This is a genomic window from Ralstonia sp. 22111 (genome assembly GCF_052045895.1).
In the GTDB taxonomy this organism is placed as follows: Bacteria; Pseudomonadota; Gammaproteobacteria; order Burkholderiales; family Burkholderiaceae; genus Ralstonia; species Ralstonia wenshanensis.
Genome location: NZ_JBQEPR010000002.1, coordinates 450,997 through 508,667, shown reverse-complemented (window position 1 = coordinate 508,667; position 57,671 = coordinate 450,997). Strand labels below are relative to the sequence as shown.

Sequence of the window (57,671 nt, the reverse complement as noted above, 5' to 3'; positions counted from 1 at the left end):
GCGTGCACGCAGGATGTCTTCGATCGCGCCCTGACCGCTGCCCTTCACGCCGCCCAGGCCGTAGCGGATGGTCTTGGCGTCGGTTGGGGCGAAGCGGTACTGGCTCGCGTTGATATCCGGCGGCAGCACGGTCAGGCCGTTCTTGCCCCGGGCATCGTCGTAGAGGATCTTCACCTTGTCGGTGTCGTCCATGGCGAGCGACATGTTGGCTGCCATGAATTCGGCCGGGTGATGCGCCTTGAGCCACGCGGTGTAGTACGCCAGCAGCGCATAAGCGGCCGCGTGCGACTTGTTGAAGCCGTAGCCCGCGAACTTCTCCATCAGGTCGAAGATTTCGTCGGCCTTTTCGGTGGAGAGCCCATCCTTGGCTGCGCCCGCGCGGAACAGCGCGCGGTGCTCGGCCATTTCTTCGGCTTTCTTCTTACCCATCGCACGGCGCAGCAAGTCGGCGCCGCCGAGCGAGTATCCGCCCACGATCTGCGCCATCTGCATCACCTGCTCCTGGTAGACCATGATGCCGTAGGTCTCCTTGAGCACCGGCTCGACGCGCGGGTCGGGGTACTCGACCTTCTCGCGACCGTGCTTACGCGCGCAGAAGCTCGGAATCAGGTCCATCGGGCCTGGGCGATACAACGCTACCAGGGCGATGATGTCCTCAAAGCGGTCAGGTTTGGCGTCCTTCAGCATGCCCTGCATGCCGCGGCTTTCCAGCTGGAACACAGCGACCGTGTTGGCCGACTTCAGGATGTCGAACGCCTTCTTGTCCGTCAGCGGAATGTGACTGCAGTTCCAATCTGCCTTGGACGGATCGAGCATGCGGATATAGCGCTCGGCCCAGTCGAGGATCGTGAGCGTGGTCAAGCCCAAGAAGTCGAACTTGACCAGGCCGACGGCTTCCACGTCGTCCTTGTCGTACTGGCTGACGACGCCGGCGTCTTCACCGCCTTGTGTGTAGAGCGGGCAGAAGTCGGTCAACTTGCCCGGGGCGATCAGCACACCGCCCGCGTGCATGCCGACGTTACGCGTCATGCCTTCCACGCGCTGTGCGAGTTCGAGGAGCTGCTTGACCTCTTCTTCGTTGGCTTCGCGCTCGGCCAGCAGCGGCTCTTCCTTCTTGGCCTCTTCCAGCGTGACGAGCTTGCCCGGCTTGAACGGGATCAGCTTGGCCACGCCGTCAACGAAGTTGTAGCCGAGGTCCAGCACGCGACCCACGTCACGCACCGCGGCCTTGGCGGCCATCGTGCCGAAGGTGGCGATCTGCGAGACGGCATCCTTGCCGTACTTTTCCTTCACGTACTGGATGACGCGGTCGCGGCCGTGCTGGCAGAAGTCGATGTCGAAGTCGGGCATCGACACACGTTCCGGGTTCAGGAAACGCTCGAACAGCAGGTTGTATTTGAGCGGGTCCAGATCGGTAATGCCCAGCGCATATGCCACCAGCGAACCGGCGCCCGAACCCCGGCCCGGCCCCACCGGCACGCCGTTGTTCTTCGCCCAGTTGATGAAGTCCGCAACGATCAGGAAGTAGCCCGGGAAGCCCATCTTGATGATGGTGCCGGTCTCGAATTCCAGACGGGCGTAGTACTCGGCGCGCTTGGATTCACGTACCGCCTCGTCGGGGAATAGCACTTCCATGCGCTTTTCCAACCCTTCCTTGGCAAGCTGGACGAGGTAGTCATCCAGCGACATGCCATCGGGCGTCGGGAACAGCGGCAGCTTGGGCTTGCCCAGTTCCAGCTTGAGGTTGCAGCGCTGCGCGATCTGCACAGCGTTGGTCAGCGCGGACGGAATGTCGGCAAACAGCGCGCACATCTCGTCCTGCGTCTTGAAATACTGTTCGGTCGTGAAACGGCGGGCACGACGCGGATTGGCAAGCAGCTCGCCCTCCGCAATGCAGGTGCGCGCTTCGTGGGCCGTGAAATCGTCCGGCGTCATGAACTGCACCGGATGCGTGGCCACCACCGGCAACTGCATGGCCGAGGCCAGCTTCACGGCTTGCTGGATGTAGGCCTCGGTACCGGCGTGCCCCGCGCGCTGCAGTTCGATGTAGAAAGCGCCCGGAAACACGCGCGACCAGTTCATCGCGAGCTTGCGCGCCAGCGCATCGTTTCCATTGGCCAGCGCCATGCCGATATCGCCCGCCATACCGCCGGAGAGCGCCAGCAGGCCGGTGGCCAGGGGGGCGTTTTCCACGCCAGGCTCATCAAACCATTCGGGGGCGATTTCCGCGCGGCCGCGATGTTGGTTGGAGAGCCACGCCCGTGCCAGCAACTGGCACAGGTTCAGGTAACCCTGCTTGTCACGCACCAGCAACAGCAGGCGTGTCGGTTTGTCGCGCTCGTCGTGATTGGTGATCCACACGTCGGCGCCGACGATAGGCTTCACGCCCTTGCCACGCGCTTCCTTGTAGAAGCGCACCAGCCCGAAGGCGTTGGCAAGATCGGTCAGCGCCAGGGCGCCCATGCCGTCTTTGGCGGCGGCCTTGACGGCATCGTCCAGACGGACGTTGCCATCGACGACGGAATATTCGGAGTGGAGACGGAGGTGGACGAAGCGCGGCGAATTCATCCGCGTATTGTACCGGGTGACACCTTCCGTAAAGCATTCCGGGCGTGCCCGGTTGACCATCGACAACCCCGCACGGCTGCGCGGGCGGCTATAATTTCGGCTTACGAATCAACGGGTTACCCAAGGCGCCAGAAAATGGCGCGGCAGCACATGCAGATCGTCAATATTTCCGCTTACAAATTCGTCACCCTCGATGACCGCGAGACCCTGCGCCCCGCCCTGCTGGCCGAGTGCCAGGCGCGCGAGTTGAAGGGCACCGTGCTGCTGGCGCCCGAGGGCATCAACATCTTCCTGGCCGGCTCGCGTGAAGCCATTGACGGCATCGTCAGTTGGCTGCGCGCCGACGCCCGTTTTGCTGACCTGGCGCCGAAGGAAAGCCTGTCCGACCACCAGCCGTTCCGCCGCTTGCTGGTGCGCATGAAGAAAGAAATCATCACCATGCGCCACCCGTTGATCCGCCCGGAAGAGGGCCGCGCGCCGTCGGTTGCGCCGCCCGATCTCAAGCGCTGGCTCGACCAAGGCCACGACGACGAGGGTCGCCCCGTGGTGATGCTCGACACGCGCAATGACTATGAAGTTGCCGTCGGCACGTTCAAGAACGTCGTCGAATACAACCTCAAGAAATTCACTGAATTCCCGCCCGCCATTGCCGCGCACAAGGACGACTTTGCCGGCAAGACGGTCGTGTCGTTCTGCACCGGCGGCATCCGCTGCGAAAAGGCGGCGATCCACATGCAGGAGATCGGGGTCGAGCGCGTCTATCAGCTTGAAGGCGGCATCCTCAAATATTTCGAGGAAGTGGGCGGCGCCCATTACGACGGCGATTGCTTCGTGTTCGACCACCGCACCGCTCTGAATGCCGAACTGCTGCCGGCGGGCCCCAAGCAATGCTTCGCCTGCCGCGCCGTGGTCACGCCGGAAGAACAGCAATCTCCCGACTACATCCCAGGCCAGCGCTGCCCGCATTGCGCCGGCAGCCAAGCGCGCGCCGCTGCATGAAGCACCTCGCCGCCCTCCTCCTCGTCACCACGATGTGCCTGACAGCATTGGCAGGCTGCGCGGCGAGCTGCGAGGGTGGCTCCAACCGCGGCGTGTTCTGCGGAGCAGGCACGCGGTTCTGACAGCGCTTTGCCCAACAAAAAACGCCGGTCATGCCGGCGTTTTTCTTTGAGCGATCCGCTTTACTGACGGCCGCGCACAAACTGGTTGGTGATGGCAACAATGCGCTCGCCGAACAGCTTGGCGGTTTCCAGATCGCCCGGCAGCGGACCTTCTTCAGGGCTCGCATCCGACGGCGATTGCGCCAGCGCGCCACCAAAGCCCGCCAGATAGTTCACGTCATTGCGCGTGGCGGCCTTGCTGTTGGCCGGCATCATGCCCGTGCCAACCCAGATCATTCCGTGCTGCTGCGAGAGCGTCCACAGGTACTGGATCGACGCGTATTTGTCGCCGTTCATCGATGCAGAGTTCGTGAAACCCGCAGCGATCTTGTCCTTCCACGCGCCCGTGAACCAAGCCTTGGACGATGCATCGGCAAATTTCTTGAAGTCGCCCGAAACGCCACCCATGTAGGTCGGCGCACCAAAGACGATCGTATCGACGCCGGCCAGCAGCGCCCAGGTGTCGTCGTTGACGTCGGTGACCGAAATCAGATGCGCGTCAGCGCCGGCGCCTTGAATGCCTGCAAACACGGCCTCGGCCTGCTTCTTCGTGTGGCCATAACCGCTGTGATAAACAACTGCAACTCGTGCCATGGGAATCCTCTTGGGGTTGGGGTACCGCGGGGGAACAACGGAAAAGCAAAATGGCGCACACAGGGTGCGCCATGAACATTACGGCAGATCGAACACCAGCACTTCGCCACCTTCGCCGCCAGAGAGCGTCACCGCCTCTTCTTGCGTCAGCTTGGCTGCGTCGCCGCCAACCAGCGTGCGACCGTTAACGCTCACCTTGCCACGCACCACGTGCACATAAGCACGGCGGCCTGCGGCGATTGACAAGGACGCAGTTTCTGCGCCATCAAACTTGCCGGCGTAGAGCGCCATGTCCTGGTGGACTTTCACCGAACCACCACGACCATCGGCGCTGGCGATCAGGGCGAGCTTGCCGCGCTTGGCTGCCTCGTCGAAATGGCGTTCTTCATAGCCCGGCGTGAGGTTCATTTGTGCGGGGAGCACCCAGATCTGCAGAAAATGCGTGGTCTGGTCCTGCGCGTGGTTGAACTCGGAGTGACGCACACCTGTCCCAGCCGTCATGCGTTGCACGTCGCCCGGGCGCAGCACGCTACCGTTGCCCATGCTGTCCTTGTGCGCCAACTCGCCGTCGAGCACGTAGCTGATGATTTCCATGTCACGGTGGCCGTGGGTGCCAAAGCCCATGCCGGCTGCGACGCGGTCTTCATTGATGACGCGCAACGGGCCGAACTGGACGTGCTCAGGGTCCATGTAATCGGCAAACGAGAAGCTGTGATACGACTTGAGCCAGCCGTGGTCTGCGTAACCGCGATCTTGAGAGGGGCGGATTTCAATCATTTTGATGAATCTCCTGTCCGAATTACTGCGTCGATGTGTGAATGGTACGCAGATTGGCTATAGTTGAGCGGTACGGCTTTGATTCAATACATCAAAAATTCTGAACATGGCGCTATCGCTGGAATCTCTGGAAGTGCTGGACGCGATCGAACGCAAAGGCAGCTTTGCCGCCGCGGCGCACGAACTGGGCAAAGTGCCGTCTGCCCTCACCTATGTGGTGCGCAAGCTGGAAGACGATCTCGATGTCCTGCTGTTTGACCGACGGCGCCACCGGGCGGAACTCACGCCGGCTGGCCGTGCGCTACTCGACGAAGGCCGTCACCTGCTGCAGGCCGCGGACGAACTCGCGCGCCGCGTCAAACGCCTTGCCACCGGATGGGAAGCCACGTTGACCATCGTAGTCGACGATCTCGTGCACTTTCGCGCACTCATGCCCGTCATCCAGGATTTCTACGCCGAGAACACCGCCACGCGATTGCGCTTCTGCCGGGAAGTGCTGGCCGGCACGTGGGACGCCCTTCTCTCCGGCCGCGCGGACTTGCTGATCGGGCCGGCACAGGTGATGCAGGTGCAGGGTATCCAGACGCGCACGGTGGGCAACATCCCGTTCATCTTTGCGGTGGCGGCACATCACCCATTGGCGCAAATGGACGAGCCGTTGCCGGCAACTGCCATCACGCGACATCGCATCGTTGCCGTGGGAGATACATCGCGCAATCTGCCCGCACGCACCATCGGTGTGATGGCTGGACAAGACACGCTGGTCGTGCCGTCCATGGCAGACAAGGTGCAGGCGCAGATTCGTGGCCTGGGTTGTGGCTGGCTACCAGTACCGCTGGCGCAACCGTATCTGGATTCAGGCGTGCTGATCGCCAAGGAAACCACCGAAGACAAGCGTGCGGGCACGTTTCAGGTTGCGTGGCGCAACAACATGCGCGGCAAGGCGCTGCAATGGTGGGTCGACAAGCTGGAAGATCCGCGCCTGGGGCAGGCCCTGATGATGCAGTAGGGGCCTCGTGCGGACAAATCGCGCACAATAGCGGCATCGGCTTCTGAGCCTGGAGCGTTGCGTTGTCCCAAGCCAATCTCGATTTTCCGGAATCCACCAATGCCTCGCGGGGCCAATACCGCGGCCGCTTTGCGCCCTCGCCCACGGGGCCGCTGCATATCGGCTCGCTGGTCACCGCGCTGGCGAGCTGGCTGGATGCACGTGTACACGGCGGCACGTGGCTGGTGCGCATTGAAGACATCGACTTCCAGCGCAACGTGCCCGGCGCCGATCGCGACATCCTCGCCACGCTGGATGCGCTCGGGCTCATTCCCGACGAAGCCCCGCAGTGGCAGAGCACACATCTGTCACGCTTTGAACAGGCGCTAGAGCAACTGCAGGCCATCGGCAGCCTCTACCCGTGCGGCTGCACGCGCCGTGAGATTGCGGATTCCGTCACCAGCATCGACGCCAACGGCCACGTGCGTCACCAGACCCTGATCTATCCCGGCACGTGCCGCAACGGGCTGCACGGCCGTCCGCCGCGCGCTTGGCGCGTGCGTGTGCCGGATGCCGATGCCGCCACCATCTGCTTCAACGATCGCTGGCAAGGCACGCAATGCCAGAACCTGGCTGAAGCCGTAGGCGACTTCGTGCTCAAGCGCGCGGACGGCATGTGGGCGTACCAGATTGCGGTGGTGGTAGACGATGCCACGCAAGGCATCACGGACGTCGTGCGGGGCGCCGACCTGCTCGACTCGACGCCGCGCCAGATCTATCTGCAGCAGTTGCTCGGGCTGCCCGCGTTGCGCTACCTGCACGTGCCCGTGGTGGTGAACCCCGAGGGCGAGAAACTGAGCAAGCAGACAGGCGCGCGCGCCATCAACCGCAGTCAACCGCTGGCCGCGCTAACGGAAGCGGCACGGCACCTCGGGTTGGACATTCGTGCGGGCGATGTAGATGAGTTCTACCGAGACGCAGTCCCGGCCTGGGCCAATCGTCTTGCACGATTGACCACGGCGGCATAGTTGCCGCCGTTTTCAGCAGACTGACTTAACGCTTGCGCGGCACGCCACCGAGCAGCGCCGCAATCGGGCGCTTGGCGGTACGCGGATGCCCGGTCGCTTGCGCCGGCTTGGCGGCTTCTGCCGATTCCGCTGGCAGAGACGATTCGTACGGGCGATTGAAGAACGGGTCGTCCGATGGCCGGAAAGGCGGGCGCACGATCGTGTGATCCAACACGCGGGCGCCGTTGCGGTCGTCCCGCTCACGGGCGCGGCGGACCTCACCGCGGGCACGCTTTTCGTCGCGCTCACGGCGTTCACGGTCACGCGCCTGCTCGCCGGTCGGGTCGAAATCAGCCAGTTGCTCGCGCGGCAGGTTTCGCTTGATCAGCTTTTCGATGTCGGCCAGGAAACGCTCATCACCCGGCGCAAACAGCGACAGCGCATCACCCGAAGCACCGGCACGGCCCGTGCGGCCGATACGGTGCACGTAGTCTTCTGCGTTGAACGGGAGGTCGAAGTTGATCACGCACGGCATCTGCGAGATATCGAGACCGCGCGCTGCCACGTCGGTGGCGACCAGCACATCCACGGTACCTTGCTTGAAGGCTTCGAGCGTTTGCATGCGCTCGGTCTGCGTCTTGTCGCCGTGGATGGCGTTGGCGTTGATGCCTTCGCGCTCCAGCGCGCGCGCCAGGCGCGAGCAGCCGATCTTGCTGTTGGAGAACACGATGCACTGGCGCGGCAGGCCTTGCTCTGCTCGCTGGCGCAGCAGATGCACGAGCGCCGCTTGCTTGTGGTTGTCCGGCACCGTGTAGATGACCTGGCGGACGTTCTCTGCCGTGGCGTTGCTGCGTGCCACTTCAATGGTTTGCGGATGACGCAGGTAGCTCGCGGCCAGCTTCTTGATCTCGGGCGAGAAGGTCGCCGAAAACAGCAGCGTCTGGCGGTGCGCCGGCAGCAGGTTGATGATGCGCTGCAGGTCGGGCAGGAAGCCCATGTCGAGCATGCGGTCGGCTTCGTCCAGCACCAGCATGCGCACCTGCGACAGGTTCACGCTGCGCTGCTGCACGTGGTCGAGCAGGCGGCCCGGCGTGGCAACGAGGATTTCCACGCCGCGGCGCAGTTGCTCCGTCTGCGGGTTCATGTCGACACCGCCGAACACGACGGCGCAGCGCAGCGCCGTGTACTTCGCGTACTTGGCGACGTTGTCGTACACCTGGTCGGCAAGCTCGCGCGTGGGCGTGAGGATCAGCGCCCGTACCGGGTGGCGCGCCGGCGACGCGCTCGTGTTGGCGTCGGGCAGCAGGTTGTGGATGATCGGCAGCGAGAAACCGGCGGTCTTGCCGGTGCCGGTTTGTGCGGCGCCCATGACGTCGCGACCGGCGGTCACCACCGGAATGGCGGCGGCCTGAATGGGTGTGGGCTTGGTGTAACCGCTTTCGGTCAGCGCGCGGAGGACGTCCGGATGCAGGCCGAAGCTGTCGAATGTCACCGATTCATTGGCCGGCGCTTCTGACGCTTCAGACATCGTTGCAGTATTCATAGGGGGAGATGCGGCATGCCGGTTGGCATGGCGGCGCGCCAGACCCAAGCGGACGATCCCGCGTGCGGCTCGCGCAAAGCGTTAAAAATCAAAAGTTTATCACGTGACACCCGGCCCGGGACGGATGACAGGCTCGCCCAGGCCACTGCCAACACCACGGCTGCCTTGACACGGATCAAGTGTGACGGGCACGCGCTGCGCGACCATCGAAACATTCCAACCGCGCGCCGCCCTCTCCCATGGTCACCACGCTCTACGAAACGCCCGAGCACGTCTGCCTGATGTTTTCGGATCTGGTCGACGATCACGACGACCTGCCGGTGCAGACGAACCAGTTCCTCATCGTCGATCACGGCCACGGCGCGCTGATCGATCCGGGCGGTCAGATGACCTACAACGCGCTGTTTTTGGCGATGAACCGGTACTTTCCGCCCAAGCAGCTCGACTACGTGCTGGCCTCGCATGCAGACCCCGACATCGTCGCCTCGGCAGGACGGTGGCTGACAAGCTCAAGCTGCGACATCCTGATCTCCCGCGTGTGGGAACGCTTTCTGCCGCACTTCTGCAGCGTCGGCAAGACCGAGGGCCGCATCGTGCCGATCCCGGATACGGGCATGGCGATTCCGCTGGGGCAATCGCATCTGTTGGCAGTGCCGGCGCACTTCCTGCATTCGGAAGGCAATTTCCAGTTCTACGATCCGGTGTCGCGCATCCTGTTCTCGGGCGATCTGGGGGCCTCGATGGTGCACGCCAATGTGGCCGCCAAGCCCGTGGAAGATTTTGACGCGCACCTGCCGCTGATGGCGCCCTTCCACCGCCGCTACATGAGCGGCAACCGCGTGTGCCGGCTGTGGGCGCAGATGGTGCGAGGGCTCGATATTGAATGGATCGTGCCGCAGCACGGCCAAGCCTTCCGTGGCAAAGCCATGGTCAACCGGTTCATCGAATGGGTTGAGACGCTCGACTGTGGCATCGACCTGATGACGCCCGAAGTCTTCCGCCTGCCTGCGTTGCCGAAGGCGCCGGCCAGCGCGGCGCTCAAGACGCGCGTTTAGCGCCAGATGCCGGGGCGGCCGGCAAAATGATCTTCATCATGGCGCCCGACAGCTCCACCGCCAGCACCTCGGCATCGATGCGCGACGGGTCATGCCAGGTGTACATGAAACCCATGACGCCGCCCATCGAGTGCGCGGCGACGCGCGCATCGCCAAAGTCAAACACGCCGGCGCGCTTGCCCTCGTCGAGCAGCGCATAGAGATCGCGGTAATACGCCCGCGACATGCCGTGCAGCCACTCCACCGTTTCGGGGCGCAGGTATTGCCGATCGCGATACGTCAGCGCAGCGGCGTAATGGCAGGCAATGCAGCGGCGCGCCATTTCCAGCAGACACGCCTGCAAACGCTCTCGCACTGGCAGCGCCGGATCGGCCGTCTCGCGGATGGCCGACAGGCAGATCTGCGCGGCCTCACGGCAAAGGATGTCGAAGATCTCGTACTTGTCGGTGAAGTAGTAGTACACCGCCGGCTTGGTCACCCCGAGCGCGTTGCAGAGGTCGCTCATCGTCATGCCGGCATAGCCTTTGGTGAAGAAAAGCTGCGCGGCCGTGTCGAGAATCTGCCGGCGGCGGGCCTCCTGCCGCTCGGCGATGTGCGGGCGCGTGGCCGGCGATGCGACGCCAGAGGCTTCGGGGGCCTCGGATTCACCAGACGGTTGCACGTCGGGAACGACAGATTTGCGGACGATGGACATGGCGCATATTTTCGCATGCCGCCCGCGTATGCGCCGTGGCATACGCGCATCTGGCGACATCATTGCTCTTAAATGCTTGACGCATCAAAGAACGCTTTCTATATTCTTACCCGTTGGTATAAAAAATTACTTTTTAGTATAGAGAGTGCGGCGCCGCTGTGCGCACGCACTGCACAACCCAACGGAGACAAGCTTTGGCGATGGACGAGTCCGAGTATCTCGGCCGCGTTCGCGCGCTCTGGGCGCGCGCATGGCCGGTGGATACCCCACGTGAGCCGCATTATCCAATCGGGCGCGTAGCCCTCACCGACTACCTGCGGCACTGGGCACGCACCACGCCAGACAAACCGGCCATCCACTTCTACGGGCACGACACAACGTTCGCCCAGCTTGACGATCTCTCCGACCGCTTTGCCGCGCTGCTCGCGCAACACGGCATCGGCACTGGAGACCGCGTTGCGGTGTTCCTGTCAAACTGCCCGCAATTCAATGCGGTGTTTTTCGGCATCCTCAAACTGGGTGCTGTGTATGTGCCGATCAGCCCGCTGTCGCAGCGCGCCGAGCTGATGCATGCACTGAGCGACGCCACACCGCGGGCCATCGTCGCGCTGGATCGCCTCATGCCCCTGGTGCGTGACGTGCGTACCGAAACATCGATCGAGCACGTTTTCGTCACCCGTTACGCAGACGTGCTGCCCGCGGAGCCGACGCTGCCGCTCCCGACAATGCTGACCGAACCGCCGGTGGCCTGCGACGATGCGATCGACTTGTTGCCCGCATTGGCACAGACCACGCCGATTCCCCTGCCGCCTGCCTCACTCGATACAGTTGCCGCGCTCAACTACACCGGCGGCACGACGGGGCTGCCGAAGGGCTGCATCCACACGCAGGGCGACATGGTGGATATGGCGGCCGCGTTCTCGGCCGTGTCGCTGCGTGCGGATGCCGACACCGTCATGCTCAGCTTCTATCCGCAGTTCTGGATTGCGGGCGAGAACACCGGTCTGATCTTCCCTGCCTTCCTTGGCGTACCGCTGGTGTTGCTGGCGCGCTGGGATGCCGAGGCCTTCATGGCTGGCGTGCAGCGCTACCGCGTGACCAACGGCTCGATGCTGGTCGACAGCGCCGCCGAGGTGATGGCGCATCCTCGTGTGCATGCCTACGACTTACGCTCGCTGCGGCATACAGGCGTGTCATCGTTCGTAAAAAAGCTCAACCCCGAGTACCGCCGTGCGTGGCGTGAATTGAGCGGCTCGATGATGGCCGAGAGCGCCTGGGGCATGACGGAAACGCAGACCTGCAACAGCTTCACGGTCGGCATGCAGGACGACGATTTCGACCTCCGGTCACAACCGATTTTCGTGGGTCTGCCGGTGCCGGGCACCGACTTCAAGATCTGCGATTTCGACACGCACGAACTGATGCCGATCGGCGCCGAAGGCGAACTCTGCGTACGCACGCCGACGCTGCTCAAAGGCTACTGGAACAAGCCGGACGCCACCGCGCAAACCCTGCGCAACGGCTGGTTTCACACCGGCGACATCGGCTGCATCGACGAACAGGGATACGTGCACTACCTAGGCCGCCGCAAGGAGATGCTCAAGGTCAACGGCATGAGCGTATTTCCGGCGGAGATCGAAGCCATGCTCGGTAAACATCCGGCCATCCTCGGTTCTGCCGTGGTGGGCCGCGCCGACGAACAACGCGGCCAGCTTCCCGTCGCCTTCGTGATGCTGCGGCCCGAGGCCGTGGGCACATTGGATGACGCCACCCTTACCAGTTGGTGCCGCGACAACATGGCCGTCTACAAGGTGCCCGTCGTGCGCATCGTCGACGCGCTGCCACTCACGGCTACCGGCAAGGTGCGCAAGCAGGACCTCGCACCACTCGCTGAACAGATCTAACCCACACCCGTTCCATGACGTTTCGCAAACTGCTCATCGCCAATCGCGGCGAGATCGCCATTCGCATTGCCCGCGCAGCCGCCACGATCGGCTTGCCCTCGGTCGCCGTCTATTCCGAAGACGATCGCGACGCGCTGCATCCACTACGCACCGATGAAGCTGCGCCCTTGCCCGGCACCGGCGCACGCGCATATCTCGACGGTGCGGCCATCCTTGCGGCCGCACGCGCCGTCGGCGCCGATGCGGTCCACCCCGGCTATGGCTTTCTGAGCGAGAGCGCCGCCTTCGCGCGCGAGTGCGCACAGGCCGGGGTGCAGTTCATCGGACCATCACCGCGCGTGCTCGAACTCTTCGGCGATAAGGCTCGTGCGCGGGCGCTTGCGCACGAGGCAGGCATTCCCATCGTCAGCGGCACACAAGGCGCGACCACGCTGGACGATGCCCGCGCCTTCTTCGCCGCGCTGCCGCCCTCGCACGGCATGATGATCAAGGCCGTGGCCGGCGGCGGCGGACGCGGCATGCGTGCCGTGCACGATGCGCAGGCGATTGCCGACGCGTATGCACGCTGCGTATCTGAAGCCACTGCCGCAGGTGGTGGTGGCGACGTCTATGTGGAAGCGCTGGTGCCCTCGCCGCGCCATATCGAAATCCAGATCGTTGCAGACGCGCATGGCCACGTTGTGCACCTCGGTGAGCGTGAATGCAGCCTGCAGCGACGTCACCAGAAGCTGATTGAGATTGCGCCCAGCCCCGCGCTGGACGAGGCGCTGCGTGCGCGCATTGCCGATGCTGCCGTCACGCTCGCCAAAGCGGCAGGCTACACCGGCATCGGCACGATCGAGTTTCTCGTGGAAGGCGCGGGCAAGCCGCACGCCACTTTCTACTTCATGGAAGCCAACCCGCGCGTGCAAGTCGAGCACACCGTCACGGAAATGGTGACGGGTGTCGACCTGGTCGTGACACAGCTGGCACTGGCGCAAGGTGCGTCGCTCACGGATTTGGGGCTTGACCGACCCATCGCACCGCGCGGCCATGCCGTGCAAGTGCGCATCAATGCCGAGACCGTCGATGCATCAGGACAACCGCATCCGTCCACCGGCACGCTCACCGCATTCGAACCACCGAATGGCCCAGGCGTGCGCGTCGACACCTGCGGTTACGCGGGCTACCGTCCGAACCCGCGCTTCGACTCGCTGCTGGCCAAACTGATCGTCCACGCGCCGCACGGCACGTATGCGCAGACGCTGGCACAGACATACCGCGCGCTGTGCGAATTCCGCATCGAAGGGCTGGCCACCAACAAGCGGCTGCTGCAGGACCTGCTGCGCGACGCCGACGTGCAGGCCAACGCTGTGCACACGCAGTTCCTCGATGTAAGGCTCGCCGACTTGGCCGCCGGCAACAGCGAAGCGCATCCCGCGCTGCATGCCACATCGGTCGCCACCCCCGACCTGACGCCCGCAACGTCATTCCTCGATGAGCTTCCTGACGACGCTGAAGTGCTCACTGCCCCAATGGATGGCGCGCTCATCCAGATCCACGCAGAAGCCGGCGCCATGGTTGCGCGCGGCGACGTGCTGGCCGTGATTGAAGCGATGAAGATGGAGCACGTCGTCATCGCACCTGCAGCCGGTCGTGTGCTGCAGGTCTGCGCGCAGTCGGGCGCAACGGTGCGCGAAGGCCAGCCGCTGGCCGTGCTGCAGCCCGATGACGCACAACATGACGCCGCAGCCGCCGATACCGAGATCGACCTCGACCGCATTCGCCCCGACCTGCAGGCCGTCATCGACCGCCATGCATTCGGCCTCGACGCGAACCGCCCGGAGGCCGTTGCCCGCCGCCGCAAGACCGGCCAGCGCACCGCGCGCGAGAACATCGCCCACCTGTGCGACGCCGGCTCATTCATCGAGTACGGCGCGCTCGCCATCGCTGCGCAACGTCAACGGCGCGCGCTCGATGACTTGATTCGCTCCACACCGGCTGACGGCATCATCACCGGCATTGGCACCGTCAACGGCGCGCACTTTCCCGATCAGGATGCGCGCTGCATGGTGCTCGCGTACGACTACACCGTGCTGGCGGGCACGCAAGGCACCTTCAATCACAAGAAGACCGACCGGGCGCTGGAGCTGGCGCAGCAATGGAGGCTGCCCGTTGTGCTGTTTGCCGAAGGGGGTGGCGGCCGGCCGGGCGACACTGAAAAGCGTGGCGTCAGCGGCCTGGACTGTCCGACCTTCATCCACTTCGCGCGTCTGTCGGGGCTGGTCCCGACCCTCGGTATCGTCTCGGGCCGCTGCTTTGCGGGCAATGCCGCGCTGCTCGGCTGCGCAGACGTGATCATCGCCACGCGCGACGCGACCATCGGCATGGGCGGCCCGGCCATGATTGAAGGCGGCGGCCTTGGCGTCTACGCGCCCGAAGAGGTCGGCCCCGTGAGCGTGCAGGCGCCGAACGGCGTGATCGACGTGCTCGTCGAAGACGAGACCGAAGCGGTCGACGCCGCGCGCCGCTATCTGAGCTATTTCCAGGGGGCGCTCGCCCACTGGGAAGCCGGCGATGTGCGCCACCTGCGCCATGTGATTCCCGAAAACCGCATGCGCAGCTATGACATGCTCGCCGTGATCGATGCATTGGCCGACACGGGTTCGGTTCTGGAACTGCGTCAGGCGTTTGGCGTGGGCATCATCACCGCGCTGATCCGCATCGAGGGCCGCGCCTTCGGCTGCATTGCCAACAACCCGCGCCATCTGGGCGGCGCCATCGATTCCGCCGCCGCCGACAAGGCTTCACGCTTCATGCAGTTGTGCAACGCGTTCGATCTGCCCATCGTCTCGCTGTGCGACACACCGGGTTTCATGGTCGGGCCGGACGCGGAAAAGACCGCCACCGTGCGCCACGTCAGCCGCATGTTCGTGACGGCGGGCAACTTGCGTGTGCCCTTCTTCACCGTCGTGCTGCGCAAAGGCTATGGCCTCGGGGCGATGGCCATGGCCGCGGGCGGCTTTCACGCGCCGTTCTTCACCGCGTCGTGGCCGAGTGGCGAGTTTGGCGGCATGGGCATCGAAGGCGCCATCCGCCTGGGTTATCGCAAAGAGCTGGAAGCGGTGGAAGACCTTGCCGAGCGCGAAGCGCTGTTCCGCAAGATGGTCGATGCCGCCTACGAGGAAGGCCGCGCGCTCAACATCGCCAGTTATCTCGAAATCGACGCCGTAATCGACCCGGCCGATACGCGCCGCTGGCTGTTGCGCGGGCTGCAATCGACGCCGCCTGCGCAGCCGCGGCACGCACGCGACCCCGCCACACGCCGCTTCATCGACACCTGGTAGCCGAGAACACACACAAGGAGGAGACATGCCCGCAGCGAACCGCTTTGCCCGTCTGTTGTCCGCATCGGCCTGTGCGGCAACGTTTCTGTTCGCACACCCGACCTACGCCGCCGACACGGCGCCAATCAAGGTGGCGTTCATCGATCAGCTGAGCGGGCCGCTCTCGAATGTGGGCGAGCAGTTTCTGGCGAATCTGAAACTCGGCATCGACGACGCCAACGCGCAACCGCAAGGCGTGCTGAATGGTGCGCGCTACGAGCTGTCGACCTACGACAATAAGCTCTCGGCGCAAGACAGTCTGTCGGCGCTGCAGAGCGCCATCGACGCCGGTGCGAAGATCGTCTTCACCGGCGGCTCGGGCTCCTCCGTCGTGGCCGCCATGGTGGATGCGGCCACCAAGCACAACGAGCGCAATCCGAACAGCCGCGTGCTGATCATCAACTACGCGTCGATCGACCCTGACCTGACCGGCGCGCATTGCAGCTTCTGGCATTTCGCCACCGAGGCCAACACGGCGATGAAGATGCGCGCGCTGGCCAACTTCGTGAAGACGCAGCCCGATATCCGCAAGGTTTATTCATTGAACCAGGACTACGCGCACGGCCGGCTGTGGGCGTCGTTGGGCAAGCAGATGATCTCGTCCGCACGGCCCGACGTGCAGTTCACCGGAGAGACGCTGCACCCGATCGGCAAGGTGAAGGATTTCGCGCCGTACGTCTCGAAGGCCAAGGCGACGGGCGCAGACACGCTCCTCACCGGCAACTGGGGACAAGATCTGAATCTGCTCATCAAGGCCGCTGGCGACATGAGCTACGACGTGCGCTATCTGAACCACAGCGGCGCGGGCGCGCCGGGCACCGTGCTTGCTGTATCGCAGGCCAAGATCGGCAAGGTGACCTGGGTGTCGGAATGGACGCCCGGCAACGGCAACGCGCAACTGATGCAGATGGATACGCGCGTACGGCAGACGCCCGCTGGGGAGCACTTCGCGCCGCGCACTGTGTTGTCGGTCGAACTGGTGACGGACGCCATCCGCAAAGCCAATTCCACCGATCCGCTGAAGATTGCGCTGGCCCTGGAAGGCATGCAGAAGCAGAGCTTTCTCGGCGACGTCACGATGCGCAAGGTCGACCACCAGTTGCTGCTGCCGCAAGTGGTCTCGACGATCGCACCGGTGGACGGAAAGGCCGTCAAGGTCGGCTACGACGGCACCCAATGGGGCCACAAGACGGAGAGCACGACCGCGGCCAAAGACCTGGATCTGCCGACCACTTGCAAGATGAAGCGGCCGGCAGGCGCTTAATCGATCAATCCGAAATCAATCTGCGCGGTCCGTGCGCAGCGGGCCGTATTCGATCGGCACCCAAGCGAAGGCGTTGCCGTCGCGGCGCACGTGACCCAGGCCCGGGAACGGCAAATGTGCGCCGGCCACCCAGAGCTTGTCCCGCGCTGCTTCCGCAAACAGCTTGCGTCGCGAGGCAATGGCGGCCTTCTTGTCGACGTCGTATTCGAACGCGACCTCCGGGTGCTGGAACTGCACCGCGTGGCTGTGCACGATGTCGCCCCACACCAGCAGGCTGTGTCCCTTCGAGGCAAACAGATAGCCGCTATGCCCCGGCGTATGCCCGTTGGCGATCACCGAACGTACGCCCGGCACGACCTCGTCGCCCGGCTTGAATTGCTTGAGCTTGCCCGCGGCGGCATATGGCGCCACCGAGTCGCGTGCCATCTTGAAGAACGGTTGCATGTCGGTCGGCTTGGAAGCAGCGATCGTTTCGCTCAACCAGAAATCGGCTTCTGGCGCGGCCACATACACCTGCGCATTCGGGAAGGCCGGTTGGCCTTGCGGCGTCAAGAGGCCGCATGCGTGGTCCGGATGCAGGTGCGTCAGCAGCACGGCGTCGATCTGCTCGGGTTGGTAGCCGGACGCACGGACGTTGCCGGCTAGGCCGCCCATCGTCGGACCAAAGCACGTGCCCGACCCCGTATCGACAAGGATGCGTTTGGCGCCGGTGTCGATCAGGAAGCCGTTCACGGCCGTCTGCATCCCTGGCGTGTTCGATACGAACATCCGTGCCAGCAGGCTCTGCACCGACTTCGCATTCAGGCCGAGCAAGGTCTTGGCGGGCAGATCGGTGTAGCCGTCGTAGAGCGCGGTCACAACGTCGTCGCCCATTGCCATGCGGTAATAGCCGGGCACCTGGGTGCGTTGTTGCGTAGGGGCAGTGCTGACAGCGGTGGCAGCCACAGCCGATGCTGCGGTTTGGGCGTGAGCAAATCCGATGGACGCCGCCATCGCGGCGGCCACGGCGGCAGAGGTGAGCAAACGCATGTCTTGGCTCCTGGGAAAGACCGCTGCCCCGGTGCAGCGGCGAAAGCCGGATCATGCCACCGCCCAGCATATTGCGTTGCCGCCATTGACGACAGGGGTATTGCCCAGAGAGAAATACGCATCCCAAAAGAAACAAGGCCCGACATGCCGGGCCCATGCTTCAGACCAATCGACGGCGGCTGCGCAACCGCCCGTCAACCGGGTACGTGCTTACTGCACGTGGAACTTCGGCGTCGACACCACCGTGCCGCTCACCGTGCAGTCCGGCGTGAGCAACGCATTGGTGAACGTGAGCGACGAGTTCGGATCGTTCCAGGCGGTCACGACCTTGCTGGGGCCGCAGCTACCCAGCAGGAACACGTTGACCGCCGCATTGTTGATCGACAGCTGGGTGGTGCTGTCAGCCTGGCCCGTCCACGGGTTGGAGCTGCTGGCCGTTCCCGAGATGAGGCCGCACGTCCCGCCGCCGGTAAACGATGTGGACGTGATGTTGACGATGCCCGTAGGCGTGATCGTGCCGGTGAAGGTCGCTGTGCAATTGGCGCTGATGGAGCCTTTGGACAGCGTGGTCTGGCCGGTCACCGAGAACGGCTCGCCATTTGGGTTCATGGCTTGACCATCGACACGCGAAACGGTGACGGCAAGTGCGGGTGTGGCTGCTACGGTGGCAAGTGCGAGTGCAACTGCAAGAGATACGACTTTACGTGTGCTCATTTATTGCCTCACTAGAACTGACGGTAGAAACCGCCTTAAGAATGCGACGCAAACCGGTTCCCGCTCGATTCACGCCGCGCCAATTAGCCAGGCGCAGACAGCCGACACCCAGCTAAAACTTGTACGACACCCCAACGAACGTGATGATCGGATTGGCCTTGAGCGTGGTCTTGGTGGTGGCCAGCGTGGTGCCGTCCGCCGCCTTGATGACGGTTGCCGCTTCAGTCTTGAGTGGCAGATACGAGACCGTTGCCGTCAAGGCCCATTGCTTGTTGATCGCGTAGCTCGCCCCGAGGTTGAAGATCGGTGCCCACGAGGAGGACGATTTCCCTTCGACATACGTCGGCCCCGGCTTGCCCGCTCCCGCTGCCAGCACGCTGCCCAGTTCGCGATTCACCGCCGCCGCAAAGTACGGATTCAGCTCGATGTTGGTGAAGAAGCTGTAGACCACGCCCACGCCCACGAACGGACGGAACGTCGACTGCGCGTGCCCGAAGTACCACTGCAGGATGACCCCGGGGCTCCATTGGCGGGCCTTGCGCACGGCCGGCTGATTGGATGGGTCATCCAGATCGACGTGGCCGAGGGCGCCCGCAGGCCCGGGCGCGCGGATCACGCCATGCCCGGTCAGCTTGAATTCGGGCGGCACGCCGGCAATCGTGGTCAGCGCAATGTTGTCGGTAAAGAAGTGCGTGAGCGTCAGGCCCAGCGTGTTGGCGTTGCTCACGCGCAGCCCGCTGTTGGGCGACGTGAAGCTGCCCGGCAAGCGCAGCGGATCATTGATCGGCGCGTTGATCACGCTGGTGGTCAGGTTGTTGCTCGAGTCCTGCGGCATGATGTGGAACCAGCCCACCGTTGCCACGTTGTCACCGGCCTGCTGCGCCATGGCACCTGCGGATGCGCAGGCCGCCATCAATGCGACAGTCAGTTTCTTCATGATGCTTCCTCCTGTTGTTCTGAGCGGAGCGCGGTGCTCTGTGCCGCGCCCCGTGGCGTGTTATTCCGGAAACGTCACTGCACGAAGGCGCCCACCGTGAAGTACGGGTTCTTCGTATCGCTCATGTCCAGGAAGCCGAAGGTCTTGCCGGTAAAGATCAGCTTGCCCGTCGGGGCCGAGCCGGCCGGTGCGCTGGTCTGCGTGGTGCGGATCACGCCCGGGACGCTCTGCGTGAAGTCGAGGTTCAGCGGTCGCGCCAGCGCTGCCTGCGATGCGTTGAACGGATCGAGCATCGTGGCCTGCGCCCCCACCAGCGCCGTGGCACGGTAGTTGAACGTGCTGTCCACACCCGTGTATTCGCCGTCTTGCGAGCCCTGCGCGATGTTGCCGACCGGCGCCATGATGGAAATGCCGGACTCGTCATCCGCCACCGGGGGGCCAGCCGTCAGATCGGAATTGGCCGCACCCACGCGAATGAAGATCGGCACGAGCTGGCCGTACAGCTTGCCCACGATCATCACGCCCTTGCCTGCCTTGGTCGGATCGAGCGACGACACCGTTGCCGGCACCTGCGGCTGATAGTTCAGCGTGGTGAATGCCGGCGCATCGCCGCGCAATGTCAGCTTCTGGTTGACCGTCGCGCTTGACGTCAGGCACGCCCCGCCGTTCTTCACGCCCAGGTTGTCGCACTCGGTGTAGGTGCCGTCCGCGTTGATGGTGAAACGCGCATCGACCGCCTGCTGCGAGAAGTTCTGCGACGGCACCTGGTGGTAGCCGAGCTGGTTGTAGTTGCCCGCGATCTTGTTCAGATCGGTCTCGGTGTTCGAGAAGCTAATGAACGGGTAATACGGGAACGTGGTCTGCGGAATCTTGCCCACGCCGACAATGCCGTCGAACTGGATCGTCGCCCCGGGTATCGTGCCGCCCAGCACGCCCTGCCCCAGGAAGAACCGCGCCGGACGGTTCGGATCGAGGCTTGCATTGTTCAGGCGGAACGCGCACTGGTTCAGCTTCTCGGTCGGCAGCGCCGTCTCTTGCGTGAGGGTGCCGGTCTGCACGTTGTTGGGCGCCGTATCGCGGGTGGGCGCCACGGTGCCCGTCTTGACCGGAATGGGCGAGGCCAGATACGTGATCTGGTACGTCATCTTCGTCGTGTCGAGCTGCACCTTCACGAGTTCGCCCGAACCCGACCCGCCGGTGAACACGGTGTTGTAGTCGATGGCCTGCGGACACAGGCGCTGGATCACCGGGGCCGGCGAATCATCCCCGCCTCCTCCGCACGCCGTCACCATCGGTGCGCAAGCGAGCACCACCAACCATTTACGCCATTGCATTTGCGTCTCCTCCATGTTGTTGTTCAGCCGCGGCAGCGCAGCGTGCACAGCTCACGCACGCCGCCGCATGTGGTTTCGTTGCTGCGCGCCTCACTGGACGAATGCACCGACCGTGAAGAACGGGTTGTACTTGTTGTTGTTCATGAGCATCGCGTACACGTTGCCCACCTTGACCGCCACGCCGGTATCGCCCGCCTTGAACAGCGCAACGTTGCCGCTGGCGCCCTGCGCGTTGAAGTCGTTCTGCGCGGTCACGATCAACTTGCCCGGCGAGCTTTGCGTGTAGTCGAGCCCGAACTGCGCCGTCACACGAGACGTAAGCGGGTTGATGAAGGCGGCGGTGCCGTTCTGGAACAGCGTCGAGGTGTAGTTGGCGGCCAGCGACGACACGGCTGTGCCGTCGCTGCAATTGCCGGCATTGGCATGGAAGAAGCCACCGCTGAAGGAGCCCGACAGTTCCGGGTGATCGATCGTCGCGTTCAAGCCGTTGTTGCTGGCAGGCGCACCGCTCGGGCCGTTATTGGTGACCACGCCGCAAGCCGAGCCGCTGGTCGCCCCGACATAGCCACCCTTGAGCGCGTTGGCCGGGATCGCCGTTGCGGGCGACAGGATCGAGATGCCGATCTGGTCGTCCGCCACCGAAGCCAGCAGGTTCGCGGCATCGCTATGCGAGTAGCCGACACGGATCACCACCGGTACCACCTGGCCGTTGAGCTTGCCGGCAATCAGAATGCCCTTGGCCTGGCTCGGCGCCAGCAGCACCAGCGGCGAGACCTGGCCCACATACGGATACGGCACGCTGCTGCTGGTCGGGTTGCTGACGAACACGTTGTCCTGCGAGCCATCGGCGTTCTGACGCAGCGTCCAAGGCGTGCCCGTCGTGTGGCACGAATAGTCGATGCCTTCAGCGGTACACGTGCCGTCGGCATTCAACGTTTGCGTCCAGTTGACGGCATCGGGTTGCCAGCCTTGCGGCGCCGAGGTCTGGTTGCCCGACCCCGTGGGTGTGACATGCACGCCAACCTGGTTGTAGCGCCCCGCCACCTGCGAGAAATCCGTCACCGTCTCGGAGAAGCCCAGGAACGGATAGAAATCGAACGTACGCGACGGCACCGCGCCAATCACGACGCCGGGAATCGGCTGGATGCCGTCGAATTGGATGGTTGCCCCCGGAATGCCGCCCCCCACGATGCCCTGACCGACAAACAGCATCGGCGGGTCTTGCGGATTGACGGTGATCGCGTAGCTGTTGTCCGCCGTCTTGCCCGACTGAAGCACGAAGGCGCAGCGGTTCTGCTCGGGCGTCGGCAAGTTGGTCGGATGGACGAACGTACCGTCGATGGTCAACCCCTTGCGGGTCGTGTTGATCTGCCCCGCCGAAGTCGGCACCGACGACTCCAGAAACTGCATCTGGTACGTGTTCTTGCTCGTATCGAACTTGACCTTGATGTACTCGCCGCTGCCGGAGCCGCCGGTGTACGTGGTCGTGTAGTCGAGCGCCGCCGGGCACAGACTGGTCGGCGTGCTGGGCGTGGTAACCGCTCCGCTCGGCGGGCAGGAACTGCCCGAACACTGCGCTACATCGGACGAGCCGGGGTCATCCGCCCCGCCGCACCCGCCAATGAACGGCATGGCCACGATGCAACTGGTTGCCATGACAACAAAAAGATGACGTCGACTACCCATGGTTGTCTCCTCACGTTTTGGAACTTGTTGTGTTTTGGGCCGGCGAATGTGTGCAACAGCCGGTCAATACCCCCGCCTGTCAGCAAACGACAGCCGACAGCGCACGACCTGCCCCGTCGGCAGATCGACCTGCAAAGACAAAAACGACGGACGTGCTATTGGTCGCGTTACCGACGGTCAGCCGGTATCACGCAGATCGGTCTGTGCCGATCCCAAGAACAATCGAGGTAACGTTGCTAGCGTGGACGAACTGTCCCACCGCCGCTGCAGTGACGACGATGGCGATGACGCGCGGGGGCACGCGCAGATGCGGAATGCTGGAAGGGCCCGTTTTGAATGCGTAACATCCTGTGTCTCCGAAGGGTACGCTACTGGCTATTTACTTATCGTTATGGCCGAAACTATGGTCTGCTCAGAGTATGAAGTAAATAGAGATTTCATTCAAAACAGCGACCGCAATCTCCCGCGCAAGCAGGCGCGGCGCGGTTTGGCGGGTTTTCAAACGAGGGAATGAAACGCTTTCGTTTGAAGCGTTTTAAACTCCCCCCTCCGATTGAGGGGAATGCCCACGCACCGCTGCGTTATTCAATTATTTCGAAATGAATATATTTCGCCGAAACTCACTGGCTTAGCAAAATACGATCCCGCGACAATAACGCGCGCAACGCGAGAGAAAGCCACCAGATAAAAAGGGTACGCAAACGCGGGGGAAGGGAAAAACGGCGGAAGAAGAAAGATGGTGGGCCGGGTGGGATTCGAACCCACGGTGTCCTTTCGGAGGCGGATTATGAGTCCGCTGCCTGCAACCAGCACGGCGTCCGGCCCTGAGAAACAGGAAAAAAAGAGACCCGGCGCTTGGGCCGGGCCTGGGGCAGGATTTTACCTGAAAGTGGGCGTAAGCCCACTCGGAAAATCGCCTGCTTCGCTACAGAATCAGCTCCCCTCGAGGAAGCTCTTGAGCTTGTCGGAACGGCTCGGATGGCGCAGCTTGCGCAGTGCCTTCGCCTCGATCTGACGGATACGCTCGCGGGTCACGTCGAACTGCTTGCCGACTTCTTCCAGCGTGTGGTCGGTGCTCATTTCGATACCGAAGCGCATGCGCAGCACCTTGGCTTCGCGCGGCGTCAGCGAATCCAGCACGTCCTTCACCACGCCGCGCATGGAGCCATGCAGCGCCGCTTCGGCCGGAGCCAGCGTGTTCGTATCCTCGATGAAATCGCCCAGATGGGAGTCGTCGTCGTCACCGATCGGCGTTTCCATGGAGATCGGCTCCTTCGCGATCTTCATGATCTTGCGGATCTTGTCTTCCGGCATCTCCATCTTCTCGGCCAGCGTTGCCGGATCCGGCTCGTTGCCGGTTTCCTGCAGGATCTGACGCGAGATGCGGTTCATCTTGTTGATCGTCTCGATCATGTGCACCGGAATACGGATGGTGCGCGCCTGATCGGCGATCGAACGCGTGATGGCCTGACGGATCCACCACGTGGCGTACGTCGAGAACTTGTAGCCGCGGCGGTATTCGAACTTGTCCACCGCCTTCATCAGGCCGATGTTGCCTTCCTGGATCAGGTCGAGGAACTGCAGACCGCGGTTCGTGTACTTCTTGGCGATCGAGATCACCAGACGCAGGTTGGCCTCGGTCATCTCACGCTTGGCCTCACGGGCGCGGCGCTCGCCTTCCGACATCTTGCGGTTGACGTCCTTCAGCTCGGTCAGCGGCAGCACCACGCGGGCCTGCAGGTCGATCAGCTTTTGCTGCAGCTCGTGCACGGCCGGCACGTTGCGCTCGACGATGGTGCTGTACGGCTTGCCGTCAGCCACCACGGTCTCGATCCACTTCAGGTTGGTCTCGTTGCCCGGGAAGCGCGCAACGAAGTCGCCGCGCGGCATGCCGCACTTGTCGACCACGATGTTCAGGATGGCGCGCTCGAGCTTGCGGACTTCGTCCACCTGGCCGCGCAGCGTGTCGCACAGGCGCTCGACGTTGCGTGCCGTGAAGCGGATCGTCATCAGCTCGGCCTGGATGGCTTCCTGCGCCTTCACGTAAGGCTTGGACTTGTAGCCTTCCTTCTCGAACGCACGACGCATCTTGTCGAACTGCTCGCCGATCACACCAAACTTGACCAGCGCAGCCTGCTTGAGCTCTTCGAGTTGACGGGCCGAGGCTGCGGCAGCGCCGGCGCCTTCATCGTCCTCGTCTTCCTCTTCGTCGCCCTCTTCTTCGGCTTCCTCTTCCTCGAATTCCTCTTCTTCCTCAGCAGCAGCGGCTGCGTCGGCTTCAGCGTTCGGGTCGATCAGGCCGTCGATGTACTCGTCGATCTTGGCTTCATCGTTGGCAACGCGCTCGCCCATGGCGAGGATTTCAGAGATGGTGACCGGGCAGGCCGAGATGGCCATGACCATGTCCTTCAGGCCGGCTTCGATGCGCTTGGCGATCACGATTTCGCCTTCGCGCGTCAGCAGCTCGACCGTGCCCATTTCGCGCATGTACATGCGCACCGGATCGGTCGTGCGGCCGAATTCGGAGTCAACCGTCGACAGCGCGGCTTCGGCTTCTTCTTCAGCCTCTTCTTCCGTGGTCACGGAAGGCGCGTTGTCGTTCAGGAGCAGCGTTTCGGCGTCCGGCGCCTGCTCGTACACGGCAACGCCGATGTCGTTGAGCGTGGCGACCAACGTTTCCAGCGACTCCACGTCGACCATGTCGTCGGGGAGGTGGTCGTTGATTTCGGCGTAGGTCAGGTAGCCGCGCGATTTGCCCAGCTTGATCAGCGCCTTGAGCTTCTGGCGGCGGGCCTCGAGCTCTTCTTCCGAACCGCCTTGCTGCGAGGCAGCGAATTCCTTGAGCAGGGCTTTTTCCTTGGCCTTGCGGTCACGGGCCTTCAGCTTTTCGGTTTTCGGTGCCGGAGCGGCGGGGGTGTCAAATTCTTCAGTCACGTCCGTGCTGCTGTCGTCGTCTGCCTGCGTCTCTGCCTTGGGCTTGCGGCCGCGCTTCTTGGGCTCGGCTGCTGCCTCGGCGCGGGGCGCGGGAGGAGTTGTGGGGGTGGCCTCTGCCTGGGCGGTGCGCTTGGTGTCTTCCGCGGTCGCCTTGGCTGGCTTGGCTGCGGTGCTGGTACGAGCAGTACCCGTCTTGGTTGCGCTTGCGCTGGCAGTGGTCTGCTTGCTCTCGACTTCGGTAACTTTCGATTTCGCCACGGTGGTTGTCTTGCCCTTGAGTGCGACGGAAGCGGCTGTGCCGCCAGGTCTGGCGCTCGTGCTCATCGACGTCGAGACCTTGCCTGAGGTTGAAGATTGGATCACGCCCTTTGTGCGCGCTGTCGGTTTGACAGTCTTGGCGGCGACAGCGATATCGGCGGTCTGGCGCGGCTGGGTTTTCCCCGTCTTTGCCGGCGCAGTGGCCTTCACTCCTGTCGATCCTGCCTGCCCCATATGGGTCCGACCATTCGCGACTTTCGCCGTTCCCGCTGGGGTCTTTCCTCCTCCCGAGCCGCGCGCCGATGAGGATCGCTTGGCAGAATCAGAAGCAGGACTGGCCTTGGAACCGGCCTTCGCGGAGGTCTTCACCTTCACCATGGGCACGCTCACTCCCCCAAAAATGGGAAAAAGGACTTGCAATCCAAACCGGCTATTCTAGCACGCCAGACCCAGCCGGTCTAAACGAAAATCGGGTTTTCGCCTGAAAAATCAAGGGGCTAACCGCAATTGCCCGCCCCGCTTGGCGGTGGGCTCTGCGGCCCATGCGCTACACGAGCTGTCGACGGCGGCTGATTTCGCCCACGAGCCAGCGCATGCGCTCCTTGTCGTCGTCGCCGGCATGGCCGGCTTCCATCTTGCGCTGCAACATCTCCAGCTCGCGTTTGAGTGGCTCGGCGAGCATCTTCTGCACGGCGGTATCGAATTCGGAAATGGCCGGTTCCAGCTCGATGTCATCCTGGAGCACGGCGGTACGCAGCGCGGCAAAAGCTTCGGCCTGGGGCGTCTGGCCCAGTCGCTCGACAAAGGCCCCGAAATGCACTTCCGGGCCGACAGCATCGCATTCGGCCAGCAAACCCGCCAACACCTCACCTTGGGGCAACTGTGGTGCAGTCAACTGGGTACGGGCATCGGCGTCGAGCCGGGCGGCCAGTGCGGGATAGCGCATAAGCAGGCGAAGCACCTTCTGCTCCAACGCGGTGGGTGCCGTGCGCGCCACGCGCGGGCGCTTTTGGGTCATACGGCCCGCTTGGGCCGGGTCGCTGCGAAGCCCGCATAGCGCCTCGATGTCGGCGGGCGTGGTGCCTGTCATGTCGGCCAGGCCCCGCACGATCTGCAGGCGCAGGCCCCCGGCGGGCATGGCACTCAGCAGCGGCTTGGCTTCGTATTGCGCGCGGGCACGCCCCTCGGGTTGACGCAGGTCGAGGTCTTCCGTCACGGCCTGCAGCAAGAAGCGCGACAGCGGCATGGCGTTGTGCACTTCACGGGCGAAGGCCTCGGTGCCCTCTTCACGCACGAAGCTATCCGGATCGTGTTCGGCGGGCAGGAAGAGGAACTTGATTGTCTTGTTGTCGGTCGCGTGCGGCAGGCAGGCTTCAAGGGCGCGACGTGCGGCCCGGCGCCCGGCGCTGTCTCCGTCAAACGAAAAGATGACGGTATCGACCTGCCGCAACAGCTTCTGCACGTGGACAGGCGTACAGGCCGTGCCCAGCGTCGCCACTGCATTGGCAAACCCGAGCTGCGCCAGCGCGACGACGTCCATATAGCCTTCCACGACCAGCACATAGTCGAACTCGCGGATGGCGTTGCGCGCCTCGAACAGGCCGTACAGCTCGGTGCCCTTGCTGAACAGCGGCGTTTCGGGGGAATTGAGATATTTCGGCTCGCCCTGCCCCAGCACCCGGCCGCCAAATCCGATCACCACGCCCTTGGTATTGCGGATCGGGAACATGATGCGATCGCGAAAGCGGTCGTAGCGGCGATGCGAGCCGTCGGCACTGGTCTTCTCGCTTTCGATGACGAGCCCGGCCTCGATAAGCGGAGCCGCGGTGGCGTCTTCGCGATACGGACCAAACACCGCCTCGAGCGATTGCCAGTCGTCCGGCGCATAGCCGAGGCCGAAGTGCGCGGCAATCTCGCCAGTCAGTCCGCGGCCTTTCAGGTATTGGATGGCGTTGGGTGCACTGCGCAGTTGCTTGCGATAGTGCTCGCAGGCGCGAGCCATGACGTCGCCCAGTGCGACAGTCTTGGCTTGCTGCTCGGCCCGTGCTGCAGGCGGCAAGCCACCGCGCTCTTCGGGCACCACCATACCGACGGATTGCGCGAGGTCCTTGATGGCCTCGACGTACGATTGCCCGGAAAACTCCATCAGGAAGCCGATGGCCGAGCCGTGCGCGCCGCAGCCGAAGCAGTGATAGAACTGCTTGGTAGGCGACACCGAGAACGACGGCGACTTCTCGTTATGGAACGGGCACAGCCCCATGAAGTTGGCGCCGCCCTTCTTCAACTGCACGTAACGACCCACCACGTCGACGATATCGACGCGGTTGAGCAGGTCGTCAATGAACGGCTGCGGGATCACGCGGGGTGTGCCCCTTGGATGCTGCGAGTGTGGTGGGGATTCAGGCGCCGGTCAGGGCGGCCTTCACGCGGGCAGAGACCTGCGTCATGTCGGCGCGACCGGCCAGGGCGGGCTTGAGGATGCCCATCACCTTACCCATGTCTTGCGGGCCAGTTGCGCCAGCCTTGGCCACGGCGTCACGCACGGCGGCGTCAACTTCGGCTTCCGACAGTTGCGCGGGCATATAGACCTGCAGCACGGCCACCTCTGCCGCTTCCTTGGCAACGAGATCGTCACGGCCGGCTTGCTCGAATGCGGTGATGGAATCCTTGCGCTGCTTCAGCATCTTGTCGATCACGGCCAGCACGGCAGCGTCATCCAGCTCGATGCGCTCATCCACCTCGCGCTGCTTGATGGCGGCCTGCAACAGGCGGATCGTGCCGAGACGATCCGTTTCCTTGGCGCGCATGGCCGCCTTCATGTCTTCCGTGATCTGTGCCTTGAGGGACAACTGCGACATTCCGAACTCCGATAAACGGCAAAACCCGCTTGGACGGTGGGCCCAGCGGGTTGCAAACTTTGAAAAATGGATCACTGATCGTAGCACAGAACCCGAACAGTTCCAGGACCGAGCCGTGGGGGATCAGCGGGCGGAGGCGGCCTCTCCCGCCGCGACGGCCGAAGCCCACGCCCACTGGAAGTTGTAGCCGCCAAGCCAGCCCGTCACGTCGACCACCTCGCCGATGAAGTACAGGCCCGGCGCAGATTGCGCCTCCATGGTGGCCGATGACAGCGCGCGCGTATCGACCCCGCCGCGCGTCACTTCAGCCTTGCGATAGCCTTCACTGCCGGACGGTGTCAGCTCCCAGCGGTTGAGTGCGGCGCCAAGTGTGCGGAGCACCTTGTCGGGCAGCTCGGCAATCGGCGCGTGCGGGTTGGCGCCATGCGTAGCACACCAGGCCTGCGCAACGCGCTCCGGCAAGCGCTGCGCAAGCACCGTCCCGAGTTGCTTGCGTGAGCCCGACTTCTCATCGCACAGCCACTGTCCGGCGTCAGTGTCCGGCAGCAGATCGATGACAAGCGGCTGGCCCGAATTCCAGAAGCTGGAGATCTGCAGTACGGCCGGCCCCGACAGCCCGCGATGGGTCAGCAACAAGTCTTCGCGGAATGTCATGGCGCCCCCCTTGCGACCACCTTTGCCCGCAGGCTGCGCCACGGTCACGTCCACCTCCATCGACACGCCCGACAACGCCGAGAACGCCGCCCAATGCTCGGCATGGAAGGTGAGCGGCACCAGCGCCGGATGCGTCTCAACGATCTTCAGCCCGAACTGCCGCGCAATGCGATACCCGAAATCCGTCGCGCCGATCTTGGGGATGGAAAGACCGCCCGTGGCGATCACCACCTTATTGGCGACGATCTCACCCGCGCTGGTTGACAGACGATATGCCTCGCCGTCCTTGCCGACTTCTGCGATCGCGCAGCCGGTGCGCCAGATCACATTGCCGCGCTCGCATTCCGTTTCCAGCATGCGGATGATGTCTTCCGCGCTGTCGTCGCAGAAAAGCTGGCCCTTGTGCTTCTCGTGATATGGAATGCGATAGCTGGAAACGAGGTTGACGAAATCCTGCGCCGTATACCGCGCCAGCGCCGAACGGCTGAAGTGCGGATTGTTCGACAGGTAGTTGGCCGGCCCCGCGTTGACGTTGGTGAAGTTGCAGCGGCCGCCGCCAGAGATGCGAATCTTCTCCGCCAGCTTCGTTGCGTGATCGATCAGCACCACGCGGGCACCGCGCTGCCCAGCCACAGCTGCGCACATCATCCCGGCCGCGCCCGCGCCGATCACCGCTACATCGCACCGCATCATGATGGCTGCGCCGCCCTATTCTTGAAGAAACCGCGCATTTTAACTTGTGCTATCTTCGGCGGCCTTCCCATTGCAATTCCTCACTCCCGCTTGCCATGCTGGTCCTCGGCATCGAATCCTCCTGTGACGAAACCGGCGTCGCCCTGTACGACACGGTGGCTGGCCTGCGTGCGCATGCGCTGTATTCGCAGATCGCCATGCACCGCGAATACGGCGGTGTGGTGCCCGAGCTGGCCTCGCGCGATCACATCCGCCGCGTGATCCCGCTGCTGGAAGAAGTGCTCGGCAAGGCCGGCGCCACGCGCGCGGACATCGACGCCATTGCCTATACAAAAGGGCCAGGGCTTGCCGGCGCGCTGCTGGTGGGCGCTTCCGTGGCGAATGCGCTGGCGTTCGCGCTCGGCAAACCGCTGGTGGGCGTGCATCACCTGGAGGGGCATCTGCTCTCGCCGCTGCTGGAGGCGGATCGGCCCGACTTTCCGTTTCTGGCGTTGCTCGTCTCGGGCGGGCATACGCAATTGATGCGCGTCGATGCCGTCGGCCAGTACACGCTGCTCGGCGAAACACTCGACGACGCCGCCGGCGAAGCCTTCGACAAGACCGCCAAACTGCTCGGCCTCGGGTACCCGGGCGGTCCTGCCGTGTCGCGCCTGGCCGAATTCGGCAACCCGGGCGTATTCGACCTGCCTCGACCGATGCTCCATTCGGGCAACTTCGATTTCTCATTCGCAGGCCTCAAGACCGCGGTGCTCACGCAAGTGCGCAAGCTCAACCTGACCGACAGCGAGACCTGCTACCAGCCACGCGCCGACCTTGCTCGCGCATTTGTCGACGCCATTGTCGAAGTGCTCGTCAAGAAAACGCTGCGGGCGGCACGCGAGCATGGCCTCAAGCGCATCGTCGTAGCCGGTGGCGTAGGCGCCAACCGCCAGTTGCGCGATAGCCTGAACGCCGAGGGCAAAAAGCGCGGCCTGCGCGTCTATTACCCCGACCTGCAATTCTGCACAGACAACGGGGCCATGATTGCCTTTGCGGGGGCGATGCGGCTGCAGGCCGACCCTACCCAGGTGCAGGACGGCTACGGCTACGGCGTGACACCACGCTGGGACCTCGAAGACATCCGTATCCAGCAAGCATGAAAAAAGCCGCTCGGTTGAGCGGCTTTTTCTTTGGGCACAGCGTCGATTACTTGTCGGTGCGCTTATCACGCTCGATCAGCGCATAGGCGCTGTGGTTGTGGATCGACTCGAAGTTCTCGGCTTCCAGCGTGTAGGCGACGATGCGATCGTCCTGGTTCAGGCGCATGGCGATATCGCGCACCAGGTCTTCCACGAACTTCGGGTTTTCGTACGCACGCTCGGTCACGAACTTTTCGTCCGGACGCTTGAGCAGGCCCCACAGTTCGCACGACGCTTCTTCTTCGGCCATGCGGATCAGCGATTCGACCGGCGTATCGGCCGCCAGCTCGGCATCGATCGTGATGTGCGAGCGCTGGTTGTGCGCGCCGTACTGCGAAATCTTCTTCGAGCAGGGGCACAGGCTCGTCACCGGCACCAGCGCCTTGACGCGGACCTTCGTGTGGCCGTCGCGCACTTCACCGATCATCGTCACTTCATAGTCCATCAGCGACTGCACGCCCGACACCGGCGCGGTCTTGCTGACGAAGTACGGGAAGTGGACTTCGATGCGGCCGGCGTCGGCTTCGAGCTTCTCCAGCATCTTTTCGAGCAGCAACTGGAACTGCGCCAGATTCAGCGGCTCGCGCTCTTCTTCAAGCAGCGCAACGAAGCGCGACATGTGCGTGCCCTTCTGGTCAGCGGGCAGATGCACATCGAGGTTGTACGTGCCGACGGTGTTCTGCACGCCCGAGGGGGTCTGCAGCGACATCGGATAACGCACGCCGCGCACGCCAACGCGCTGAATGGGTATCTGGCGGGTATCGTGACTGGACTGCACGTCCGGCATCGCGAAAGCCGGGTTCATATCGTTCATGATCGGTTTCCTTTACGGTCGCCCGGCCATCGCAGTCGGCCGGCACGCAACGAGTGTGAAACCGCGGAACTTGGCTGACGGTGACCACCCCTCAAGTGATTCAATCTGCCCATCCCGCGACTGCGCACACAATTCAGAAATAAGACTGGCGGAGTGTAAAAGAAATTTCCTACCTCTGCAGTCAACTACTCATACCCGTGGATGCAATACGGGTGATTGATTCTGCCTATGACTCGACGCCAAAGGTGCCTCAGGCGACGCGCGGGGCTGCCGCGCGCGGCTGTACGGCAAAGCGCTCGCGGATGGACGCGAGGATGCCGTTGGCATCGAGCCCGCATTGCGTCAGAAGCGCCGCGTGATCACCGTGATCGACAAAGCGGTCAGGCAAGCCGAGCTGCAGTACCGGCGTTGCGACACCGGCGGCAGCCAGGGCTTCCAGGCACGCGCTGCCGGCACCGCCCATCACACAGCCTTCCTCCACCGTGACCACAAAATCGTGTGTGCGGGCCATTTCCAGGACGCATGCCACGTCGAGCGGCTTGACGAAGCGCATGTTGACGACGGTGGCGTCCAAACGCTCGGCCGCCGCCGTAGCCGGCGCAACCATCGAACCAAACGCCAGAATCGCCACGCGCTGGCCAGCCGGAGCCGTGGAGGCGCGGCGCACTTCGGCCTTGCCTACCGGCAGCGGCTCCAGCGTCGGCTGCACCGCCACGCCCGTGCCGGCACCACGCGGATAGCGCACTGCTGCCGGGCAGTCCTGCGCAAACGCGGTACTCAAGAGCTGGCGGCATTCGTTCTCGTCGGCCGGCGTCATCACCATCATGTTGGGGATGCAGCGCAGGTAGGCAATGTCGTAGGCGCCTGCGTGCGTGGCGCCGTCTGCACCGACCAGACCGGCGCGGTCCAGCGCAAATACCACCGGCAGATTCTGCAGCGCCACGTCGTGGATCAACTGATCGTAGCCACGCTGCAGGAACGTCGAATAGATAGCGACAACAGGCTTCAACCCCTCGCACGCCAGGCCGCCAGCAAAGGTGACGGCGTGCTGCTCGGCGATACCGACGTCGTAATAGCGGTCAGGAAAGCGCTGCTCGAACTCCACCATCCCAGAGCCTTCGCGCATGGCTGGCGTAATGCCCACCAGCCGCTTGTCGGCCGCCGCCATGTCGCACAGCCATTGGCCGAACACTTGCGTGTACGTGACCTTGGCCGGGCGCCCGGAAGGTTTGATGCCCTCTTGCGGGTTGAACTTGCCCGGGCCGTGATAGAGGATCGGGTCAGCTTCAGCCAGCTTGTAGCCCTGGCCCTTCTTGGTGACGACGTGGAGGAACTGCGGACCACCGCCTTCGCGAGCGCGCTGGCGGATGTTCTGCAGGGTCGGCACGAGCGATTCGAGATCATGTCCGTCGATCGGCCCGATGTAGTTGAAGCCGAACTCCTCGAACATCGTGGCCGGCACGAACATGCCTTTGGTGTGTTCCTCGAAGCGCTTGGCGAACTCGAGCACCGGCGGCGCCACCGACAGCAGCTTCTCGACGCCTTTCTTGGTGGCCGCGTAGAACTGCCCGCTCATGAGGCGTGCCAGATAGCGGTTCAGCGCCCCGACCGGCGGCGAGATCGACATGTCGTTGTCATTCAGCACGACCACCAACGGCAGGTCTTTATAGACGCCGGCGTTGTTCATGGCCTCGAAGGCCATGCCGGCGCTCATCGCGCCGTCGCCAATCACGGCAATGGCGACGCGGTCTTCACCCTTGGTCTTGGCGCCCAGGGCCATGCCCAGCGCAGCCGAAATCGACGTGGACGAGTGCGCGGTGCCGAACGTGTCGTACGGGCTCTCGCTGCGGCGCGGGAAGCCGGAGATACCGTCCAACTGGCGCAGCGAGCCCATCTGGTCGCGGCGGCCCGTCAGGATCTTGTGCGGATAGCTCTGGTGACCGACGTCCCACACGATGCGGTCTTCCGGCGTGTTGAAGACGTAATGCAGCGCGATTGTCAGTTCGACCGTACCCAGGTTCGACGACAGGTGCCCGCCCGTTTGAGAGACGGAATCCAGCACGAAGGCGCGCAACTCGTTGGCCAGCGGCCCAAGTTGGCGGCGGTCCAGGCGGCGCAGGTCGGCCGGATCGTCGATGGTGTTCAGAAGTTCGTACGTCATGTGGGACCGCCGTTCAGGCGTTTGGGCAAAGACTTCTACCGTCTATGCAATGTTGTTCAGTGGCCACGCCGCACGATCAGGTCAGCCATTTCGACCAATCGATCGGTACGTGCCTTGTCCGCTTCACAGCCGATCTCGCGGGCAAGTTGGGCAACCGCCGCACCCGCTGTGGCGTGCAGCTCGTCGGCCAGTGCCCTGGCCTTGTCCAGCCCGAGGATGGACACGTAAGTCGGCTTGTCGTTGGCCTCGTCCTTGCCAGCGGTTTTGCCCAGCGTGGCGGTATCGGCGGTCACATCGAGGATGTCATCGACCACCTGGAACGCGAGACCGACCGCGCCAGCATAAGCATCAACCTGCTCCAAGGCTGCGGCATTCACGCCAGCACAGAGCGCGCCCATCCGCAGACTCGCCCGCAGCAACGCACCGGTCTTCATGCGATGCATCGCCTCCAATTCGTCCTGCGATAGCGCAATGCCGACGCTTTGCAGATCGATCGCCTGACCGCCCGCCATGCCGAGCGAACCGGAAGCGCGCGCCAATTCAGCCACCAACACTGCACGCGTCGCCTGGCTTACCGCGCCCAGCTCAGCCAACACGATGAACGCCTGCGTCTGCAAGGCATCGCCTACCAGCAGTGCAGTCGCTTCATCATAGGCGCGATGCACGGTCGGGCGGCCCCGGCGCAGGTCGTCGTCGTCCATGCACGGCATGTCGTCGTGAACGAGCGAGTAGGCGTGGATCATCTCCACCGCGCAGCTCACGCCGTCGAGCGCCTCGGAGGAGGCCTCCCCCAGCGCGCCCGCCGCATGCGCCAGCAAGGGCCGAACGCGTTTTCCGGCCCCCAGGGTGGCATAGCGCATCGCCGCGTGCAGACGTTGCGGCGAGACGGTTTCGGCCGGCAGCGCGCGCTCAAGTGCGCTTTCCGTCCGCGCCACCACAGATGCCATCCATTGGGCGAAATCGCTCATGCGTCGCCCTGCTCGTTCGCGTTGCTATCGTCGGCTAAGGGCCTCAGGGCTTCGCCATCAAGCACGCGCACCTGCTGCTCGACGCGTTCCAGCACCTGCTGACAGTATTTGACCAGCTCGGCTCCGCGTCGATACGCCGCAAGCGAAGCCTCCAGCGGCAATTCACCGGATTCCATGCTGGCGACGAGGGTTTCGAGTTCAGCCATGGCCGCTTCATAGGAAGCCGGCGTAGCGGAGGGCGTGGCGGACGCGCTGCTGGAGGCGTCGTTTGAGGCACGGGGCATGCCGATTGCGAATCAGAAAAGGACAATCCGGCATTTTACGGCAATTCCGCGTGCGTTCCGCGCACATCCCGCAAGGGGCGGGATAGCGGTTTGCGGTGACAAGGAGGGGCATCGTCAGCCCGGCGATCGCGCGACTGGAAGCGGAAAGGGTTCGAAAATCAGGGACTTATCAATTTCCCTGGGGTACAATCCCCCCCTTTCCTCCAAAGGCCGGGCCGGTGTACGCCGCTCCGCACGATGGTTTGGGTCTGTTGGCCCATTGAACGTATGGTCGTTGGCCCAAGCGGGGGCCAGCAAGCGCTCGTTTCCTACCTCAACAGACCCTAGGCCACCTGCCGATGGCGTCCTTTCCCAAATCGATCTTGTCGATGGTTGGGTTGTTCACTGCTTTCACCGTTATTGGGAGTGGGGATAATGTCCAATCTCAGCGCCGCACTGAATCTGGTGCCGTCTGAAACCCAGTTGCCCGTCTCTGCTTACTTCGACGAGGCGCTGTATCAAACTGAAATCGAACGTCTGTTCAAACATGGCCCCGGTTACGTCGGCCATGAGCTGATGGTCCCGGAAGTTGGCGACTATCACACGCTTGCCGCCGAGGCCGAAGGCCGCGTGCTGGTGCGCAATCCGAACGGCGTCGAACTGCTCTCCAATGTGTGCCGGCATCGGCAGGCAATCATGCTCAATGGGCGCGGCAATGCCCAGAACATCGTCTGCCCGCTGCATCGCTGGACATACGACCTGCAGGGCGACCTGCTGGGCGCACCGCACTTCGAGAAGCAACCATGCGTGCATCTGTCGCGCTCGCCACTGCAGAACTGGAACGGCCTGCTGTTCGAGGGCAAACGCGACGTGCGTGAAGACCTCGCCCGCCTGGGTGTGGCGCGCGATCTCGATTTCTCCGGCTACATGCTGGATCACGTCGAAGTGCACGACTGCAACTACAACTGGAAGACCTTCATCGAGGTGTACCTCGAGGACTACCACGTCGTGCCCTTCCACCCGGGCCTCGGGCAGTTCGTCTCGTGTGACGACCTGGAATGGGAGTTTGGCGAGTGGCACAGCGTGCAGACGGTCGGCATCCACGCGAATTTGCGCAAACCCGGCACACCGGCTTACCAGAAGTGGCATGACGCCGTGCTGCGCTTCAACAACGGCGAGATGCCGAAGTACGGCGCGGTGTGGCTCACCTACTACCCGAACGTGATGGTCGAGTGGTATCCGAACGTGCTGGTGGTGTCGACGCTGCATCCGATGGGGCCGACGAAGACCCGCAACGTGGTCGAGTTCTACTACCCGGAAGAAATCGTCCTGTTCGAGCGCGAGTTCGTCGAAGCCGAGCGCGCCGCCTACATGGAAACGTGCATCGAGGACGATGAAATCGCCGAGCGCATGGACGCCGGACGCTTGGCACTGCTCAAGCGCGGCACGAGCGAAGTCGGCCCGTACCAATCGCCCATGGAAGACGGCATGCAGCACTTCCACGAGTGGTATCGACGCACAATGAACTACTGAGCGACGACCGAAGGTAGGCATCCGCCGCCTTCCGCGTCACAATAGGAACGGTGCAGCCCTCACAGGCCGCACCGTTTTTTTTCGCCCTCGCCCCTCGCCATGCCTGCCGACACTGCTACCGCTGCCCAGACTGCCGCCCAGACGGCCGACAGCTCCTCTCGCCAATCGCTGTGGATGATCCTCGCCGCGTTTGCCTTTTCGGCGATGGGCGTGTGCGTGAAGCTGGCCTCGGCGCATTACAGCACCGGCGAGATCGTGTTCTACCGCAGCGTGATCGGCATGACCGTGATGGGCGCCATCCTGGCCAAGACCGGCGCAGGCATCCGCACGCCCTATCTCATGGCGCACATCAAGCGCAGCGTGTTCGGGGTGACATCGCTGCTGCTGTGGTTCACGTCGATCAGCCTGTTGCCGCTGGCGACGGCCATGACATTGAATTACATGTCGCCGGTGTGGATTGCGTTGATCATCGGCGCCGGAGCTGCAATGGCCGGCAGAGCCGCAGGCGCCGACAAGAAAATGGTGGCAGCGATCCTGATGTCGTTTGTTGGTGTGCTGTGCCTGCTGCAACCCAGCGTGGGCGGTGGGCCGTCCCAGCTTGCCGGCGGCATGGTTGGGCTGGTGTCGGGCGTGTTCACGGCCCTCGCCTATGTGGAGGTCCGCCAACTGGGCGACCTGGGCGAGAACGAGGCACGCATCGTGTTCTACTTTTCCCTGGTGAGTGCAATTGCTGGCGGCGTCTGGATGCTGATCGGCGGCGCGCAGCCGCATACGTTGCACAGCGCGGCGCTGCTGCTGGCGGTCGGGCTTCTGGCCACGCTGGGCCAGACCGCCATGACCCGGGCCTACAAGCGCGGTAACACGCTGCTGACTGCTAACCTGCAATACACCGGCATCGTCTTTGCGAGCGGTTGGGGCATGTTGCTGTGGAATGACCACCTGAACGCGCTATCGTGGGCGGGCATGGCGCTCATCATCGGCAGCGGCATCGTGACTACCGTCATGCGCGCCCGTCAGTCGGGCGCCGAACATCCGACGCCGCAGACAGCCGTGTCCGGCCCGGAAGCCGAGATTCACCCGGAAGTTTGATCGACCCAGGAGATCGCCGCCATGAGCGAACGCGCTCACTACGCCACCCTCATCACCGCACCGCAACTGGCCGCACTGCAGCAGAGCGCGCCCGAAGCGGTGGTCGTCATCGATTGCAGCTTTGACCTCGCCAACCCCGCCTCGGGGCGCGATGCGTATCACGCCAGTCACGTACCCGGTGCGTTCTACATGCATCTCGACAACGAGCTGTCGGGCCCCAAAACCGGCACCAACGGCCGCCATCCGCTGCCCGACGCCGAAGCGCTGGTCGCGCGCCTGCAGGCGCTGGGCGTGAACGACGACACGCAAGTCGTCGCGTATGACCGCCAGGGCAGCATGTATGCGGCGCGCCTCTGGTGGCTGCTGCGTTGGGTCGGTCATGCCGATGTGGCCGTGCTCGATGGCGGCCTGCAGGCCTGGGAAGCGGCGCACTTCCCGGTCGACCAGGTCGTTCCCGAAGAGCCGCAGCTCAACGCCACGCCCGGCAACATCACGCGCAAGCCATCGCTCGTGCAGATGGTCACTGCGGAGATCGTGCAGAAATACCTGGGCCACGCCGACAAGCCAATCGTCGATGCCCGCGCCCCCGACCGCTACCGCGGTGAGAACGAAACGCTCGACCCTGTGGGTGGCCACATCCCGGGCGCACGCAACCGCTTCTTCCGTGACAACCTGCAGGCAGACGGCACTTTCAAGCCTGCGGAACAATTGCGCGCCGACTTTACCGGCGTGCTCGCCGGCGCCCAGGCGCAAGACGTGACGTTGCAATGTGGCTCTGGCGTGACGGCCTGCCACAACGCACTGGCCATGGAGATCGCCGGCCTCACGGGCGCGGCGCTCTACGCCGGATCATGGAGCGAGTGGTGCAGCGACCCGTCGCGTCCGGTGGCGACGGGGCCGAATCCGTAATCTGCGGGTCTGGCGTGCAGCAAAAAGCCCGGCATCGACCGGGCTTTTTTCTTGAGGACGATGCGGCGCGTCAGTGCGCGTGACCGTGCAAACCTTCGGTCAGCAAAAAGATCATCGCGATGCCTGCCGCAATCAATGCGACCTGCACCGCCGATTCCTGCCAGCGCGGCCGGCGCTTCATCTGCGGCATCAGATCACACACGGCGATGTAAATGAAGCTGCTCGACGCCACCACCAGCACGTATGGAATCCACGACGTCAGGCGATCCAGCAAATAATAGCCAAGCACCGCGCCCACCAACGCGCAGACACTGCAGAGCAGGTTGTAGACAAAGGCGCGCGTCTTGGTGAACCCGGCGTTGAGCAGCACCATGAAGTCGCCAATCTCTTGCGGAATCTCGTGAGCGGCAATCGCCAGCGCGGTGACGATGCCTACCCTGGTGTCCGCCAGAAAGGCTGCGGCAATGACGATGCCGTCCGAAAAGTTATGCAAGCCATCGCCTACCAGGATCATCAGGCCGCTGCGGCCCGCTTCCTGCCGGTCATGGCCGTGGTGATGTCCGTGACCATCGCCCTCGTGATGATGTGAATGGCGGATCAACGAGATCTTTTCCAGCAGGAAGAAACCCAGCAGCCCGGCCAGCAACGTGGCGAACAACGCATGCGTGTTGGGCTCGATGCCGCGATGCGCTTCGAACGCCTCCGGCAACGAATGCAACAGCGACGTGGCCAGCAGCACGCCTACCGAAAAACTGACCATCCGATCGACCATGCGCGACAGCACCGTCAATGACAGCACGGCGGCGCCCGCCATGCTGCCGATGCCAGACAGCGCGGTGGCGAGAAGAATGCCTAACAGGGTGGTATCGAAGGTCATGCGGAGGTGACGCAGCGGGAGCCAATAAACGCAACAGAGTTGCAAGAAGGGCGAATTGTATGCCGCTTTATCAACCTTTGCCAGCACAGACAACAGAAAAAAGGCCCCAGCGACTGCGAGGGCCTTCCGTGTTCAGCGCGTGGCGGCGCTACACCACCCCGTGATCCTTGAACCAGGCGAGGCACTTCTTCCAGCCATCTTCTGCGTCGGCCTTCACATAGCTCGGTCGGTAATCTGCATGAAACGCATGGCCGGAATTCGGATACACGATGATGCGTGATGCGTGCGCCTTGGGGTTCTTGGATTTTTCCAACGCGGTCTTCATCGTGTCGCGCACGTCTTCCGTGATCACGGTGTCCTTCGCGCCGTAGAGACCCAGCACGGGCGCCTTCAATTCGTCCACCTTGTCGATGGGCGAAGCCGGTTGCAGCGGATTCGGATTGCCCTTCAGCGGCCCGTACCAGGACACTGCAGCCTTGATGCTGGGATTGCGCTCCGCGGCAAACCAGACGTGACGCCCACCCCAGCAGAAACCGGTGATGCCGATACGCGCCGCGTCGCCACCGTTCTCCTTGGCCCATGCGATCGTGGCGTCGATATCGCCTGCCACCTGTGAATCCGGCACCTTGGAGACCACGTTGGCAACGGTTTCTTGCACCGTACCGTAGGCACGCGGATCGCCCTGGCGCACAAACAACTCAGGCGCGATCGCCAGATAGCCGAGCTTGGCAAAGCGCCGGCAGATATCGGCAATGTATTCGTGCACGCCAAAGATCTCGCTGACGACGATCACCACCGGAAGCTTCGTCTTGCCCTCCGGCTGGGCACGATAAGCCGGCATCTTGAAATCCCCGACGAGCACAGTCACCTCGCCCGCCGTCAGCCCATTGAAATCGGTATGGATGGTCTGCGCAGACACCGGTAGCACCGCAGCCGCAAAGGCCGAGCCCAGTGCGGTCTTCATGAAGCCGCGACGGTCAAAGCTGCGGCCGGGTACCAGGCTCTCCACTTCTGCATCAAGCTGCATCGCACTCTCCTCCCGCCCTTGGACGGTTACGGTGAACGAAGCGGCTAGTCTACCGAAGCGGTTGCATTGCTGCCGAGCCAGGCATCCAGCGCAAGCAACAGGAACAGCCTAGTGCAGCTTGACCCGCGGATTCGTCTTGCTGCGCAGCCAGTGCATGACCGTATCCACCGACATGCGCACCCAGCCATGCAGTGCGAGCACGTGCATGCGGTACAGCGACGTGTACATCAGCCGCGCCATCAGGCCTTCGATGAACATCGACCCGCCGATCAGCCCGCCCATCAGGCTGCCCACAGCGCTGAAATGGCCCAGCGACACCAGCGAGCCGAGATCCTTGAACGCGAACGGCTGGACCGGCTTGCCATCCATGCGCTTGCGCAACGCATCGAACAGATAGGTGGCCTGCTGATGCGCCGCCTGCGCACGCGGCGGCACGCTGGTTGACGCCTCGGGCCACGGGCAGCTTGCGCAATCGCCAAAGGCGTAGATCGAATCGTCGCCTTCCACCTGCAGCGTGCGTGAGACGACAACCTGACCCAGCTTGTTCACCGGCAACCCGAGCTCACCCAGCACCGACGGCGCGCGGATGCCCGCAGCCCACACGGTCAGATCTGCCGGAATGGACTTGCCGCTGGCCGTGTTGACGGCGCTAGCGGTGACTTCCGTCACACGTTCGCTGGTGATGACGTCCACGTCGAGCTTGTGCAGCAGCTCAGTGGTCGCAGCAGAAATGCGCTCCTTGAGCACCGGCAAAATACGCGGGCCGCCTTCGATCAAATGGATGCGGATGTCGTGGCGCGGGTCCAGCTTGTGCAGGCCATAAGCGGCCAACACGTGGGCCGTATTGCGCAGCTCTGCTGAGAGTTCCACGCCTGTGGCGCCTGCACCAACGATGGCGATGTCGACCTGCGGACGCGCATCGCCCACGCCGTTCTGTGCGCGCATGCACGCTGCAATGAGCCTGCGGCGGAAGCGCTCGGCCTGCCATGCAGTGTCGAGGGCGATGGCGTGCTCGGCCGTGCCCGGCACACCGAAGAAATGCGTCACGCTACCGATGGACAACACCAGCGTGTCGTACGAAATGGCGCGCTCGGGCAGCACCTCGGTGCCGTCGGCGTCAACGCATCCGGACACGATGATGGACTTGGCGACGCGATCAAGGCCCTTCAGCTCGCCCTGCTGGAATTCGAAGCCATGCCAGCGCGCCTGCGCCGCGTATTCGAGCTGATGCGTGTTCGGATCCATACTGCCGGCAGCGACTTCATGCAGCAGCGGTTTCCAGATGTGTGTGGGGTTGCGGTCGACCAAAATGACCTGGGCTGCGCCGCGCTTGCCGAGCTTGTCACCCAGCCGCGTTGCAAGTTCCAACCCGCCGGCGCCCCCGCCGACCACCACAATGCGCGGCCCGTTCGCCCCGCCTGCGCCATCCGTCTGCCCTGCCATGTGCCTCTCCTGGAGCCGTTGAATCTTTTCGATCACGTGATCTGTCAGGTGCAGTCTGCTGCAACGCAAAATTCACCGCAACCCCGCGCGCATGGATATGGCGAATCATGACGACCGCATGCCCAGGCCATCCGCAGGCTGCCTCGGCAGGCAAACTGGCGCCATCCCTTGTTTGACGGTGTGGCGCTCAGCTGGCAAGCGATTGCATCAGTGCGCCTCTTCCCAGTTGGCGCCTACACCCACTTCGGCCACCAGGGGCACGCGCAACGTTGCGACGCTGCACATAAGCTCGGGCAGACGCTCGCGCACCACGGCCAATTCGTCCTGCGGAACTTCCAGAACCAGTTCATCGTGCACCTGCATGACCAAGCGCGACCGCATCGCCTCGGCTTCGAGCCAACCTTGCACAGCCAACATCGACAGCTTGATCAGGTCAGCCGCCGTGCCTTGCATCGGCGCATTAATGGCGGCGCGCTCGGCAGCCTGGCGGCGCGGGCCGTTGCCGCCATTGATGTCGGGCAGCCACAGGCGACGGCCGAAGACGGTCTCCACGTAGCCTTGCTCGCGCGCGCTCTGGCGAGTCTGGTCCATGTAGCTCGCGGCGCCGGGGTAGCGGGCGAAGTAGCGATCGATATAGAGCTTGGCAGCGTCGCGCCCGATGCCCAGGTTGCTCGCCAGGCCGAACGCGCTCATGCCGTAGATCAGACCGAAGTTGATGACCTTGGCCACACGGCGCTGGTCGGGCGAAACCTCCAGCGGCGTCACGTTGAACACTTCGGCTGCCGTTGCGCGGTGCACATCCTGGCCCTCACGGAACGCACGCATCAGGCCTTCGTCCTGCGACAGATGCGCCATGATGCGCAGCTCGATCTGCGAGTAGTCGGCCGACACGATCACGCTGCCCTCCGGCGCGATGAACGCTTCGCGGATGCGTCGCCCTTCTTCCGTGCGCACCGGAATGTTCTGCAGGTTCGGATCGGTCGAGGCCAGACGCCCTGTCACCGCCGTCGCCTGACCGTAGGTGGTGTGAACGCGGCCAGTGCGCGGGTTGACCATCTTGGGCAGCTTGTCGGTGTAGGTGGACTTGAGCTTGGCCAGGCCCCGGTAATCGAGCAGCAGCTTCGGCAGGGGGTAATCTTCGGCCAGCTTCTGCAGCACTTCTTCGTCAGTCGACGGCGCGCCGCTCGCGGTCTTCTTGATGACCGGCAGCTTCATCTGGTTGAAGAAGATGTCACCGATCTGCTTGGGCGAGCCGAGATTGAACGGCTGCCCGGCAAGCTTGTGCGCCTCGGCTTCCAGATCGATCAGGCGCAAGCCCAGCTCGTTGCTCTGCCTGGCCAGGCGTTCGGCATCGATCAGCACGCCGTTGCGCTCCATTTTCTGCAGCACGATGGAGGTCGGCATTTCGATCTGCTCGTAGACGTAGCGCAGCTTGTCGTCTTCGGCCACCTTGGGGAACAGCGTGCGATGCAGACGCAGCGTGATATCGGCGTCCTCCGCCGCATACTCGGTCGCGCGATCGAGCGGCACCTCATCAAAACCGATCTGCGATGCACCCTTGCCGCACACCGCTTCGTAGGTGATCGTCTTCAAGTGCAGCACGCGCTCGGCAAGCGCGTCCATGCCGTGATTGCGGTGAGATTCCAGCACATACGATTCGAGCATCGTGTCGTGCTCGATGCCGCGCAGCGCGATGCCATGGTTGGCAAACACATGCGCGTCGTACTTCAGATGCTGGCCGACCTTCTTGCGCGATTCATCTTCAAGCCACAGCTTCATGCGCGCGAGCACGGTGTCTCGCGAGAGCTGCGCCGCTGCATCAAACCCGGCCACATCCGGGCCGCGATGTGCCACCGGAATGTAGCAAGCCTCGCCCGGCTTGACCGACAGCGAAATGCCTACCAACTGCGCGAGCATCGGGTCGATGGATGTCGTCTCGGTATCGATGCAGACGAGGTCCACTTCATCCAGACGCTGCATCCACGATTCGAGCTGCGCTTCGGTCGTCACCGTCTCATACTTGATCTCGTCGGGCGGCGCTTCCACATCGAACAGGTTGGCCTGGGCCTGCAGTTGTGCAGCCTCGCCGGCGTAGTTCTTCACGGGCGTCGCGGCCTTGCGCGCGGCGCCCACGCTTCGCGTATCGGGCAGAGCTTCGCCGGAAGCCTCACGCAGCCACGTCTTGAAGCCATAACGCGAGAAGAAATCGACGAGCTTGGATTTGTCTTCACCGCCGTCGATCAGCGCATCGAATGTCGGCACCTCCTTGCTGAGGTCGCAGTCGAGCTTCACGGTCAGCAGTTCGCGGCCCTTGGGCAGCCACTCAAGCGTGTTGCGCAGGTTGTCGCCCACCACGCCCTTGATCTCGCCCGCACGCGCCATGACGTTGTCGAGCGAGCCGAATTCCGTCAGCCATTTCACCGCGGTTTTCGGGCCCACCTTCGGCACGCCGGGCACGTTGTCCACGGTGTCGCCAATCAGCGAGAGATAGTCGACGATACGTTCGGGCGGCACGCCGAACTTGGCTTGCACGCCCGCCGGGTCGAGCGTTTCGTTGGTCATGGTGTTGACCAGCGTGACGTGATCATTCACCAATTGAGCGAGGTCCTTATCACCCGTTGAGACGATGGTCCGGACGCCTTCGCGAGCGGCCCGTTCAGCCAGGGTGCCGATCACATCGTCGGCCTCGACACCTTCGACCACCAGGATGGGCCAACCCAATGCCCGCACGGCTTCGTGGATCGGTTCGATCTGCGCGCGCAGGTCGTCGGGCATGGGCGCGCGGTGTTCTTTGTAGGCCGGATAGAGGTCGTCGCGAAAGGTCTTGCCTTTGGCGTCGAAAATGCAGGCGCTATACTTGGCCGGGTAGTCGTTGCGCAGTTTGCGCAGCATGTTCACGATGCCGTAGATGGCCCCCGTAGGAAACCCTTCTCCGTTTCGCAAGTCGGGCAGTGCGTGATAGGCACGGTACAGATAACTCGAGCCATCGACGAGCAACAGCGTTTCTTGACTTTCCGACATTCCCATGGACTCTAAAGTGACTGGCACGCCAAAAGGCGTTTCCGATAATGGCGCTTCTGCTGAAGGCGACTTGGCAAAGCAGGCTGCTGGTGCTTCCGCGACAGAGGTTTCGGCGGCTGAACTGACCGGAGTGAGCCCCTCGCGCCAGGCCACCACCGCCGACATGGACGTCAACGTGACAGTGGGCGTTGAACACGAGCCCAAAGCTGACGTGTCACACGGCCGTACCGATCGCAAGATGATCCCCAGCCTGCGGGCACTCGCCGACGAAGAACGCGCTACCGCAAAGAAAGCGCGCGCCTCCTGGCAGATGTTCACGATTATGGCAGAGTTCATCGAGGCGACCGAGTACCTCTCGGAGATCCGTCCGGCCGTCTCGATCTATGGCAGCGCGCGCCTGCGCGAGGATTCGCCGTACTACGAACGCACCATCGAAATCGCCCGGTTGTTCTCGGATGCGGGCTTCGCCGTCATCTCCGGCGGCGGCCCCGGCATCATGGAAGCGGCCAACAAGGGCGCGCACGCCGGCAAGTCGGCCAGCGTCGGCCTGAACATCGAACTGCCGCACGAACAGCAAGGCAATCGATACCAGGACATCTCGATGCGCTTCCGCCATTTCTTCACACGCAAGGTCACCTTCGTGAAGAACTCGGATGCGTTCATCGTCATGCCCGGCGGTTTCGGCACGCTCGATGAACTGGCTGAAGTGCTCACGCTTGTCCAGACCGGCAAATCGCGCAGTGTTCCGGTGGTCATGTTCGGCAGCCATTTCTGGAAGGGCCTGCTGGATTGGTTCCGCTTCACGCTGCTGCCAATGGGCCTGATTGCCGAGCACGACCTGGACATCATGCGCATCGTCGACGAACCCAAGGATGCGCTCGATGCCGTCTACGAGTTCTACGAAAAGCGCGAAGGTACCTCGCCGATTCCGCCCAAGGAAGAAATGTTCTATCTGTAACCTTGGGTGTGGCATTTCGCGCCACGCGAACGGACGATGGCGGGAGGCTGGACTGCTAGAATGTAGGGTCTCAGATCACCCGCCGGAGTCCATGATGGATTCGCTGCTTCACCCGTCCGCCCCCGTCCACTCCGGCTTTGCCAATGCCGCGCGTCTGATGCGCCACGCTGGGCTGCTGGCAGGCGCCGTTTTTTGCCTCGCCCTGCCCGCGCACGCCGAAGTGACTTCCGACAGCGCCGGCCTGGACCTGCCGGACGTTAAAGCGATCAACAATCAGCCGATTTCCAAGCCGACCCACGGCGCGATCCACAACGAGCGCGTCAAACCGAGCTTCGACTACCGCGACAACGACGGTACGCAGGTTGAGGAATACCGCTTCCAGAAGGGTCAGGCACCGGACATCCATGTCAAATCGGGCATGGGCACCTCCTACAACATGAGCAAGCCCGAAGACAGCTCGCCGCGCATTCGTGAGCGCGGCAATATCGATCGCGTGCCCTCGGTCAACGTCCTGAAGTTCTAAGCCTGTGCCGCGAGCGCGGCGCCCGCAAGCCGGCTCCATGGTGGGCCGGCGCTGCATTTCCCTCCACCCGTTTCCCATTCCTGAAGCATGGCTGTTTTCACCCCGGTCTCCGACGCCGAGATCGCTCTCTGGCTGGATCAATACGATGTGGGCGCCGTGCGCGCGTTTCGCGGCATCCCCTCTGGGATCGAAAACTCCAACTTCTTCCTGACCACGGAAAAGGATGGGCAGACGCACGAATACGTCGTCACACTGTTCGAGCGGCTGACGCTTGAGCAACTGCCGTTCTACCTGTATCTGATGCAGCATCTGGCGCAGCACGACATCAGCGTGCCCGCGCCGATTCCGGGGCGCGACGGCGAGATTCTGCGCACGCTCAACGGCAAGCCGGCGACTATCGTGACACGTCTGGCGGGCCGCTCGAACCTGGCGCCCACGGTGTCGGAATGCGCCATCGTCGGCGACATGCTCGCGCGCATGCATCTGGCCGGACGCGACTACCCACGCCATCAGCCGAATCTGCGCAGCCTGCCGTGGTGGAACGAAGTCGTGCCCGACGTCGTACCCTTCGTGCACGGCGACACGCGCGCGCTGCTGGAAGGCGAACTCGCGCATCAGCAACGCTTCTTCGCCAGCGCCGACTACGCCGCGCTGCCCGAAGGCCCGTGCCATTGCGACCTCTTCCGCGACAACGTGCTGTTCGAGCCGGCCGCCGATGGCCAGCCGGAACGCCTGGGTGGCTTCTTCGATTTTTACTTTGCCGGTGTCGACAAGTGGCTCTTCGACGTGGCCGTCACCGTGAACGACTGGTGCATCGACTTGGCCACGGGCGTGCTGGATGATGATCGGGCACGGGCCATGCTCCACGCGTATCACGCCGTGCGGCCCTTCACCGACGCTGAGGCACGGCACTGGCAAGACATGCTGCGCGCCGCAGCCTATCGTTTCTGGGTCTCGCGCCTGTGGGATTTCTATCTGCCGCGCGACGCCGAACTGCTCAAACCGCATGACCCCACCCACTTTGAGCGCGTGCTCCGTGAACGGGTTGGCGCGGGCGCCCTGACTCTGGACCTTCCCCAACCATGCAACTGATTGAAGTACCGGCCAAGCAAGGCTACGTCTGGCTGCGCCAGGGTGCGTGGCTGTTTCGCAAGAACCCGATCGGATTCTTGCTGCTGCTGTTCATCTACCTGTTTGCGGTCAACCTGCTGATGCTGCTGGTGCCGCCGATTGGTGTGTTCGCCATCCTGCTGGTGAATCCGGCTATCTTTGTTGGCTTCATGTCGGCCTGCCGCGATACGGTTGCTGGCAAGCGCGTGGGGCCTGCGTCGCTCATCGCCGGCTTTCGTGCGTACGGCAAGGATGCGATGCGCAGCCTGCTAAAGCTCGGCGGCATCTATGGCGTGCTGGTACTCGTGGTCAGCGGCGTGCTGATGACGATGGTGGACGTCGACACGCTCATGACCGTGGTCACCGACAAACCGCTCACCGCTGATGCCATCCGCGAGTTCTATCTCGCCATGGTGATGGGCTCGGTGCTGTACATCCCCGTGGCAGTGCTGTTCTGGTTTGCGCCGCTGCTGGTCGCATGGCACGGCATTCCGGTGGGCAAGGCGCTGTTCTTCAGCTGGATGGCCGTATGGCGCAACCGCGCGGCGTTCATCGCGTACGGCGTGCTGGTCGCAATTTTGCTGATCGCCGTGCCGCTGTTCATCGATGCGCTGTTCGCGTCGAGCGGCGCCAACAACATCGCCCCCATCATTGCCACGCCGTACCGGATTCTGGTGATGGCGGTGCTGTACTGCTCGTTCTACGCCACCTACCGCGGCTGCTTCAACGTCACGCAGGCGGCCGGCCAAACGACTGACACGACGGCCTGATCGGGCCGGATGACCCGATCGGTACTCAGTTGATCGGGTCGAGCTTGGCGATGCCCAGCGCCAGCGTCTTCACGCCGTGGCGGTTGAACTTGATCTGGGCGCGCGCCTCGGCGCCCTCGCCTTCCAGCGTCGTAATGACGCCTTCCCCGAACTTGTTGTGAAACACCGATTGGCCGACGCGGAAGCCCGTGGCCTCTGCACGCTTGGCATCGGCGTAGTTCTTGCCGGTGTCCATGCCGCCGGTCGGGCGGCCAGTGTAGGCGTCGTCATCGCCGCGCTCGGGGCGCTTGAACCAATCCTTGCCCCAGGCGGAATCGCCTTGCGCACGGCGGGTGGGTTGATAACCCGACTGCTGCGGCGTCAGCCACTTCAGCGTCTCTTCGGGCAATTCGTCAAAGAAGCGTGAACGGATGTGGTAGCGGATCTGACCATGCAGCACGCGGCTCTGCGCGAACGACAGATACAACCGCTCGCGGGCCCGGGTAATCGCCACGTACATCAGGCGGCGCTCTTCCTCCAGGCCGTCCTTCTCCATCTGGCTGTTTTCGTGGGGGAACAGACCCTCTTCCAGTCCGGTGATGAAGACGACATGGAATTCCAGCCCCTTGGCCGCATGCACGGTCATCATCTGCACGGCATCCTGGCCGGCCTGCGCCTGGTTGTCGCCAGCCTCTAGCGAGGCGTGCGTGAGAAACGCGACCAGCGGTGTCATCTCCGCGGGCGTCTCGTCGAGTACGAGTTCAGAAACGGTATCGATCTCGCCGCCTTCGATGCGCAGCATGGCGTCGTGGCGCACCGGCAATGCGGTCGCAATCGCGTCGACACCGTAGCCTTCTTCGGCAACGAAGGCTTGGGCGGCGGTCACCAGTTCCTGCAAGTTTTCGATGCGGTCCTGGCCCTCCTTCTCGCTCTGGTAATGCGTGATCAGGCCGCTGGCATGAATGACGTGCTGGACGATTTCGGGCAGCGTCATCTGGCGCGTGTCGGCACGCATCTGCTCAATCAGACGCACAAACGCCGACAACTTGGTCCCCGCCGCCCCGGTGAGATACGGCACCGATGCCGCGAGCGAAATGCCGTATAGTCGCGCCGCATCCTGCAGCTGCTCCAGCGAACGCGCCCCCACGCCACGCGCCGGAAAGTTCACCACGCGGCCAAACGCGGCGTCATTGTCGGGATTCTCAAGAAGCTGGAGATACGCCAACGCGTGCTTGATTTCCGCCCGCTCGAAGAAGCGCAGGCCGCCATACACCTTGTAGGCGATGCCGGCGGAAAACAGCGCGTGCTCGATCACCCGCGACTGCGCGTTGCTGCGATACAGGATGGCGATTTCGGAACGCGCCGTGCCACTGGCAATGCGGTCGCGGATTTCTTCGACGATCCAGCCGGCCTCCTGCCCGTCGGTGGCGGCCTGATAGACGCGTACGGGCTCGCCGTGGCCGGCGTCGGTGCGCAGGTTTTTGCCCAGCCGACGCGTGTTGTGCGAGATCAGGTGGTTGGCGGTATCGAGGATATGGCCGTGCGAGCGGTAGTTCTGCTCCAGCTTGATCCGGTGCTCGACGCGGAATTCGCGCTCAAAGTCGACCATGTTGCCGACGTTGGCGCCACGAAACGCATAGATGCTCTGGTCATCGTCGCCCACGGCAAAGATGGCGTTGGGCGTGACACCAGGCTCGCCCAGGCCGGCGAGGATCTTCAGCCAGGCGTATTGCAGCTTGTTCGTATCCTGGAACTCGTCGACCAGGATGTGCTTGAAGCGCCGTTGGTAGTGCGCCCGGATGGCATAGTTGTAGCGCAGCAGTTCGTAGCAGCGCAGCAGCAGCTCTGCAAAATCGACCACGCCTTCGCGCTGGCATTGCGCGTCGTAAGCGGCGTAGAGATCGGCCATGCGGCGGTCGTATTCGTTGGCGATTTCCAGATCGCCCGCGCGCAGGCCCTGCTCTTTGGCGCCATTGATGAAGTACTGGACGTTCTTGGGCGGGAATTTCTCGTCGTCGATATTGAGCGACTTGAGCAGGCGCTTGACGGCGGAGAGCTGGTCTTGCGTATCCAAGATCTGGAACGTCTGCGGCAAACCGGCATCACGGTAATGCGCGCGCAGCAACCGGTTGCACAGACCGTGGAACGTGCCGATCCACATGGCGCGCGTGTTGATCGGCAGCATGGCCTGCAGGCGGGCCGTCATTTCCTTGGCCGCCTTGTTCGTAAACGTGACGGCCAGCACACCTGAGGGCGACACGCGCGCGCTCTGGATCAGCCACGCGATGCGGGTGGTCAACACGCGCGTCTTGCCGCTGCCCGCCCCCGCCAGGATCAGCGCCGATTCATCGGGAAGCGTGATGGCAGCGCGTTGTTCGGGGTTCAGATTGGCGAGCAGGTCGGACATGCGGGAGGAGCCTCGGCAGAATCCTGAAATTATACCGGCCGCATTCGCCGCTTCGCCCGTGCCGGACATCGACACGCCGTATAATTCCAAGCTTTCGCCCGCCATTTTCCTGGGCCAAACGTCTTTTTGCGCCCACTGCGCCCCGTCAGCATGACCGATCAAAACCAGTCCCTCGCCAAGAGTTTCGAACCCGCCACCATCGAGCAGAAGTGGAGCGCGGCCTGGGAAGCGATGGGCGTCTCCCGCGCGACGCTCGAAGCCGGCAAACCCGACTTCTGTATCCAGCTGCCGCCGCCGAACGTGACGGGCACGCTGCACATGGGCCACGCGTTCAACCAGACCATCATGGACGGCCTGACGCGCCACGCGCGCATGTCGGGCGCCAACACGCTGTGGGTGCCGGGCACCGACCACGCGGGCATCGCCACACAGATCGTTGTCGAGCGCCAGCTGGACGCCCAGGGCGTGTCGCGCCATGACATGGGCCGCGAGAAGTTCGTCGAGAAGGTCTGGGAATGGAAAGAGCAATCGGGCTCGACCATCACGCGCCAGGTGCGCCGCATGGGCGCCTCGATCGACTGGGAGCGCGAATATTTCACGATGGACCCGAAGATGTCGCGCGCGGTCAGCGACGTCTTCGTGCGCCTGTATGAGCAGGGCCTGATCTACCGCGGCAAGCGCCTGGTCAACTGGGACCCGGTGCTGGGCACCGCCGTGTCCGACCTGGAAGTGGTGAGCGAGGAAGAAGAAGGCTCGCTGTGGCACATCCGGTATCCGCTGGCCGAACCGGACGCCGTTGGCGGCCTGACCCACCTGACGGTGGCCACCACCCGCCCCGAGACGATGCTCGGCGACACGGCCGTGATGGTGCACCCCGAGGATGAGCGCTACGCGCACCTCATCGGCAAGTTCGTTCACCTGCCGCTGACCGATCGCAAGATCCCGGTGATTGCCGACGAATACGTCGACCGCGAATTCGGCACCGGCGTTGTCAAGGTGACCCCTGGCCACGATTTCAACGACTACGCGGTGGGCCAGCGCCACAAGTTGCCGCAACTGTCGATCCTGACGCTCGACGCGAAGATCGTTGCCGATGCGCCGGCCGCCTACGCAGGCATGGACCGCTTCGACGCGCGCAAGAAGATCGTCGAGGATCTCGAGGCGCAGGGCCTGCTGGCTGAAGTCAAGAAGCACACGCTGATGGTGCCGCGCGGTGACCGTACCGGCGTCGTCATCGAACCGATGCTGACGGATCAGTGGTTCGTCGCCATGAGCAAACCGGCGCCCGAAGGCACGCGCTTCCCGGGCCGCTCCATCGCTGAAGTCGCGCTGGACGCCGTGCAGAGCGGCAAGATCAAGCTCGTGCCCGAGCAGTGGGTCAACACGTACAACCAGTGGCTGAACAACATCCAGGACTGGTGCATCTCGCGCCAACTCTGGTGGGGTCACCAGATTCCGGCGTGGTACGACGAAGCTGGCAATGTGTATGTTGGTCGCACCGAAGAGGAAGCCAAGGCCCAGGCAGCTTCTAAGGGCTACACCGGCGCACTCACGCGTGACGACGACGTGCTCGACACGTGGTTCTCGTCCGCGCTCGTGCCGTTCTCGTCGCTGGGCTGGCCGGCCGATACGCCGGAACTGAAGCACTTCCTGCCCTCCACCGTGCTGGTCACGGGCTACGACATCATCTTCTTCTGGGTGGCGCGCATGGTCATGATGACCCTGCACTTCACCGGCGAAGTGCCCTTCCACACCGTCTACGTGCACGGCCTCGTCCGCGATTCGGAAGGCAAGAAGATGAGCAAGTCCGAGGGCAACACGCTCGACCCGGTGGACCTGATCGACGGTATCGCGCTGGAGCCGCTGCTGGCCAAGCGCACGACCGGCCTGCGCCGCCCGAAGGACGCGCCCAAAGTCGAGAAGCGCACGCGCAAGGAATTCCCCGAAGGCATTCCCGCATTCGGTGCCGACGCACTGCGCTTTACGTTCGCCTCGCTCGCCACGCTTGGCCGCAGCATCAACTTTGACCCGGGCCGCTGCGAGGGCTATCGCAACTTCTGCAACAAGCTCTGGAACGCCACGCGCTTCGTGCTGATGAACACCGAAGGCCAGGACTGCGGCATGCAGGAATGCGTCGGCGATTGCGGCCCAGAGGGCTACCTGCATTTCTCGCAGGCCGACCGCTGGATCGTCTCGCTGCTGCAGCGCGTGGAAACCGAAGTGGAGAAAGGCTTTGCCGACTACCGCTTCGACAACATCGCCAACGCCATCTACAAATTCGTCTGGGACGAATACTGCGACTGGTACCTTGAACTGGCCAAGGTGCAAATCCAGACCGGCACGCCGGCCCAGCAGCGCGCTACGCGCCGCACGCTGCTGCGTGTGCTGGAAACCGTGCTGCGCCTGGCCCATCCGATCATTCCATTCATTACCGAAGAACTCTGGCAGAAGGTTGCGCCGATGGCTGGCCGCGCCAAGGGCGACGGCACCGAAAGCCTCGCGCTGCAGGAATACCCGCGCGCCGTGCTGTCCAAGATCGACGAACAGGCCGAGCAGTGGGTGCAACAGTTGAAGGCGCTGGTGGACGCCTGCCGCAATCTGCGCGGCGAGATGAATATTTCCCCGGCGCAGCGCGTGCCGCTGTACGCCAATGGCGAAGCCGAATTCCTGCAGGTGGCGGCACCGTACGTGCAGGCTCTGGGCAAGTTGTCTGAAGTGAAGGTCTACACGGATGCGGCCGCCATGGAGCAGGACGGCGCAGGCGCACCGGTCGCCATCGTCGGCGAGAACAAGCTGCTGCTGAAGATCGAGATCGACGTGGCTGCCGAGCGTGCGCGGCTGTCGAAGGAAATCGACCGCCTGCGCGGCGAGATTACCAAGTGCGAAGCCAAGCTCGGCAACGAATCGTTCGTCGCCCGCGCGCCGGCCGCCGTGGTGGAACAGGAACAAAAGCGCGTGACGGATTTCAAAGCCACGCTGGCCAAGCTGGAGGCCCAGATCGCACGGCTACCGGTTCAAGCCGCCTGAGCGCCCGGAACAATCGATATCAAGGAAACCACGATGCAACGCGTCACCAAAGCCGTTTTCCCCGTCGCGGGGCTCGGAACCCGCTTTCTGCCGGCCACCAAGGCCAGCCCGAAGGAAATGCTACCGGTCGTAGACAAGCCGTTGATCCAGTACGCCGTGGAAGAAGCCATGGCCGCCGGGATCACCGAGATGATCTTCGTCACGGGCCGCAGCAAGCGCGCCATCGAAGATCACTTCGACAAGGCGTACGAACTGGAAGCGGAACTGGAAGCCAAGCACAAGACTGCCCTGCTGGAGGTCGTACGTTCGATCAAGCCGTCGCATGTGGATTGCTTCTACGTGCGTCAGCCGGAAGCGCTGGGCCTGGGCCATGCCGTGCAATGTGCCGAGAAGCTCGTGGGCGACGCGCCCTTCGCAGTCATCCTGGCGGACGACCTGCTGGACGGCGACCCGCCCGTCATGAAGCAGATGGTCGACCTGTACGAGCACTACAACTGCTCGGTCATTGGCGTGGAAGAGATCGACCGCGAGCAGAGCCGTTCGTACGGCGTGGTCGATGGCCGGCCGTGGGAAGAAGACGGCAGCGTGATCAAGATGTCGGGCATCGTCGAAAAGCCGGCGCCGGAAAACGCGCCGTCCAACCTGGGGGTGGTCGGCCGCTACATCCTCACGCCGCGCATTTTTGATCACATCCGCAACCTCAAACCCGGCGCGGGCGGGGAACTGCAGCTCACGGATGCCATCCAGTCGCTGCTGTCCGCCGAGCAGGTGCTCGCCTATCGCTACAAGGGCGTGCGCTACGACTGCGGCAGCAAACTCGGCTACCTGAAGGCAACGGTGGAACTGGCGCTCAAGCACAAGGAAGTCGCTGACGACTTCCGAGCCTATCTGGCTGCACGCGGCTGAGCCAACAGGCGCGTCGCCATGGAAAAAACCCGCGCAGCGTGAGCTGACGCGGGTTTTTTGTTGCCGGATCGTGTCCCGTCCGTCCGGCGCGGAGTTCCACCCTTTTGCGAGGAGAGGCTGCAGCCGTTCTTATTGCGGTGCCGTCAGCGGTTTGATGGTGTTGTTCAGCAAGCTCCAGTACGAACTGGTGCTGTACGGCAGCATCTGCTCAACGTAGTTCCACCAGAAGTAGCCGCCGATGAAGCGCGGATCGGCTGCCATCGTGGTGGTACCCATGGGGTAGTACGACTTGATCAGATTCTGCTGTACGGAGGTCGGCGCCGAGATGCTGGACGTGCCAATCTCACCAAAGCCCACCTTCGCGACCGGGAAGATGCTTTCAAGCAACTTGAAATCGTTTGCCCACGACGGATTCAATCCTGGGCAGTCCTGGTACGGGTAGTAGCTGAACAGTGCGTAGTCGGCACCTTGGAGCACGCGGGACGGCAGGAAATTAGTCGCCCAGGTACGCCATGAGTCCATCGACAGTTCGTAGCAGTTGGTGCCCTTGCCATCGTCGTTGTAGTACATCGTCACCGACACCAGGCCACCCGCGCCCTTCACGATGTCGTAGGCATTGCCGACCATCTGACCGATCTGCTGTTCCTGCGACGTTGCCGTCGTGGTCGGACCGCTGGGGTTGGCACGCAGCCATTCGCCGTTGATTTCATTGGCGATTTCCCATACATCCACGACATTTTTCAGCGTGCTCACCAACTCGTTAGTGCGTGCGCTGTAAGTAGTCGGGTCGACGGGGAAATAGTACGAATCCATCACTTCGCCCATCACGTAGGCGACTTGATGAAGCTTGACCAGCGGTGCGTAATAGTCGGCGGCCGAAGTACCCGGGTCAAAGACCACGCGCACGGTCGGCTTGTACGGCAGGTGCGTGAGCGAGGCCACGATCGCATTGATTTTGCTGACGTCATCAAGCGTGACGCCGTAGATGGGAGCCTTCGGGCGCGTGGCCTGCGCCGAGGCGGTTTGTATTCCCAGGCCTGTCAGCGTTGTTGCTGCCGCCAGACCCACCAAAGCGCGCAGGCTCATGCGCGCCGCCCTCTGTGCTGCTTTTTTGGTTTCCAACATTGTGATTTTCTATTCCCTCGGACGCAAAAAACGTTACGCCCAGTACTGCGATGGACAAGCGCCGTCCTACCTGTGCGGTATCCCGATGTGGTGTGACTCCTTTGACACACTGAACACCGAACGGGTGCGAGCGTCAGATGACGCCCCGGTCGGCGAATGGATGCGCGATTAGAGGTCCTGCTGAGTCGATGGATCGATCAACGGCCGTGCGCTTATTGAGTGGACTGGTACAGCTGGCGCGAGCTCACCCGAGGGTGGCACGCGGCTTGATAATGTGACAAGCCCTGCACTTCAGTTGGCTGCCAACTGTGTTCCCCCCGTTGGCAGCCAAGCGGCATGATACCGGATGTTGCAGGCAGATCAACGAAATTTAACGCTGCTTACGCAGCAATAATAAAAAAACCGCGGGTCGGGCAGACACGCGGTTCTTCGAAACGCCCACGGGGTGGACGTCTTGGCGGCACAGCCGTTTTTACTTGTGCCGGTAGTTGATGCGACCCTTCGTGAGGTCGTACGGCGACATCTCCAGCTTCACGCGGTCGCCCGCGAGAATGCGGATACGGTGCTTCTGCATCTTGCCCGATGCGTAAGCCCAGATTTCCACGCCGTTTTCCAACTGCACGCGAAAACGATTGTCGGGTAGTGCTTCAGACACCACCCCTTCAAATTCAATCAGTTCTTCCTTGGCCAAACTCGTTCCTTTGTATGCAGCACGCGGCTGCGCCGATGGTTGCAATGATGTGATGACCCACCCGAACCACGCCACACGCATCTAGGAGCATGCAGCGGTACGCCGCGATCATCTGCCCGGACAGCGGGCTTGGGGGGTACCGAGTTGCACGGAACACAAATCGCGCCCGCCAATGGCGCGCGCCGTTTCGTGCAAGCGAGAGCGAGGATGGGTGGCGGTCGCAGAAGCGCGCCGCCCGACTCGGCGCGGGGTATTCCCCGGTGCTGGACTCAGCCGCCACCGGCCATGATTGGCGCGGCGGCGAGCCGGATTCGCCCGCTATTCTACCACGGGGAGGTTCGGCGGGTTCAGGCGCCGTCGGCAGGAAGCGACAGTTCAGGCACGTCGCCATCGATGATGCTCTCAGCAAAGCGCAGCGCTGCAATGCGTGCAGCACCCACATTGCTGAATTGTCGATCCCCTGAGAGTCGGAAGACCTGCGTCTGCCCGGGTTCGGGCGACTCCCCCGCCCGACAGATCATCACGGCTGCGTTGTAGCTGCGATCTTCCCTGGCCTCGGGCCAGCGTGCCGTGCGTTCATGTTGGAAAGCCAACGGATAAATGTCGAAGCCTTTGTATTGGCCCGCCGGCGAAGTGTCCATCTGAAATGCCCCCTTCTTGAACGTCGAGTGCTGTCTGACTATACACCCGTGCGTTTTGCATGGCGATGAAAGCGACGGCAACGTTTGACTTCGGGCACGGCACAGCATGCGCAGGCCCATCGGCCATGGAAAGGAGGTCCGAAGCGATGACGAACGCTGGTCTAAAGAAGTTTCAGAACGTCACGCCCCGCCGCACGGTGCAACGCCATCCGATTGTGCTAGCGTGGATCGGAGC

General features: G+C 63.3%; 44 protein-coding genes and 1 tRNA gene (1 of these 45 running past the window's edge). 18 read left to right on the top strand and 27 right to left on the bottom strand.

The features are described 5' to 3' along the window. Nucleotides 1-2,568 carry the 5' portion of a DNA polymerase III subunit alpha gene (gene dnaE, locus ACTJK4_RS08605; RefSeq protein ID WP_440076096.1) on the bottom strand. It extends 951 nt beyond the left edge of the window, so the window shows 2,568 of its 3,519 coding nt (coding positions 1-2,568); it begins with the start codon at nucleotides 2,566-2,568; its stop codon lies beyond the left edge, outside the window. Between the two features lie 150 nt (nucleotides 2,569-2,718). Between dnaE and ACTJK4_RS08600 the strand changes: the two genes are divergently transcribed. Next, entirely contained in the window at nucleotides 2,719-3,567 is an 849-nt protein-coding gene (locus ACTJK4_RS08600; protein WP_440817486.1) for a sulfurtransferase, read from the top strand. A gap of 182 nt (nucleotides 3,568-3,749) precedes the next feature. On the opposite strand, the gene ACTJK4_RS08595 is transcribed toward ACTJK4_RS08600, so the two are convergent. Beyond that, the gene (locus ACTJK4_RS08595; protein ID WP_232040612.1) at nucleotides 3,750-4,322 is read right to left on the bottom strand and encodes a flavodoxin family protein; all 573 of its coding nucleotides are present in this window, start codon (nucleotides 4,320-4,322) and stop codon (nucleotides 3,750-3,752) included. A 78-nt stretch (nucleotides 4,323-4,400) separates the two neighbouring features. After that, on the bottom strand, nucleotides 4,401-5,099 hold the full coding sequence (locus tag ACTJK4_RS08590; protein ID WP_232040613.1) for a pirin family protein: 699 nt from the start codon (nucleotides 5,097-5,099) through the stop codon (nucleotides 4,401-4,403). 106 nt (nucleotides 5,100-5,205) lie between these two features. Here ACTJK4_RS08590 and ACTJK4_RS08585 point away from each other — a divergent pair, with 106 nt between their 5' ends. Both ACTJK4_RS08585 and gluQRS read left to right on the top strand, forming a co-directional pair. Further along, a complete protein-coding gene (locus tag ACTJK4_RS08585) occupies nucleotides 5,206-6,108 on the top strand; it encodes a LysR substrate-binding domain-containing protein (protein ID WP_232040614.1) in 903 nt (300 codons plus the stop codon). A gap of 62 nt (nucleotides 6,109-6,170) precedes the next feature. Continuing rightward, nucleotides 6,171-7,115 carry a tRNA glutamyl-Q(34) synthetase GluQRS gene (gene gluQRS / locus ACTJK4_RS08580; protein ID WP_440817481.1) on the top strand — a complete coding sequence of 315 codons (945 nt, stop codon included), beginning with the start codon at nucleotides 6,171-6,173 and terminating at the stop codon, nucleotides 7,113-7,115. A 25-nt stretch (nucleotides 7,116-7,140) separates the two neighbouring features. Here gluQRS and ACTJK4_RS08575 read toward each other — a convergent pair whose 3' ends face one another. Then, complete coding sequence (locus ACTJK4_RS08575) at nucleotides 7,141-8,622, bottom strand: DEAD/DEAH box helicase (RefSeq protein WP_440817478.1); 1,482 nt, start codon at nucleotides 8,620-8,622, stop codon at nucleotides 7,141-7,143. Nucleotides 8,623-8,876: 254 nt separating this feature from the next. Between ACTJK4_RS08575 and ACTJK4_RS08570 the strand changes: the two genes are divergently transcribed. After that, nucleotides 8,877-9,692 carry an MBL fold metallo-hydrolase gene (locus tag ACTJK4_RS08570; protein WP_316869918.1) on the top strand — a complete coding sequence of 272 codons (816 nt, stop codon included), beginning with the start codon at nucleotides 8,877-8,879 and terminating at the stop codon, nucleotides 9,690-9,692. On the opposite strand, the gene ACTJK4_RS08565 is transcribed toward ACTJK4_RS08570, so the two are convergent. After that, entirely contained in the window at nucleotides 9,676-10,386 is a 711-nt protein-coding gene (locus ACTJK4_RS08565; protein WP_316869919.1) for a TetR/AcrR family transcriptional regulator, read from the bottom strand. The genes ACTJK4_RS08570 and ACTJK4_RS08565 overlap by 17 nt on opposite strands. A 200-nt stretch (nucleotides 10,387-10,586) precedes the next feature. Between ACTJK4_RS08565 and ACTJK4_RS08560 the strand changes: the two genes are divergently transcribed. From ACTJK4_RS08560 to ACTJK4_RS08550, 3 genes are read left to right on the top strand one after another with little or no spacing between them, the layout of a single operon-like run. After that, entirely contained in the window at nucleotides 10,587-12,290 is a 1,704-nt protein-coding gene (locus ACTJK4_RS08560) for an AMP-binding protein (protein ID WP_440817474.1), read from the top strand. 14 nt (nucleotides 12,291-12,304) lie between these two features. After that, nucleotides 12,305-15,616 (top strand): carboxyl transferase domain-containing protein, encoded by a 3,312-nt coding sequence (locus ACTJK4_RS08555; RefSeq protein ID WP_440817471.1) that lies wholly within the window; start codon nucleotides 12,305-12,307, stop codon nucleotides 15,614-15,616. A gap of 25 nt (nucleotides 15,617-15,641) precedes the next feature. After that, nucleotides 15,642-16,919 carry a branched-chain amino acid ABC transporter substrate-binding protein gene (locus ACTJK4_RS08550; RefSeq protein ID WP_260801906.1) on the top strand — a complete coding sequence of 426 codons (1,278 nt, stop codon included), beginning with the start codon at nucleotides 15,642-15,644 and terminating at the stop codon, nucleotides 16,917-16,919. A 15-nt stretch (nucleotides 16,920-16,934) separates the two neighbouring features. On the opposite strand, the gene ACTJK4_RS08545 is transcribed toward ACTJK4_RS08550, so the two are convergent. From ACTJK4_RS08545 to rpoD, 7 genes are all read right to left on the bottom strand, one after another. Continuing rightward, nucleotides 16,935-17,948, bottom strand: a complete 1,014-nt coding sequence (locus ACTJK4_RS08545) for an MBL fold metallo-hydrolase (protein WP_260801907.1) — start codon at nucleotides 17,946-17,948, stop codon at nucleotides 16,935-16,937. 210 nt (nucleotides 17,949-18,158) lie between these two features. Further along, nucleotides 18,159-18,662, bottom strand: a complete 504-nt coding sequence (locus tag ACTJK4_RS08540; protein WP_260801908.1) for a hypothetical protein — start codon at nucleotides 18,660-18,662, stop codon at nucleotides 18,159-18,161. Nucleotides 18,663-18,774: 112 nt separating this feature from the next. Continuing rightward, nucleotides 18,775-19,599 (bottom strand): OmpW/AlkL family protein, encoded by an 825-nt coding sequence (locus ACTJK4_RS08535; protein WP_232040624.1) that lies wholly within the window; start codon nucleotides 19,597-19,599, stop codon nucleotides 18,775-18,777. A gap of 74 nt (nucleotides 19,600-19,673) precedes the next feature. Further along, on the bottom strand, nucleotides 19,674-20,933 hold the full coding sequence (locus tag ACTJK4_RS08530; RefSeq protein WP_260801909.1) for a DUF2957 domain-containing protein: 1,260 nt from the start codon (nucleotides 20,931-20,933) through the stop codon (nucleotides 19,674-19,676). Nucleotides 20,934-21,023: 90 nt separating this feature from the next. Beyond that, complete coding sequence (locus ACTJK4_RS08525; RefSeq protein WP_440817466.1) at nucleotides 21,024-22,619, bottom strand: DUF2957 domain-containing protein; 1,596 nt, start codon at nucleotides 22,617-22,619, stop codon at nucleotides 21,024-21,026. 737 nt (nucleotides 22,620-23,356) lie between these two features. Next, nucleotides 23,357-23,444: transfer RNA gene (locus ACTJK4_RS08520), tRNA-Ile, on the bottom strand. Between the two features lie 108 nt (nucleotides 23,445-23,552). Beyond that, on the bottom strand, nucleotides 23,553-25,877 hold the full coding sequence (gene rpoD / locus ACTJK4_RS08515) for an RNA polymerase sigma factor RpoD (RefSeq protein WP_232040627.1): 2,325 nt from the start codon (nucleotides 25,875-25,877) through the stop codon (nucleotides 23,553-23,555). On the opposite strand from rpoD, the gene ACTJK4_RS08510 reads away from it, so the two are divergent. Next, nucleotides 25,870-26,250, top strand: coding sequence for a hypothetical protein (locus ACTJK4_RS08510; protein WP_232040628.1), 381 nt, complete (start codon nucleotides 25,870-25,872; stop codon nucleotides 26,248-26,250). The two genes, rpoD and ACTJK4_RS08510, sit on opposite strands and share 8 nt — an antisense overlap. A gap of 108 nt (nucleotides 26,251-26,358) precedes the next feature. Here the strand turns inward: ACTJK4_RS08510 and dnaG are convergent, their stop codons facing one another. The 3 genes from dnaG to ACTJK4_RS08495 all read right to left on the bottom strand — a co-directional run bounded on the left by dnaG (nucleotide 26,359) and on the right by ACTJK4_RS08495 (nucleotide 30,016). After that, nucleotides 26,359-28,170: a DNA primase gene (gene dnaG / locus ACTJK4_RS08505; protein WP_232040629.1), complete on the bottom strand. Its 1,812-nt coding sequence runs from the start codon at nucleotides 28,168-28,170 to the stop codon at nucleotides 26,359-26,361. A gap of 40 nt (nucleotides 28,171-28,210) precedes the next feature. Beyond that, nucleotides 28,211-28,660, bottom strand: a complete 450-nt coding sequence (locus ACTJK4_RS08500; protein WP_065859072.1) for a GatB/YqeY domain-containing protein — start codon at nucleotides 28,658-28,660, stop codon at nucleotides 28,211-28,213. 132 nt (nucleotides 28,661-28,792) lie between these two features. Further along, nucleotides 28,793-30,016, bottom strand: a complete 1,224-nt coding sequence (locus tag ACTJK4_RS08495) for an NAD(P)/FAD-dependent oxidoreductase (RefSeq protein ID WP_440817462.1) — start codon at nucleotides 30,014-30,016, stop codon at nucleotides 28,793-28,795. 95 nt (nucleotides 30,017-30,111) lie between these two features. On the opposite strand from ACTJK4_RS08495, the gene tsaD reads away from it, so the two are divergent. Next, entirely contained in the window at nucleotides 30,112-31,155 is a 1,044-nt protein-coding gene (tsaD, locus tag ACTJK4_RS08490; RefSeq protein WP_316869929.1) for a tRNA (adenosine(37)-N6)-threonylcarbamoyltransferase complex transferase subunit TsaD, read from the top strand. A gap of 46 nt (nucleotides 31,156-31,201) precedes the next feature. On the opposite strand, the gene folE2 is transcribed toward tsaD, so the two are convergent. The 4 genes from folE2 to ACTJK4_RS08470 form a co-directional block, all read right to left on the bottom strand. Then, nucleotides 31,202-32,008, bottom strand: coding sequence for a GTP cyclohydrolase FolE2 (gene folE2, locus ACTJK4_RS08485; RefSeq protein WP_024975157.1), 807 nt, complete (start codon nucleotides 32,006-32,008; stop codon nucleotides 31,202-31,204). Between the two features lie 250 nt (nucleotides 32,009-32,258). Next, nucleotides 32,259-34,169 (bottom strand): 1-deoxy-D-xylulose-5-phosphate synthase, encoded by a 1,911-nt coding sequence (dxs, locus tag ACTJK4_RS08480; protein WP_260801914.1) that lies wholly within the window; start codon nucleotides 34,167-34,169, stop codon nucleotides 32,259-32,261. A gap of 56 nt (nucleotides 34,170-34,225) precedes the next feature. After that, nucleotides 34,226-35,137, bottom strand: a complete 912-nt coding sequence (locus ACTJK4_RS08475) for a polyprenyl synthetase family protein (protein ID WP_232040634.1) — start codon at nucleotides 35,135-35,137, stop codon at nucleotides 34,226-34,228. Then, nucleotides 35,134-35,421, bottom strand: coding sequence for an exodeoxyribonuclease VII small subunit (locus ACTJK4_RS08470; protein WP_232040635.1), 288 nt, complete (start codon nucleotides 35,419-35,421; stop codon nucleotides 35,134-35,136). The genes ACTJK4_RS08475 and ACTJK4_RS08470 overlap by 4 nt, the downstream gene beginning before the upstream one ends. Nucleotides 35,422-35,835: 414 nt before the next feature. Between ACTJK4_RS08470 and ACTJK4_RS08465 the strand changes: the two genes are divergently transcribed. The 3 genes from ACTJK4_RS08465 (at nucleotide 35,836) to ACTJK4_RS08455 (ending at nucleotide 38,931) form a co-directional block, all read left to right on the top strand. Then, nucleotides 35,836-36,933 carry an aromatic ring-hydroxylating oxygenase subunit alpha gene (locus ACTJK4_RS08465; RefSeq protein WP_232040636.1) on the top strand — a complete coding sequence of 366 codons (1,098 nt, stop codon included), beginning with the start codon at nucleotides 35,836-35,838 and terminating at the stop codon, nucleotides 36,931-36,933. 99 nt (nucleotides 36,934-37,032) lie between these two features. Then, entirely contained in the window at nucleotides 37,033-38,022 is a 990-nt protein-coding gene (locus ACTJK4_RS08460; protein WP_260801916.1) for a DMT family transporter, read from the top strand. A 21-nt stretch (nucleotides 38,023-38,043) separates the two neighbouring features. Beyond that, nucleotides 38,044-38,931, top strand: coding sequence for a sulfurtransferase (locus ACTJK4_RS08455; RefSeq protein ID WP_440817457.1), 888 nt, complete (start codon nucleotides 38,044-38,046; stop codon nucleotides 38,929-38,931). Nucleotides 38,932-39,001: 70 nt separating this feature from the next. On the opposite strand, the gene ACTJK4_RS08450 is transcribed toward ACTJK4_RS08455, so the two are convergent. From ACTJK4_RS08450 to polA, 4 genes are all read right to left on the bottom strand, one after another. After that, nucleotides 39,002-39,808, bottom strand: coding sequence for a ZIP family metal transporter (locus tag ACTJK4_RS08450; RefSeq protein WP_232040639.1), 807 nt, complete (start codon nucleotides 39,806-39,808; stop codon nucleotides 39,002-39,004). A gap of 148 nt (nucleotides 39,809-39,956) precedes the next feature. Then, nucleotides 39,957-40,835 (bottom strand): dienelactone hydrolase family protein, encoded by an 879-nt coding sequence (locus ACTJK4_RS08445; RefSeq protein WP_440817452.1) that lies wholly within the window; start codon nucleotides 40,833-40,835, stop codon nucleotides 39,957-39,959. A 108-nt stretch (nucleotides 40,836-40,943) separates the two neighbouring features. After that, nucleotides 40,944-42,278 carry an NAD(P)/FAD-dependent oxidoreductase gene (locus tag ACTJK4_RS08440; RefSeq protein ID WP_260801919.1) on the bottom strand — a complete coding sequence of 445 codons (1,335 nt, stop codon included), beginning with the start codon at nucleotides 42,276-42,278 and terminating at the stop codon, nucleotides 40,944-40,946. Nucleotides 42,279-42,485: 207 nt separating this feature from the next. Then, the gene (gene polA, locus ACTJK4_RS08435) at nucleotides 42,486-45,299 is read right to left on the bottom strand and encodes a DNA polymerase I (RefSeq protein ID WP_440817449.1); all 2,814 of its coding nucleotides are present in this window, start codon (nucleotides 45,297-45,299) and stop codon (nucleotides 42,486-42,488) included. A gap of 4 nt (nucleotides 45,300-45,303) precedes the next feature. Between polA and ACTJK4_RS08430 the strand changes: the two genes are divergently transcribed. The 4 genes from ACTJK4_RS08430 to ACTJK4_RS08415 all read left to right on the top strand — a co-directional run bounded on the left by ACTJK4_RS08430 (nucleotide 45,304) and on the right by ACTJK4_RS08415 (nucleotide 48,660). Beyond that, complete coding sequence (locus ACTJK4_RS08430) at nucleotides 45,304-46,257, top strand: TIGR00730 family Rossman fold protein (RefSeq protein WP_232040643.1); 954 nt, start codon at nucleotides 45,304-45,306, stop codon at nucleotides 46,255-46,257. 94 nt (nucleotides 46,258-46,351) lie between these two features. Further along, on the top strand, nucleotides 46,352-46,780 hold the full coding sequence (locus tag ACTJK4_RS08425) for a hypothetical protein (protein WP_232043031.1): 429 nt from the start codon (nucleotides 46,352-46,354) through the stop codon (nucleotides 46,778-46,780). Nucleotides 46,781-46,867: 87 nt separating this feature from the next. After that, the gene (locus ACTJK4_RS08420) at nucleotides 46,868-47,872 is read left to right on the top strand and encodes a homoserine kinase (RefSeq protein ID WP_316869934.1); all 1,005 of its coding nucleotides are present in this window, start codon (nucleotides 46,868-46,870) and stop codon (nucleotides 47,870-47,872) included. Beyond that, complete coding sequence (locus ACTJK4_RS08415; protein ID WP_440817444.1) at nucleotides 47,863-48,660, top strand: BPSS1780 family membrane protein; 798 nt, start codon at nucleotides 47,863-47,865, stop codon at nucleotides 48,658-48,660. Before ACTJK4_RS08420 ends, ACTJK4_RS08415 begins: the two co-directional genes overlap by 10 nt. Nucleotides 48,661-48,685: 25 nt before the next feature. Here ACTJK4_RS08415 and ACTJK4_RS08410 read toward each other — a convergent pair whose 3' ends face one another. After that, entirely contained in the window at nucleotides 48,686-51,046 is a 2,361-nt protein-coding gene (locus ACTJK4_RS08410; protein ID WP_440817441.1) for a UvrD-helicase domain-containing protein, read from the bottom strand. Nucleotides 51,047-51,196: 150 nt separating this feature from the next. Between ACTJK4_RS08410 and ACTJK4_RS08405 the strand changes: the two genes are divergently transcribed. Both ACTJK4_RS08405 and galU read left to right on the top strand, forming a co-directional pair. Continuing rightward, complete coding sequence (locus ACTJK4_RS08405; RefSeq protein ID WP_440817438.1) at nucleotides 51,197-54,073, top strand: valine--tRNA ligase; 2,877 nt, start codon at nucleotides 51,197-51,199, stop codon at nucleotides 54,071-54,073. Between the two features lie 33 nt (nucleotides 54,074-54,106). Then, complete coding sequence (gene galU, locus ACTJK4_RS08400) at nucleotides 54,107-54,979, top strand: UTP--glucose-1-phosphate uridylyltransferase GalU (protein WP_232040647.1); 873 nt, start codon at nucleotides 54,107-54,109, stop codon at nucleotides 54,977-54,979. 129 nt (nucleotides 54,980-55,108) lie between these two features. Here the strand turns inward: galU and ACTJK4_RS08395 are convergent, their stop codons facing one another. From ACTJK4_RS08395 to ACTJK4_RS08385, 3 genes are all read right to left on the bottom strand, one after another. After that, nucleotides 55,109-56,104: a hypothetical protein gene (locus ACTJK4_RS08395; protein WP_232040648.1), complete on the bottom strand. Its 996-nt coding sequence runs from the start codon at nucleotides 56,102-56,104 to the stop codon at nucleotides 55,109-55,111. A gap of 472 nt (nucleotides 56,105-56,576) precedes the next feature. Continuing rightward, nucleotides 56,577-56,795, bottom strand: a complete 219-nt coding sequence (gene infA / locus ACTJK4_RS08390; RefSeq protein WP_004631109.1) for a translation initiation factor IF-1 — start codon at nucleotides 56,793-56,795, stop codon at nucleotides 56,577-56,579. A gap of 347 nt (nucleotides 56,796-57,142) precedes the next feature. Continuing rightward, a complete protein-coding gene (locus ACTJK4_RS08385; RefSeq protein ID WP_004631110.1) occupies nucleotides 57,143-57,436 on the bottom strand; it encodes a hypothetical protein in 294 nt (97 codons plus the stop codon). Nucleotides 57,437-57,671 lie beyond the last annotated feature (235 nt).

Excerpts from the sequence above, each read along its gene's own strand:
- ACTJK4_RS08600 (WP_440817486.1), top strand. The coding sequence starts at position 2,719 with ATGCAGATCGTCAATATTTCCGCTTACAAATTCGTCACCCTCGATGAC.
- ACTJK4_RS08595 (WP_232040612.1), bottom strand. The coding sequence starts at position 4,322 with ATGGCACGAGTTGCAGTTGTTTATCACAGCGGTTATGGCCACACGAAG.
- ACTJK4_RS08590 (WP_232040613.1), bottom strand. The coding sequence starts at position 5,099 with ATGATTGAAATCCGCCCCTCTCAAGATCGCGGTTACGCAGACCACGGC.
- ACTJK4_RS08585 (WP_232040614.1), top strand. The coding sequence starts at position 5,206 with ATGGCGCTATCGCTGGAATCTCTGGAAGTGCTGGACGCGATCGAACGC.
- ACTJK4_RS08575 (WP_440817478.1), bottom strand. The coding sequence starts at position 8,622 with ATGTCTGAAGCGTCAGAAGCGCCGGCCAATGAATCGGTGACATTCGAC.
- ACTJK4_RS08570 (WP_316869918.1), top strand. The coding sequence starts at position 8,877 with ATGGTCACCACGCTCTACGAAACGCCCGAGCACGTCTGCCTGATGTTT.
- ACTJK4_RS08565 (WP_316869919.1), bottom strand. The coding sequence starts at position 10,386 with ATGTCCATCGTCCGCAAATCTGTCGTTCCCGACGTGCAACCGTCTGGT.
- ACTJK4_RS08560 (WP_440817474.1), top strand. The coding sequence starts at position 10,587 with ATGGACGAGTCCGAGTATCTCGGCCGCGTTCGCGCGCTCTGGGCGCGC.
- ACTJK4_RS08555 (WP_440817471.1), top strand. The coding sequence starts at position 12,305 with ATGACGTTTCGCAAACTGCTCATCGCCAATCGCGGCGAGATCGCCATT.
- ACTJK4_RS08550 (WP_260801906.1), top strand. The coding sequence starts at position 15,642 with ATGCCCGCAGCGAACCGCTTTGCCCGTCTGTTGTCCGCATCGGCCTGT.
- ACTJK4_RS08545 (WP_260801907.1), bottom strand. The coding sequence starts at position 17,948 with ATGCGTTTGCTCACCTCTGCCGCCGTGGCCGCCGCGATGGCGGCGTCC.
- ACTJK4_RS08540 (WP_260801908.1), bottom strand. The coding sequence starts at position 18,662 with ATGAGCACACGTAAAGTCGTATCTCTTGCAGTTGCACTCGCACTTGCC.
- ACTJK4_RS08535 (WP_232040624.1), bottom strand. The coding sequence starts at position 19,599 with ATGAAGAAACTGACTGTCGCATTGATGGCGGCCTGCGCATCCGCAGGT.
- ACTJK4_RS08530 (WP_260801909.1), bottom strand. The coding sequence starts at position 20,933 with ATGCAATGGCGTAAATGGTTGGTGGTGCTCGCTTGCGCACCGATGGTG.
- ACTJK4_RS08525 (WP_440817466.1), bottom strand. The coding sequence starts at position 22,619 with ATGGGTAGTCGACGTCATCTTTTTGTTGTCATGGCAACCAGTTGCATC.
- rpoD (WP_232040627.1), bottom strand. The coding sequence starts at position 25,877 with ATGAGCACGAGCGCCAGACCTGGCGGCACAGCCGCTTCCGTCGCACTC.
- ACTJK4_RS08495 (WP_440817462.1), bottom strand. The coding sequence starts at position 30,016 with ATGATGCGGTGCGATGTAGCGGTGATCGGCGCGGGCGCGGCCGGGATG.
- tsaD (WP_316869929.1), top strand. The coding sequence starts at position 30,112 with ATGCTGGTCCTCGGCATCGAATCCTCCTGTGACGAAACCGGCGTCGCC.
- folE2 (WP_024975157.1), bottom strand. The coding sequence starts at position 32,008 with ATGAACGATATGAACCCGGCTTTCGCGATGCCGGACGTGCAGTCCAGT.
- dxs (WP_260801914.1), bottom strand. The coding sequence starts at position 34,169 with ATGACGTACGAACTTCTGAACACCATCGACGATCCGGCCGACCTGCGC.
- ACTJK4_RS08475 (WP_232040634.1), bottom strand. The coding sequence starts at position 35,137 with ATGAGCGATTTCGCCCAATGGATGGCATCTGTGGTGGCGCGGACGGAA.
- ACTJK4_RS08470 (WP_232040635.1), bottom strand. The coding sequence starts at position 35,421 with ATGCCCCGTGCCTCAAACGACGCCTCCAGCAGCGCGTCCGCCACGCCC.
- ACTJK4_RS08465 (WP_232040636.1), top strand. The coding sequence starts at position 35,836 with ATGTCCAATCTCAGCGCCGCACTGAATCTGGTGCCGTCTGAAACCCAG.
- ACTJK4_RS08460 (WP_260801916.1), top strand. The coding sequence starts at position 37,033 with ATGCCTGCCGACACTGCTACCGCTGCCCAGACTGCCGCCCAGACGGCC.
- ACTJK4_RS08455 (WP_440817457.1), top strand. The coding sequence starts at position 38,044 with ATGAGCGAACGCGCTCACTACGCCACCCTCATCACCGCACCGCAACTG.
- ACTJK4_RS08450 (WP_232040639.1), bottom strand. The coding sequence starts at position 39,808 with ATGACCTTCGATACCACCCTGTTAGGCATTCTTCTCGCCACCGCGCTG.
- ACTJK4_RS08445 (WP_440817452.1), bottom strand. The coding sequence starts at position 40,835 with ATGCAGCTTGATGCAGAAGTGGAGAGCCTGGTACCCGGCCGCAGCTTT.
- ACTJK4_RS08440 (WP_260801919.1), bottom strand. The coding sequence starts at position 42,278 with ATGGCAGGGCAGACGGATGGCGCAGGCGGGGCGAACGGGCCGCGCATT.
- polA (WP_440817449.1), bottom strand. The coding sequence starts at position 45,299 with ATGTCGGAAAGTCAAGAAACGCTGTTGCTCGTCGATGGCTCGAGTTAT.
- ACTJK4_RS08430 (WP_232040643.1), top strand. The coding sequence starts at position 45,304 with ATGGACTCTAAAGTGACTGGCACGCCAAAAGGCGTTTCCGATAATGGC.
- ACTJK4_RS08425 (WP_232043031.1), top strand. The coding sequence starts at position 46,352 with ATGGATTCGCTGCTTCACCCGTCCGCCCCCGTCCACTCCGGCTTTGCC.
- ACTJK4_RS08420 (WP_316869934.1), top strand. The coding sequence starts at position 46,868 with ATGGCTGTTTTCACCCCGGTCTCCGACGCCGAGATCGCTCTCTGGCTG.
- ACTJK4_RS08415 (WP_440817444.1), top strand. The coding sequence starts at position 47,863 with ATGCAACTGATTGAAGTACCGGCCAAGCAAGGCTACGTCTGGCTGCGC.
- ACTJK4_RS08410 (WP_440817441.1), bottom strand. The coding sequence starts at position 51,046 with ATGTCCGACCTGCTCGCCAATCTGAACCCCGAACAACGCGCTGCCATC.
- ACTJK4_RS08405 (WP_440817438.1), top strand. The coding sequence starts at position 51,197 with ATGACCGATCAAAACCAGTCCCTCGCCAAGAGTTTCGAACCCGCCACC.
- galU (WP_232040647.1), top strand. The coding sequence starts at position 54,107 with ATGCAACGCGTCACCAAAGCCGTTTTCCCCGTCGCGGGGCTCGGAACC.
- ACTJK4_RS08395 (WP_232040648.1), bottom strand. The coding sequence starts at position 56,104 with ATGTTGGAAACCAAAAAAGCAGCACAGAGGGCGGCGCGCATGAGCCTG.
- ACTJK4_RS08385 (WP_004631110.1), bottom strand. The coding sequence starts at position 57,436 with ATGGACACTTCGCCGGCGGGCCAATACAAAGGCTTCGACATTTATCCG.